Annotated in this window: 49 protein-coding genes and 1 pseudogene (2 of these 50 only partly in view); 15 read left to right on the top strand and 35 right to left on the bottom strand. The window is 71.7% G+C overall.

Features of this window, described 5'->3' with window-relative positions; genetic code table 11:
• The 3 genes from AB0N16_RS31835 to AB0N16_RS31825 all read left to right on the top strand — a co-directional run.
• A protein-coding gene (locus AB0N16_RS31835) for a LysR substrate-binding domain-containing protein (protein ID WP_365802715.1) crosses the window boundary here: on the top strand, window positions 1-272 show its 3' end. It extends 643 nt beyond the left edge of the window; only the last 272 of its 915 coding nucleotides appear in the window; its start codon lies off the left edge, out of view; its stop codon occupies window positions 270-272.
• A 61-nt stretch (window positions 273-333) separates the two neighbouring features.
• Window positions 334-1,827, top strand: coding sequence for a carotenoid oxygenase family protein (locus tag AB0N16_RS31830; RefSeq protein WP_365802713.1), 1,494 nt, complete (start codon window positions 334-336; stop codon window positions 1,825-1,827).
• Between the two features lie 27 nt (window positions 1,828-1,854).
• Window positions 1,855-2,370 (top strand): DinB family protein, encoded by a 516-nt coding sequence (locus tag AB0N16_RS31825; RefSeq protein WP_365802711.1) that lies wholly within the window; start codon window positions 1,855-1,857, stop codon window positions 2,368-2,370.
• On the opposite strand, the gene AB0N16_RS31820 is transcribed toward AB0N16_RS31825, so the two are convergent.
• The 4 genes from AB0N16_RS31820 to AB0N16_RS31805 form a co-directional block, all read right to left on the bottom strand.
• Window positions 2,352-3,422 carry an adenosine deaminase gene (locus AB0N16_RS31820; RefSeq protein WP_365802709.1) on the bottom strand — a complete coding sequence of 357 codons (1,071 nt, stop codon included), beginning with the start codon at window positions 3,420-3,422 and terminating at the stop codon, window positions 2,352-2,354. The two genes, AB0N16_RS31825 and AB0N16_RS31820, sit on opposite strands and share 19 nt — an antisense overlap.
• Window positions 3,423-3,460: 38 nt before the next feature.
• Window positions 3,461-3,853, bottom strand: coding sequence for a VOC family protein (locus AB0N16_RS31815; RefSeq protein WP_365802707.1), 393 nt, complete (start codon window positions 3,851-3,853; stop codon window positions 3,461-3,463).
• Between the two features lie 175 nt (window positions 3,854-4,028).
• Window positions 4,029-4,958 (bottom strand): M56 family metallopeptidase, encoded by a 930-nt coding sequence (locus AB0N16_RS31810; RefSeq protein ID WP_365802705.1) that lies wholly within the window; start codon window positions 4,956-4,958, stop codon window positions 4,029-4,031.
• Window positions 4,955-5,338 (bottom strand): BlaI/MecI/CopY family transcriptional regulator, encoded by a 384-nt coding sequence (locus AB0N16_RS31805; protein ID WP_365802704.1) that lies wholly within the window; start codon window positions 5,336-5,338, stop codon window positions 4,955-4,957. The genes AB0N16_RS31810 and AB0N16_RS31805 overlap by 4 nt, the downstream gene beginning before the upstream one ends.
• 362 nt (window positions 5,339-5,700) lie before the next feature.
• Between AB0N16_RS31805 and AB0N16_RS31800 the strand changes: the two genes are divergently transcribed.
• Window positions 5,701-6,003, top strand: a complete 303-nt coding sequence (locus AB0N16_RS31800; protein WP_365802702.1) for a pyridoxamine 5'-phosphate oxidase — start codon at window positions 5,701-5,703, stop codon at window positions 6,001-6,003.
• Window positions 6,004-6,012: 9 nt separating this feature from the next.
• Here AB0N16_RS31800 and AB0N16_RS31795 read toward each other — a convergent pair whose 3' ends face one another.
• The 5 genes from AB0N16_RS31795 to AB0N16_RS31775 all read right to left on the bottom strand — a co-directional run bounded on the left by AB0N16_RS31795 (window position 6,013) and on the right by AB0N16_RS31775 (window position 10,940).
• Window positions 6,013-6,918 (bottom strand): aldo/keto reductase, encoded by a 906-nt coding sequence (locus AB0N16_RS31795; RefSeq protein ID WP_365802700.1) that lies wholly within the window; start codon window positions 6,916-6,918, stop codon window positions 6,013-6,015.
• Between the two features lie 35 nt (window positions 6,919-6,953).
• Window positions 6,954-7,664: a chitinase gene (locus AB0N16_RS31790; protein ID WP_365802698.1), complete on the bottom strand. Its 711-nt coding sequence runs from the start codon at window positions 7,662-7,664 to the stop codon at window positions 6,954-6,956.
• A 256-nt stretch (window positions 7,665-7,920) separates the two neighbouring features.
• The gene (locus AB0N16_RS31785; RefSeq protein WP_365802696.1) at window positions 7,921-9,315 is read right to left on the bottom strand and encodes an aldehyde dehydrogenase family protein; all 1,395 of its coding nucleotides are present in this window, start codon (window positions 9,313-9,315) and stop codon (window positions 7,921-7,923) included.
• A gap of 81 nt (window positions 9,316-9,396) precedes the next feature.
• Complete coding sequence (locus tag AB0N16_RS31780) at window positions 9,397-10,590, bottom strand: RNA polymerase sigma factor (protein ID WP_365802694.1); 1,194 nt, start codon at window positions 10,588-10,590, stop codon at window positions 9,397-9,399.
• Window positions 10,590-10,940, bottom strand: a complete 351-nt coding sequence (locus tag AB0N16_RS31775; protein WP_365802692.1) for a YciI family protein — start codon at window positions 10,938-10,940, stop codon at window positions 10,590-10,592. The genes AB0N16_RS31780 and AB0N16_RS31775 overlap by 1 nt, the downstream gene beginning before the upstream one ends.
• Window positions 10,941-11,039: 99 nt before the next feature.
• On the opposite strand from AB0N16_RS31775, the gene AB0N16_RS31770 reads away from it, so the two are divergent.
• Window positions 11,040-12,080, top strand: coding sequence for an acyl-CoA dehydrogenase family protein (locus AB0N16_RS31770; RefSeq protein WP_365802690.1), 1,041 nt, complete (start codon window positions 11,040-11,042; stop codon window positions 12,078-12,080).
• 21 nt (window positions 12,081-12,101) lie between these two features.
• On the opposite strand, the gene AB0N16_RS31765 is transcribed toward AB0N16_RS31770, so the two are convergent.
• From AB0N16_RS31765 to betA, 10 genes are all read right to left on the bottom strand, one after another.
• Complete coding sequence (locus AB0N16_RS31765) at window positions 12,102-12,704, bottom strand: sarcosine oxidase subunit gamma family protein (RefSeq protein WP_365802688.1); 603 nt, start codon at window positions 12,702-12,704, stop codon at window positions 12,102-12,104.
• Window positions 12,697-16,173 carry a sarcosine oxidase subunit delta family protein gene (locus AB0N16_RS31760; RefSeq protein ID WP_365802686.1) on the bottom strand — a complete coding sequence of 1,159 codons (3,477 nt, stop codon included), beginning with the start codon at window positions 16,171-16,173 and terminating at the stop codon, window positions 12,697-12,699. Before AB0N16_RS31760 ends, AB0N16_RS31765 begins: the two co-directional genes overlap by 8 nt.
• Window positions 16,174-16,184: 11 nt before the next feature.
• Complete coding sequence (locus AB0N16_RS31755) at window positions 16,185-17,414, bottom strand: sarcosine oxidase subunit beta family protein (protein ID WP_365802684.1); 1,230 nt, start codon at window positions 17,412-17,414, stop codon at window positions 16,185-16,187.
• A 32-nt stretch (window positions 17,415-17,446) separates the two neighbouring features.
• On the bottom strand, window positions 17,447-18,730 hold the full coding sequence (glyA, locus tag AB0N16_RS31750; RefSeq protein WP_365802682.1) for a serine hydroxymethyltransferase: 1,284 nt from the start codon (window positions 18,728-18,730) through the stop codon (window positions 17,447-17,449).
• Between the two features lie 148 nt (window positions 18,731-18,878).
• Window positions 18,879-21,317, bottom strand: a complete 2,439-nt coding sequence (locus AB0N16_RS31745; RefSeq protein WP_365802680.1) for an FAD-dependent oxidoreductase — start codon at window positions 21,315-21,317, stop codon at window positions 18,879-18,881.
• 219 nt (window positions 21,318-21,536) lie between these two features.
• Window positions 21,537-22,502 (bottom strand): ABC transporter substrate-binding protein, encoded by a 966-nt coding sequence (locus AB0N16_RS31740; RefSeq protein WP_365802678.1) that lies wholly within the window; start codon window positions 22,500-22,502, stop codon window positions 21,537-21,539.
• A gap of 14 nt (window positions 22,503-22,516) precedes the next feature.
• Window positions 22,517-24,490: an ABC transporter permease subunit gene (locus tag AB0N16_RS31735; RefSeq protein ID WP_365802676.1), complete on the bottom strand. Its 1,974-nt coding sequence runs from the start codon at window positions 24,488-24,490 to the stop codon at window positions 22,517-22,519.
• Window positions 24,490-25,641, bottom strand: a complete 1,152-nt coding sequence (locus tag AB0N16_RS31730; RefSeq protein ID WP_365802674.1) for a glycine betaine/L-proline ABC transporter ATP-binding protein — start codon at window positions 25,639-25,641, stop codon at window positions 24,490-24,492. The genes AB0N16_RS31735 and AB0N16_RS31730 overlap by 1 nt, the downstream gene beginning before the upstream one ends.
• Window positions 25,642-25,660: 19 nt before the next feature.
• On the bottom strand, window positions 25,661-27,130 hold the full coding sequence (locus AB0N16_RS31725; RefSeq protein ID WP_365802672.1) for an aldehyde dehydrogenase family protein: 1,470 nt from the start codon (window positions 27,128-27,130) through the stop codon (window positions 25,661-25,663).
• 109 nt (window positions 27,131-27,239) lie between these two features.
• Window positions 27,240-28,910: a choline dehydrogenase gene (gene betA, locus AB0N16_RS31720; RefSeq protein WP_365802670.1), complete on the bottom strand. Its 1,671-nt coding sequence runs from the start codon at window positions 28,908-28,910 to the stop codon at window positions 27,240-27,242.
• A 150-nt stretch (window positions 28,911-29,060) separates the two neighbouring features.
• On the opposite strand from betA, the gene AB0N16_RS31715 reads away from it, so the two are divergent.
• A complete protein-coding gene (locus tag AB0N16_RS31715) occupies window positions 29,061-29,858 on the top strand; it encodes an IclR family transcriptional regulator (RefSeq protein ID WP_365802668.1) in 798 nt (265 codons plus the stop codon).
• 78 nt (window positions 29,859-29,936) lie between these two features.
• On the opposite strand, the gene AB0N16_RS31710 is transcribed toward AB0N16_RS31715, so the two are convergent.
• The 5 genes and pseudogenes from AB0N16_RS31710 to AB0N16_RS31690 form a co-directional block, all read right to left on the bottom strand.
• On the bottom strand, window positions 29,937-31,070 hold the full coding sequence (locus AB0N16_RS31710; protein ID WP_365802666.1) for an aromatic ring-hydroxylating dioxygenase subunit alpha: 1,134 nt from the start codon (window positions 31,068-31,070) through the stop codon (window positions 29,937-29,939).
• A gap of 52 nt (window positions 31,071-31,122) precedes the next feature.
• Window positions 31,123-32,286 (bottom strand): FAD-dependent oxidoreductase, encoded by a 1,164-nt coding sequence (locus tag AB0N16_RS31705; protein WP_365802664.1) that lies wholly within the window; start codon window positions 32,284-32,286, stop codon window positions 31,123-31,125.
• Complete coding sequence (locus tag AB0N16_RS31700) at window positions 32,283-32,645, bottom strand: bifunctional 3-phenylpropionate/cinnamic acid dioxygenase ferredoxin subunit (RefSeq protein ID WP_365802662.1); 363 nt, start codon at window positions 32,643-32,645, stop codon at window positions 32,283-32,285. The genes AB0N16_RS31705 and AB0N16_RS31700 overlap by 4 nt, the downstream gene beginning before the upstream one ends.
• A gap of 244 nt (window positions 32,646-32,889) precedes the next feature.
• Window positions 32,890-33,258: pseudogene (locus AB0N16_RS31695) on the bottom strand (zinc-binding dehydrogenase); the annotation flags it as partial.
• Window positions 33,259-33,528: 270 nt separating this feature from the next.
• On the bottom strand, window positions 33,529-33,696 hold the full coding sequence (locus tag AB0N16_RS31690; protein WP_365802660.1) for a hypothetical protein: 168 nt from the start codon (window positions 33,694-33,696) through the stop codon (window positions 33,529-33,531).
• 299 nt (window positions 33,697-33,995) lie between these two features.
• Between AB0N16_RS31690 and AB0N16_RS31685 the strand changes: the two genes are divergently transcribed.
• Complete coding sequence (locus AB0N16_RS31685) at window positions 33,996-35,525, top strand: SDR family oxidoreductase (protein ID WP_365802658.1); 1,530 nt, start codon at window positions 33,996-33,998, stop codon at window positions 35,523-35,525.
• Window positions 35,526-35,599: 74 nt separating this feature from the next.
• Window positions 35,600-36,973 (top strand): deoxyribodipyrimidine photo-lyase, encoded by a 1,374-nt coding sequence (locus AB0N16_RS31680; protein WP_365802656.1) that lies wholly within the window; start codon window positions 35,600-35,602, stop codon window positions 36,971-36,973.
• A 310-nt stretch (window positions 36,974-37,283) separates the two neighbouring features.
• Here AB0N16_RS31680 and AB0N16_RS31675 read toward each other — a convergent pair whose 3' ends face one another.
• Complete coding sequence (locus AB0N16_RS31675) at window positions 37,284-38,324, bottom strand: MerR family transcriptional regulator (protein WP_365802655.1); 1,041 nt, start codon at window positions 38,322-38,324, stop codon at window positions 37,284-37,286.
• A gap of 174 nt (window positions 38,325-38,498) precedes the next feature.
• Here AB0N16_RS31675 and AB0N16_RS31670 point away from each other — a divergent pair, with 174 nt between their 5' ends.
• Window positions 38,499-39,089 (top strand): sigma-70 family RNA polymerase sigma factor, encoded by a 591-nt coding sequence (locus AB0N16_RS31670; protein ID WP_365802653.1) that lies wholly within the window; start codon window positions 38,499-38,501, stop codon window positions 39,087-39,089.
• A gap of 293 nt (window positions 39,090-39,382) precedes the next feature.
• On the top strand, window positions 39,383-39,823 hold the full coding sequence (locus AB0N16_RS31665) for an SPW repeat protein (protein ID WP_365802651.1): 441 nt from the start codon (window positions 39,383-39,385) through the stop codon (window positions 39,821-39,823).
• 74 nt (window positions 39,824-39,897) lie between these two features.
• Here the strand turns inward: AB0N16_RS31665 and AB0N16_RS31660 are convergent, their stop codons facing one another.
• The 3 genes from AB0N16_RS31660 to AB0N16_RS31650 form a co-directional block, all read right to left on the bottom strand.
• Entirely contained in the window at window positions 39,898-40,665 is a 768-nt protein-coding gene (locus AB0N16_RS31660) for a metalloregulator ArsR/SmtB family transcription factor (RefSeq protein ID WP_365802649.1), read from the bottom strand.
• An 82-nt stretch (window positions 40,666-40,747) separates the two neighbouring features.
• Window positions 40,748-41,260, bottom strand: coding sequence for a GNAT family N-acetyltransferase (locus AB0N16_RS31655; protein WP_365802647.1), 513 nt, complete (start codon window positions 41,258-41,260; stop codon window positions 40,748-40,750).
• A 62-nt stretch (window positions 41,261-41,322) separates the two neighbouring features.
• Entirely contained in the window at window positions 41,323-42,810 is a 1,488-nt protein-coding gene (locus AB0N16_RS31650; RefSeq protein WP_365802645.1) for an APC family permease, read from the bottom strand.
• 140 nt (window positions 42,811-42,950) lie between these two features.
• Between AB0N16_RS31650 and AB0N16_RS31645 the strand changes: the two genes are divergently transcribed.
• On the top strand, window positions 42,951-44,138 hold the full coding sequence (locus AB0N16_RS31645; protein ID WP_365802643.1) for an ROK family transcriptional regulator: 1,188 nt from the start codon (window positions 42,951-42,953) through the stop codon (window positions 44,136-44,138).
• Window positions 44,139-44,250: 112 nt separating this feature from the next.
• Complete coding sequence (locus tag AB0N16_RS31640) at window positions 44,251-46,998, top strand: sugar-binding domain-containing protein (RefSeq protein ID WP_365802641.1); 2,748 nt, start codon at window positions 44,251-44,253, stop codon at window positions 46,996-46,998.
• On the opposite strand, the gene AB0N16_RS31635 is transcribed toward AB0N16_RS31640, so the two are convergent.
• Window positions 46,985-48,412: a hydrolase gene (locus tag AB0N16_RS31635; protein ID WP_365802639.1), complete on the bottom strand. Its 1,428-nt coding sequence runs from the start codon at window positions 48,410-48,412 to the stop codon at window positions 46,985-46,987. The two genes, AB0N16_RS31640 and AB0N16_RS31635, sit on opposite strands and share 14 nt — an antisense overlap.
• A 216-nt stretch (window positions 48,413-48,628) precedes the next feature.
• Here AB0N16_RS31635 and AB0N16_RS31630 point away from each other — a divergent pair, with 216 nt between their 5' ends.
• Complete coding sequence (locus tag AB0N16_RS31630; protein ID WP_360486309.1) at window positions 48,629-48,892, top strand: GlsB/YeaQ/YmgE family stress response membrane protein; 264 nt, start codon at window positions 48,629-48,631, stop codon at window positions 48,890-48,892.
• A gap of 14 nt (window positions 48,893-48,906) precedes the next feature.
• Here the strand turns inward: AB0N16_RS31630 and AB0N16_RS31625 are convergent, their stop codons facing one another.
• Both AB0N16_RS31625 and AB0N16_RS31620 read right to left on the bottom strand, forming a co-directional pair.
• Complete coding sequence (locus AB0N16_RS31625; RefSeq protein WP_365802637.1) at window positions 48,907-49,683, bottom strand: GNAT family N-acetyltransferase; 777 nt, start codon at window positions 49,681-49,683, stop codon at window positions 48,907-48,909.
• A gap of 40 nt (window positions 49,684-49,723) precedes the next feature.
• Window positions 49,724-50,008, bottom strand: coding sequence for a MerR family transcriptional regulator (locus AB0N16_RS31620; protein WP_365802635.1), 285 nt, complete (start codon window positions 50,006-50,008; stop codon window positions 49,724-49,726).
• Window positions 50,009-50,018: 10 nt separating this feature from the next.
• On the opposite strand from AB0N16_RS31620, the gene AB0N16_RS31615 reads away from it, so the two are divergent.
• Window positions 50,019-50,306 carry a hypothetical protein gene (locus tag AB0N16_RS31615; RefSeq protein WP_365802633.1) on the top strand — a complete coding sequence of 96 codons (288 nt, stop codon included), beginning with the start codon at window positions 50,019-50,021 and terminating at the stop codon, window positions 50,304-50,306.
• On the opposite strand, the gene AB0N16_RS31610 is transcribed toward AB0N16_RS31615, so the two are convergent.
• On the bottom strand, window positions 50,258-51,112 hold the full coding sequence (locus AB0N16_RS31610; RefSeq protein ID WP_365802631.1) for a GNAT family N-acetyltransferase: 855 nt from the start codon (window positions 51,110-51,112) through the stop codon (window positions 50,258-50,260). The two genes, AB0N16_RS31615 and AB0N16_RS31610, sit on opposite strands and share 49 nt — an antisense overlap.
• 283 nt (window positions 51,113-51,395) lie before the next feature.
• Window positions 51,396-52,076, bottom strand: a complete 681-nt coding sequence (locus tag AB0N16_RS31605) for a chaplin (RefSeq protein WP_365802630.1) — start codon at window positions 52,074-52,076, stop codon at window positions 51,396-51,398.
• A 278-nt stretch (window positions 52,077-52,354) separates the two neighbouring features.
• On the opposite strand from AB0N16_RS31605, the gene AB0N16_RS31600 reads away from it, so the two are divergent.
• The gene (locus AB0N16_RS31600; RefSeq protein WP_365802628.1) at window positions 52,355-53,968 is read left to right on the top strand and encodes an alpha/beta hydrolase; all 1,614 of its coding nucleotides are present in this window, start codon (window positions 52,355-52,357) and stop codon (window positions 53,966-53,968) included.
• Window positions 53,969-53,971: 3 nt separating this feature from the next.
• Here the strand turns inward: AB0N16_RS31600 and asnB are convergent, their stop codons facing one another.
• Window positions 53,972-55,810 (bottom strand): asparagine synthase (glutamine-hydrolyzing), encoded by a 1,839-nt coding sequence (asnB, locus tag AB0N16_RS31595; RefSeq protein ID WP_365802626.1) that lies wholly within the window; start codon window positions 55,808-55,810, stop codon window positions 53,972-53,974.
• 325 nt (window positions 55,811-56,135) lie between these two features.
• A protein-coding gene (locus tag AB0N16_RS31590; protein WP_365802624.1) for an alpha/beta fold hydrolase crosses the window boundary here: on the bottom strand, window positions 56,136-56,308 show its final stretch. Its footprint extends 631 nt past the window's final position; 173 of the gene's 804 nt are visible here — the last part of the coding sequence; the start codon falls outside the window, past its right edge; its stop codon occupies window positions 56,136-56,138.

Below are 56,308 nucleotides of genomic sequence, written 5' to 3'. Positions count from 1 at the left end.
TACGGCGCACGGTCGCGCTGGAGGTCAACGACGTGCACAGCCTCCTCGACCTGGTCGACGAGAACCTCGGCATCGCCGTCGTACCCCGGCACTTCCGGCACAAGCGGCCCTCGCTCACCGCGCTCGCGCTGAAGGACACGGACGAGGCCGCCTACGAGACGGTCGCCCTGCTGCCGCCCGAGACGGCCACCAGCCCGGCGGCCCGGGCGCTGGTCACCCTCCTCGAAACAGGGGGCCTGGCAACACCCCAGGAGGGGGTCCACCCCTCCTGACCTCGGCTTCCCGTCGGCGCAGACTCATGAGCGTCCACAACGACGACGGGGAGCAGGGGACATGGCGGAACACACACGGCGTACGGTGCTGCGCGGCGCGGCGGGTCTCGCGGCGGCCACCGCGCTGGCCGGCACGACAGGGGCCACGACGGCGGTGGCACGCCCGGCGACGGAATCGACGGAGCATCAGTACCCGTTCCTCCAGGGCGCGTTCGCCCCGGTCACCGAGGAACTCACGGCCTTCGACCTGCCGGTCACCGGCCGCATCCCGCGCGAACTCAACGGCCGCTTTCTGCGCAACGGCCCGAACGTCCTCGGCCTGGAGGACCCGCGCGCCCATCACTGGATGCTCGGCGACGGCATGGTGCACGGTGTACGGCTGCGCGACGGGCGCGCCGAGTGGTACCGCAACCGCTGGGTGCGCTCCTCCCAGGTGGCGGCGAAGCTCGGCGAGTCCTACCCGGGCCCGGTCCCGCCCGACGACTTCGCCTGCAACACACACGTCATCCCCTACCGGGGGCGGATCCTCGCGCTCCAGGAGAGCGGCCCGCTGCCGTACGAGCTGGACGGCGAGCTCAACACGGTGGGCACCCACGACTTTCGGGGCACGCTGGAGGGCGCGTTCACCGCGCACACCAAGTACGACGCGCACGCGGGCGAGTTGCACGCGATCACCTACTACCCGACCTGGGACCATGTCCGGCACCTGGTCGTGGACCCCACCGGCCGGGTCGCGCGCACCACCCGGATCCCGGTGCGGGACGCGCCGATGATGCACGACTTCGCACTCACCGAGAAGCACGTGGTGATCTTCGACATCCCGGTCACCTTCGACCCGGCGGCCGCCGAGGCCGGCGCCCTGGTGCCGTACGTCTGGAACCGGGAACACCCGGCCCGGGTGGGGGTGATGTCCCGGTCCGGGGGTGCGGTCCGCTGGTTCGGTGTCGACCCGGTGTTCTACTCGCACACCCTCAACGCGTACGACGAGGGCGAGTCCGTGGTGATCGACCTGACGACGTATCCGGCGCCGTTCGACGTGGCCGGGAAGTTCACGGACGGGCCGCACGCGGTGGGCACCGCGAAGCTCGAACGCTGGACGGTCGATCTGCGCCACGGCCGGGTCAGCAGGCGGACCCTGGACGACCGGCCGCAGGAGTTCCCGCGCGTCAACGAGGAGCTGGTCTCCCGCCGGCACCGCTACGGCTACTCGGCGGCGGCCGCCGAGATGTCACTGGCCTATCTGGCCGGGGACGGCAATCCGCCGGACCACGCCTTCTCCAACGCCCTCCTCAAGCACGACCTCGCGCGGGGCACGGCCCAGGTGCACCGGCTGCCGAGGGGAGCCGCGGCGGGCGAGGCGGTGTTCGTGCCGGGTGAACACGCGGCCCAGGAGGACGACGGTTTCACGGTCGCCTACGTCCACGACCCCGACCGCGGCGCCGCCGACCTGCTGATCCTCGCCGCGCAGGACTTCACGGGCGAGCCGCTGGCCCGCGTCCACCTGCCGGGCCGGGTGCCGCTGGGGTTCCACGGAAGCTGGATTCCGGACGCATGACGACCCGCGATGCGCGATCGTGGTCGCATGCATGCAAGGGACATCCTCATCGACGGCTTCGGCCGCATCCAGGAAGAAGTCCACGCCGCCCTCGACGGCCTCGACCCCGACCTGCTCAACAAGCGCCCGGCCCCGGACGCCAACTCCATCACCTGGCTGGTCTGGCACCTCACCCGGATCCAGGACGACCATGTCGCCGACGCCTTCGGACTCGACCAGGTGTGGCTGGCCCAGGGCTGGGAGAAGCGTTTCGGCCTCGACCTGCCGCCCCGTGACCACGGGTACGGCCACACCCCGGCGAAGGTCGCGAAGGTCACGGTGGACTCCGGCGACCTGCTGACCGGCTACTACGACGCGGTGCACGAGCAGACCCTGGGGGTACTGCGCGAGCTCCCCGCCAAGGATCTCGAACGGATCGTGGACACCCGCTTCGATCCGCCGGTCACGCTGGGCGTACGGCTGGTGAGCGTTCTGTCCGACGATCTCCAGCACGTCGGACAGGCCGCCTATCTGCGGGGGCTCCTTCAGAGCACGGAGGCGTAACCCGGCAGGACGACGTCCTCGATGAGGGCCGTGCGCTCGTCGAACGGGATGAAGGCGCTCTTCAGGGCGTTCACCGTGACCGTGCGCAGGTCCTCGGCCGTCCAGTCGGCCTCCTCGACCAGCAGGGACATCTCCCGGGTCATCGTCGTACCGGACACCAGACGGTTGTCGGTGTTGAGGGTGACCCGGAAGCCCAGCTCCTTCAGCGCGGTGATCGGGTGCTCGGCGATGGAGGTGGCGCAGCCGGTCTGGAGGTTGGAGGTCGGGCACATCTCCAGGGCGATCCGGCGGTCGCGCACCCAGCTCGCGAGACGGCCGAGCTTGTCGCCGGCGATGTCCTCGGTGATCCGCACACCGTGCCCGATGCGCTGGGCGCCGCACACCTGGACCGCCTGGTGGATGCTGGGCAGGCCGTGCGCCTCACCGGCGTGGATGGTGAAGGGCACGCTCTCGCGGCGCAGGTGCTCGAAGGCGGCGAGGTGGTCGGCGGGCGGGAAGCCGTCCTCGGCGCCGGCGATGTCGAAGCCGACGACACCGGCGTCCCGGTAGGCGACGGCCAGCTCGGCGGCCTCGCCGACCCGGTCGAACATCCGCATCCCGCACAGCAGGGTGCCGACCCGGACCGGCGTGCCGGCCGCAGCGGCCTTCGCCATGCCGGCGGCGAGCCCCTCCTGCACGCTCTCCACGACCTCTCCGAGCCTGAGCCCGCCCTTGACGTTCAGCTCCGGGGCGTACCGCACCTCGCCGTACACCACACCGTCGGCGGCGAGGTCGAGGACGTACTCCTCGGCGACGCGCCGCAGCCCCTCCTTGGTCTGCATGACGGCGAGGGTGTGCTCGAAGGTGGCTATGTACCGCACCAGGTCACCGGAGTTGGCGGCCTCGAAGTACCAGGCGGCCAGCCCGTCCGGGTCGGTGGTGGGCAGGGTGTGACCGACCTCGGCCGCGAGCTCGACGAGGGTGGCGGGACGCAGGCCGCCGTCGAGGTGGTCGTGCAGGACGGCCTTGGGGAGGCGGCGGATCACATCGGCGTCTACGCGCGTAGCATTCATGGCGGGGTTTTCCTCGGCGGGTGATTCGGGGCGGTGGGTCAGTCGGTGGGCTGGAGCAGGTCCCAGCGGTTGCCGTAGAGGTCCTGGAAGACGGCGACACTGCCGTACGGCTCGTGCCGCGGCTCCTCCAGGAAGGTCACGCCGGCGGCGGTCATCCGGGCGTGGTCGCGGGCGAAGTCGTCGGTGTGCAGGAAGAACCCGACGCGGCCGCCGGTCTGGTCGCCGACGCGGGCACGCTGCCGGTCGTCCTTGGCGCGGGCGAGCACCAGTCCGGTGCCGTGCCCCTCACTCCCGGGCACCACGACGACCCAGCGGGACCCGTCCGGCCGCGGCGCGTCCTCGACCAGCCGGAACCCGAGAGCCTCGGTGTAGAAGCGGATCGCCTCGTCGTAGTCGCCGACGACAAGGGTGACCAGGGCGAGACGTCGCATGGGGGCCTTTCGGTGGAGCGGTTAGCGGGAGAGGTTATACGTAAAACGTAACGAACGCCAGTTGCCTTCTCCCAAGGGCGGCATTTCGCGAGGCGACGGCTGGAGCGCCCCACAGGGGCGCGGGGAACTGCGCGACCAGCCACTACGCGCCCGCGCGCTTCACACGGCGCCCGCCCTACCGCTGCGCCTCCCCCTGCGCGACCTCCACCTGATGATGGAAGTCGATCATCCCGGTCGCGGAGGCGGCACACGACAGCGCGGCGCACGCCGCGAGCAGCACCGCAACCCCGGAACCGGCCCGGCGCCGGCCCCGCGGCGCGGCCAGCAGCGCCTCCACCCGCCGCGGCACCGGTCCCGACGTCGCCCCCGACACGAACGCGGGCCGGTCGGCGCCGCCGCCCTGCCCCGCCAGCGCGGCCCGGGCGATCGCGCGGGCCGTCAGCCGCCGGTCCCCCACCGCGCTCGCCGCGGCCTCGTCGGCGACCCGCTCGACGGCCAGCCGCACGACATCCCGGACCCGCCGCAACCCCGGATGGCAGTGCGCGGCAAGCTCGGCGGCGGCGAGGAAGAAGTGGTGGCCGCCACTGTTGTGCGCCCGTTCGTGCGCGAACAGCGCCTCCCGTTCGGCCCCGTCGAGGCTGCGCAGCATGCCCGTGGTGACGACGATCCGGTGCGGCCGGCCGGGCAGCGCGTACGCGTCCGGGCTCGGCGAGTCGACCACGTGCAGGTCACCCGCGGCGGGCCCCCGCCCGGCCTCCGCGCGGGCCGCACGGAAGGCGCGCGTCTGCCGGAGCACCGACCGCGTGCCGGTCCAGGCGCAGACGGCGAGAGCGCCGACCGAGAGGGCCGCGAGCGGCAGGACGTAGCGGTCGGAGACCGTGTGCAACGGCCGGACCAGCTCACCGAGCGCCGCGAAGAACGGCAGTTCGAACAGCCCGGTGAGGACGAACGCGCCGAGCGCGGCCAGGGTGCAGCCCGCGAGGGCGACGGCCGAGGCGGTGATCACCCAGAGCGCAGCAGTGGGTGCCAGCCGGTCCAGGGCCCGCCGGGAGAGCGCCGGCAGCACGAACGGCACCAGCAGCGGCAGGATCAGCAACGCGGTCATGACGCCCCGGGCTGTTCGCCGGCGTCGAGCAGACCCCGCAGGACACGCTCGTCGTCGGGGCTGAGCTGGGCGACGAAGCGGGCGAGCACCGTCTCCCGGTCGTTGTCGCGGTCGAGTTCGCTGTGCATCCGCTTCGCGGTCAGGCCCTGCGCGTCCTGGACGGGGAAGTAGGCGAAGCCGCGGCCCTGACGGTGCCGGTCGACCACACCCTTGTCGTGCAGCCGGGTCAGGATCGTCGTCACGGTGGTGCGGGCCAGGTCCGCGCCAAGGCTGCGCTGCACCTGCCCGGGGGTCCGGGGCACACCGGCGGCCCAGAGGGCCGCCATGACGCTCGCCTCCAGCTCACCGGCGGGCCGGCGTTCGTCCTTCGCGTCGGCCATGGAAGGTTCCTCACCCCTACTTCGTCGGCGGCCCCAGGGACCGTCTACGGCAGTGTAGTCAGACGGGCGGCGGCCACCGCCCCTGCACCCATTATGGGAGGAGCCCCCGCCGGAGGCCGAGGAAACCTCCCGTCGTGAGCGGTACCGGAGACCTAGGACGCAGGTCCGAGGTGCGCGGCGCACCGGGCCGGTGGTTTCGCGCCCATGAAGGTCACCGACCCCGCCCGCTCCCCCGGGCGACGCAGGCACGACGTACTGTCCCGGCTGGAGCGGGAGACGGACGGACATCTGGGTGGCCACGGCGGACGGCAGGGGCTGCCGTGTCTGGTCCCGCTCTGGTTCGTCCGGCACGGGGAGGCGGTGTGGCTGTCCACCCGGATGACCAGCCGACCGGCCGCATTCTGCGGGACGGCGGCCGGGCCGGGCTCGCGCTCGGCGACACCCGGGATGTCGTCCTGCTGGACGGGGAGGTGACCGTCTTCTCCTCGGCCGACGTACCGGGGCCGGCGGCCGAGGCGCTGCGGGCGAAGACGGGCTGGGACCCGCGCGGGGACAGTCCGTCGTACGCCTGGTTCCGGATCCGGCCCCGCGCGGTCGAGGCGTGGCACGAGGAGTACGAGCTGCGCGGCCGGCATCTGATGCGGGACGGCGTATGGGCGGTCTGAGGCGGACCGTCAACCGGCCCTGGTGTGAAGGGCGTTCAGCCGGGTCAGTTCCTCGTCGGTGAACCGGATGGCGCCCGCCGCCACGTTCTCGGCCAGGTGGTCCGGGTTGCCGGTACCGGGGATGGCGAGGACGTGCCGGCCCTGGTGCAGGGTCCAGGCGAGGCGGACCTGGGCGGGGCTGGCGTCGTGCGCGGCGGCGACGGCGAGGAGTTCGTCGTCGTGGGTCTCGGCGGTGCCGCGCATCGCGGCCTCGCCCGCGACTGCGAAGTACGGCACGAAGGCGATGCCGCGTTCGCCGCAGATACGGACCAGTGCGTCGCCGGCCGGGTCCGGCCTGCCGAGTCCGTAGCGGTTCTGCACGCACACCACGGGGGCGATGGCCAGCGCCTCGTCCAGGTGCCGCGGTTCGATCTCGGAGACGCCGAGGTGCCGGACCAGGCCCGCCTCGCGGAGTTCGGCGAGGGCGCCGAAGTGCTCGGCGATCGAGTCCTGGCCCATCCGGCGGAGGTTGACGACGTCCAGGTGGTCGCGGCCGAGCTGGCGCAGGTTCTCCTCGACCTGCCCGCGCAGCTGGTCGGGGCGGGCGGAGGTGGCCCACTCGCCGGAGAAGTCCCGGAAGGGGCCGACCTTGGTGACGATGACCAGGTCGTCGGGGTAGGGGGCGAGCGCGGTGTTGATGAGTTCGTTGGCGGAGCGCAGGGCGGAGAAGTAGAAGGCGGCCGTGTCGATGTGGTTGACACCGAGCTCCACGGCCTTGCGCAGTACGGCGACCGAGCGGCTGCGGTCGCTCGGTGTGCCCCGGTGGTCGGCGACGTTGCCCGTCAACCGCATCGCGCCGAAGCCGAGACGGTGGACGGGCAGCTCGCCGAGTTTCCAGGTGCCGGAGGTGTCCGCGGTGATCGTTTCGGAGGTCATCGGCGGAGTCTGGCACACGGCACCCGACGCACGGGTCAGCAGTAGAGGTTGTTGCCCGCCGCGACACCCAGAATCTGGGTGAACTTCTGATAGGCGCTGACCCGGCTCTGCACCTGCGCCGGGTTCTTGCCGTCGCACTCCAGGGAGCCGTTGATGGAGCGGATGGTCTGGCCGAAGCCGGCCTGGTTGACCATGGCGGTATGGCCGGTCATGGTGCCGGGGCCGGTCTGGGTGTTCCAGTACCACAGGCCCGTCTTCCAGGCGACGGAGGAGTTGTTCTCGACCTGCCAGGGGTTGTTGAGGAGGTCGATGCCGAGTGCGTCGCCGGCCGCCTTGTAGTTGAAGTTCCAGCTGAGCTGGATGGGGCCGCGCCCGTAGTAGGCGGACTGTCCGGCGGGACAGCCGTACCACTGGCTCCGGTCGCAGTACGTCGGGTAGTTGGCGGTGTTCTGCTCGACGATGTAGACCAGGCCGCCGGTCTCGTGGCTGACGTTGGCGAGGAAGGCGGCGGCCTCCTGCTTCTTGACGGTGTCGCTGCCGGTGTTGGCGAAGGCCGGGTAGGCGCTGAGCGCGGCGGTGAGGCCGCTGTAGCTGTAGAAGGAATTCCGGTTCGGGAACATCTGGTTGAACTGCGCCTCGCTGACGACGAATCCGGCGGCGGAGGCTGTGGGGGCCGCCTGGAGCACCAGGGCGGAGCCGCCTATGGCGAGCGAGGTCAGGAGTGCGGCGATACGGCGCCTCGACACGGATCAACTCCTTTGCGGAGCACGGCCGCGCCCCACAGAGGGGGAGCGGCCGCGGTGGGGGGTGTGAGGCACACTCAACTGCTTTGGTCTGTACCAGTCAAGGGTGTAGACCAGTCATTCGGAAGTCGATCTTCGATGAGTGGTTTCCGCAATTGCGCCCGGAAACTGGCATGTCGGGCTCTCCGGGTGGCCCGGCGGGGCAGTGGTCGGGCCCGGCGGCGTCACCACGCGGCCGGGCCCGGAGGGAGTTGGCGGATCAGCTGAGCGGCTTCGCGAGGACCGCCTTGCGGTGGCTGAACGTCTCGATGGAGTAGCGCCCGTGGTAACTGCCCATGCCGCTCTCCCCCACCCCGCCGAACGGCAGGTCGGAGACGGTGAGATGGGCGACCGGGAGGCCGAGGCCGAGCCCGCCGGAGGAGGTCTCGGCGGCGATCCGGTCCCGGGTGTCGCCGGACTCGCTGAAGACGTAGAGCGCGAGGGGCTTGTCGCGGTCGTTGATGAAACCGATCGCGCCGTCCAGGTCCGGGACGGTGACGATCGGGAGGATCGGGCCGAAGATCTCCTCCCGCATCACCGGGGACTCGGGGTCGACGTCGGCGAGCACGGTGGGCGCGATGTACTTGGCGGCGCGGTCGGTGTCGCCGCCGACGGCCACCCGGCCGGAGCCGAGCAGTCCGCTGAGCCGGTCGAAGTGCCGCTCGTTGACGATCCGGCCGTACTCCCCGGACTCCTTGGGCTCCGTGCCGTACAACGCATGGACGGCCTTGGCCAGCGCGGGCTCCAGGGCGGCGGCCGTCTCCGGGTCGGTCAGGACGTAGTCGGGGGCGACACAGGTCTGCCCCGCGTTGAGGAACTTGCCGCGCGCCAGCCGGTCCGCGACCACCGCGAGGTCGACGTCCCGGTCGACGAACGCCGGGGACTTGCCGCCGAGTTCGAGGGTGACCGGGGTGAGGTGCTCGGCGGCGGCGCGCATGACGATCCGGCCGACCGTGCCGTTGCCGGTGTAGAAGATGTGGTCGAAGCGTTCGGCGAGCAGGGCCGTGGTCTCCGGGACACCGCCCTCCACGACGGCGACAGCCTCGGCGTCGAGATAGGCCGGCAGCAGCCGGGCCAGGGCGGCCGAGGTCGCCGGGGCCAGCTCGCTGGGCTTGACGACGACCGCGTTGCCCGCGGCGAGGGCGCCGGCCAGCGGGGCGAGCAGCAGCTGGGCCGGGTAGTTCCACGGGGCGATGACGAGGACGACGCCGAGCGGGTCGTACTGGGTCCAGGCGGTCGCGTCGCCGCCCAGGTGCGCCGGGACCGGGGCGGACTCGGGGCGCAGCCACTCCGCCAGGTGGTCGAGGCTGTGGTCGATCTCCCGGACGGTGAAGCCGATCTCCGTGCGGTGGGCCTCGCCGGCGCTCTTGCCCAGGTCCGCGTGGAGGGCGGCGGCCAGCTCGTCGCCGCGCTCCGTCAGCATGGCGCGCAGCCGGCGCAGCTGACCGGTGCGCCACTCGACGGGCTTGGTACGGCCGGTGCGGAAGGTGGCGCGCAGCCGGGCGACGACGTCGGCGGGCTGCTCGGGGGTGGACTGGTTCACGGATGCCTCGCTGATGGTGCGTACGGGCCTGACGGCCTGGCCGGGTGTCGAACAGACGGATGCATAATGCAACCTTTCAGGTGCCGAAGTAAATTCCGCCGGCCCGGAACCACTCTCCGCCGTGCCCGGATCACCTTGCCGGGGACCCGTTCCTCAGGCCACCAGCTCGGCCCGTCGCCGCCGAAGGTACGCCTGCTCGGGCAGCCCGTCGGCGAGTTCGATGGCGGTGTCGTACTCCCGTACCGCCTCGTCGTCACGGCCGAGGCGGCGCAGCAGGTCGGCCCGGACGGCGTGCAGGACGTGATAGCGGTCGAGGTCGAGCGCGTCGACCAGGGCGAGGGCCTGGTCCGGCCCCTCGACCTCGGCTACCGCGACCGCCCGGTTCAGCGCCACCACCGGAGACCGGTCGACGGCCGTGAGCTGGTCGTACAGCCGCAGGATCTGCCCCCAGTCGGTGGCCTCGGCGGTCGGTGCGTCACTGTGCACGGCGTTGATCGCGGCCTGGATCTGGTACGGCCCCGGCCGGTTGCGGCGCAGGCACCGCCGTACGAGTTCCTGCCCCTCCCCGATCAGCTCCCGGTCCCACAGCGCGCGGTCCTGGTCGGGCAGCGCCACCAGCTCGCCGGCCGTCGGCCGCCGGGCGGGCCGCCGGGCCTCGACCAGTAGCATCAGCGCGAGCAGCCCGGCGACCTCGGGCTCGTCCGGCATCAGCCCGTACAGCAGTCGCCCCAGGCGCACGGCCTCCGCGCACAGCCCGGGATCACCGCCGTACCCCTCGTTGAAGATCAGGTAGACGACGGCCAGCACACCGCTGAGCCGGTCCGGCAGGTCGGCGTCCTTCGGCACCCGGTAGGGGATGCCCGCGTCGCGGATCTTGGCCTTCGCGCGCACCAGGCGCTGGGCGAGGGTGGGCTCGGGCACCAGGAAGGCGCGGGCGATCTGAGCGGTGCTGAGCCCGCCGAGCAGGCGCAGGGTGAGGGCGACCCTGGCCTGCGGGGCGAGCGCGGGGTGGCAGCAGGTGAAGATCAGCCGGAGGCGTTCGTCGCGCACGGGGCCCTCCTCGGCCGATGAGTCGGACGCGTACAGCCGGGCGGCCTCGGCGTGCCGGGCGCCCCGGGAGGACTCGCGGCGCAGTCGGTCGAGCGCGCGATTCCGGGCGGTGGTGATGATCCACCCGGCCGGGCTCGGCGGCACTCCGCTCTCCGGCCATCGGTCCAGCGCCGTGGCGAAGGCGTCCTGGACCGCTTCCTCGGCGAGGTCGATGTCGCCGAGGAAGCGGACGAGAACCGAGACCGCGCGCCCGTACTCGGCACGGAAGGCGGCCTCGACGTCGGCGGCGTCCGCCATCAGCTCTGGTCCGTGAAGGGCCGCACCTCGATCGGCAGCCGGGTGGCCAGCGCGGCCTTGCGTCCCCACTCCAGGGCCGCGTCCAGGTCCGCCGCGCGGATCAGGCTGATCCCACCGAGGTACTCCTTGCCCTCGGCGTAGGGCCCGTCGGTGACCAGCACGTCACCGTCCTTCGGGCGCAGCATCGTGGCCGTCTCCGGGCCGTGCAGTCCGCCGGAGAACACCCAGGCGCCGGCCGCGCGCAGCTCGTCGTTGAACGCCTCGACATCGCGCATGATCGTGGCCATCTCGTCGGGCGGCGGCGGGGTGCCGCCGGCCGGCTGGACCACGCTGAGCAGGTAGTGCTTCATGACGTTCTCCTCGGTCGTCGTGGGGTGTGCTCGCCTTCTACACGAACGGCGGGCCCCCGGATCGACACCCCGCCCCGGACAGCCGAAAGAATCCTCTCCATGACCATCTCCGCACATCCGCTCGTCGTCCGCGCCCGGGAACTCGCCGAGGGTCTCCTCTCCCCCGCCGCGGAGCGCGTCGACCAGGAGGGGGTGCCGGTGAGCCACATCGAGGCGATCAGACGCTCGGGACTGCTCGGCCTGAACGCACCGATGGCGTACGGCGGCTCCGCGGCGTCCGCGGCCGTGGTACGGGAGACGGCGGAGATCCTGGCCGGGGCGTGCTGCTCGACCTGGTTCGTGCAGACCCAGCACCACACACCGGTACTGACCCTGGCCAAGGCCGAACTGCCGGTCCGTGAGCGCCTGTTGGGACCGATGGCACGCGGTGAGCTGCTGTCCGGGGTGGCGTACGCGCATCTGCGGTCGTACCCGCGTGTCCCGGTGCGGGTCCGGCGGGAGGGAGACGGCTGGCGCTTCCACGGCACCGTCCCCTGGTACACCGGCTGGGGCCTGAACGACGTGCTGCTGCTGGCCGGGGTGACCGAGGACGACGAGGCCCTGTTCGCCTTCGTCGAGGCGCGGGAACAGCCGGGCCTGCGCCCATCGGAACCGATGCGGCTGGCCGCGCTCACCGCGTCCCGGACGGTGTCCCTGGACCTGGACGGCCTGCGGGTGGCGGATGACGCGGTCGCGCTCCGAACGCCGTACGAGGACTGGGCGGCGACGGACCGGCCGAAGACCCTCAACGCCAACCCCGCCGTCTTCGGGATCACGGCGGCGGCCCTGGAGCTGGTCGACGACGAGTACGCCGCTCCGCTGCGGGCCCGGGCCGGCGAGGTCCGCCGCCGAGCCTACGCGCTCGCCGACCATCCGGTGCCGCGGGAGCACGCGCAGGAGCGGCTGGCGCTGCGGGCCGAGGCGTTCACGCTGATGCGTACGGCGACCACGGCGGCCGTGGTGACGGGCGGCGGCCGGGCGATGTCCGTCACCGCCCGCGCCCAGCGCCTGGCGCGGGAGGCCCTGTTCCTCCTGGTCCAGGGCCAGACCGCCGCATCACGCACGGCCCATCTGGAGCGGCTCGCGGAGCCGCCCCGCTGAGACGGCTCGGCTCCGGGCCGCTCAGGCGTACTCCACGGCCGCGTCCAGCAGCCAGTCCACCAGGTAGCCGGCGAAGGAGGAGCGCACCAGCAGCCAGAACCCGGCCCGGCTCTCCGCACGGGCGACCAGCACGACCTGGGTGCGGGCGAGCGTCGTCTGGGCGCAGCGGCCGGGGCCGAAGGCGCGCGGGTGCAGGTCCAGCGCGCAGCCGTGGGACAGCAGATCACGGGCGCGGGGGCCGCCGACCAGGAGGGTGGTGCGCTGGGCGGAGACATCGGTGACGGCGACCGGTTCGGATCCGGCCGCGGAGCGGATCCGGTCCTCCAGCTCCCGCTCGGTGCCGGGCCGGCCCACCACCAGCCATTCGTCCGGGCCGAGCCACACCGCGGTCACCTCTCCCGTGTGCACCACGGTGCCGGGCTCCAGCGGCAGGGGGAGTCCGAGGGCCAGGCCGACCCCGTCCGCCGCCGGGCCCTTGGCGTCCAGGCGGACGTTCACCTGGGCCAGGAAAGGGAGTTCGGCCAGCCGGATGGCGCCCCGGGAGGAGCGCGTCACGGCGGCGAGCCGGTGCGCGGCATCGGCCAGGGGGCTGCGCTGCGCTGAGGTCGGGGCGGTGTCAGCCATCGCGGCGGGCTCCCTCGGGGTCGTAGAGGACGGGACCGGCGACGGTCACCGGCAGCAGCCGGGCGCCGACGGGTGCGTAGAGGCGCTCGCCGATGCGGTCCCGGCCGCCCTTGACCAGGGCCAGTGCGAAGGTCCGGCCGAGCGCCGCACTGCGGTAGCTGGAGGTGACATGGCCGAGCATGGGGACGGGCGGGGTGGGCAGTTCGCTCTCGGCGACCAGGTGGGTGCCTTCCGGGAGGAGGGCGCCGGGATCGTCCGTGAGCAGGGCCACCAGGTGTTTGCGGTCGGGGCGGGCGGTGTCGGCGCGGGCGTGGGAGCGCTTGCCGATGAAGTCGGGCTTCTTCCTGGACACCACCCAGCCCATGCCGAGGTCCTGTGGGGTGACCGTGCCGTCGGTGTCCTGACCGACGATCGGATAGCCCTTCTCGGCGCGCAGCACATGCATGGTCTCGGTGCCGTACGGGGTGATGCCGTACGGCGCCCCCGCCGCCTCCAGCGCCTCCCAGAGGGCGCGGGCCCGCCACGGCGACACGTTGATCTCGTAGGCGAGTTCGCCGGAGAAGCTGATCCGGCACACCCGGGCGTCGAGGCCGGCGACGGTGGTCTCCCGCCACGCCATGAACGGGAAGTCGTCGTTGGACACGGCCAGTCGGGGTGCGAGTGAGCCGAGGACCGCTCGGGACCTCGGACCGACCAGGGCGACGGTGGCCCAGTGTTCGGTGACCGAGGTGCAGTGCACCCGCAGGCCGGGCCACTCGGTCTGCAGCCACTCCTCCATCCAGTCCAGCACGGCCGCCGCGTTGCCGGTGGTGGTGGTGACCAGGAACCGGTCCGGGGCGAGCCGGATGACCGTGCCGTCGTCGAAGACCATGCCGTCCAGGCGGCACATCACGCCGTAGCGGATCATGCCGACCTTCAGGGTGCTGATCATGTTGGTGTAGAGCCGGTCCAGGAAGAGCGCGGCGTCCGGGCCCTGCACATCGATCTTGCCGAGCGTGGAGGCGTCCATGAAGGCCACGCCCTCGCGGGCGGCGCGGCACTCGCGCAACACGGCCGTCTCCCGGTCCTCGCCGTCCCGGGGGTAGTACCAGGGCCGCTTCCACTGGCCGACGTTCTCGAACACCGCGCCGTGCTCGACGTGCCAGTCGTGCAGGGCGGTCGTGCGGACGGGGTCGTGCAGCGCGCCCCGGTCGCGGCCGGCGAGGGCGGCGAACGAGACGGGGGTGTAGGGCGGCCGGAAGGTGGGCAGGCCGAGCGCCGAGACGTCCACGCCGAGGAGTTCGGCGACGACCCCGCTCGCCAGCACTCCGCCGGTCTTGCCCTGGTCGTTGGCGGTACCGGCCGTGGTGTAGCGCTTGGTGTGCTCCACCGAGCGCAGGCCCGCGCCGGTCGCGCGGGTCAGGTCGGCCACGGTGACGTCGCGCTGGAGGTCGACGAAGCGGGGGGCGCCGGTGGCGGTGGGGATCGTGAAGACCTGCATGGGCGGGGTGTACGGCTGGGAGGCGACAGCGGGGAGGGCGGGGGGCTCTGCCGTATAGCCCTCTGCCTCCACCGCCCGGGCACCGGCCGCCGCGCCCTGGGCGAGGGCCGTGGCGAGGTCGAAAGCCCCGTTCGCGGCGCCCGCGACCGTCACCGCCTGACGGCAGCCCTCGGGGACGAACGTGCCGAGCGTCTCGTCGTGGCGGAGCGTGCCGCCCGCCTGGCTGAACAGGTGCGCGACCGGGTTCCAGCCGCCGGAGACGAGGAGCAGATCGGCGGCGAACTCCCGCTCTCCGCCGCCGCCTTGGTACGGGGCGATGGTCACGGCGGTGAGCCGGGCGCCGCCCTCCGTGCCGGTGACCGCGTGTCCGGCCAGTACCTCGATCCCGGCGTGGCGGGCGCGTTCGGCCCACTCCCCCGGCTCGGGCCGGGTGTCGGCGATCGCCGCGATGTCCGCGCCGGCCGCCGCGAGGTCGAGTGCGGCGGCGTACGCGCTGTCGTTGGTGGTGAACACGACCGCGCGGTGGCCGGGCAGGACGGCGTACCGGTGGAGGTACGTGCGGGCCGAGGCGGCCAGCATCACGCCGGGGCGGTCGTTGTCGCCGAACGCGAGGGACCGCTCGTGGGCGCCGGTGGCGAGGACGACGTGCCGGGCGCGGATCCGCCAGACGCGTTCGCGGGAGACGTGTGCGGGGGCATCGGCGCCGAGGTGGGCGGTGCGGCGTTCGACGGCGAGGAGGTGGTTGTCGTCGTAGTGGCCGAAGACGGTGGTGCGGCGCAGGACGCGGACCTCGGGGGCGGCTTCGAGGCGGGCCTGTGTCGCGGCCAGCCAGCCGGGATGCTCGCCGGTGCCGAGCAGACTGCCGCCGGGTTCCGGCTGGTCGTCGGCGAGGATGACGCGGGCGCCGCTGGTGGCCGCCGCCGCTGCCGCCGCGAGGCCGGCCGGGCCGGCACCGACGACCAGCAGGTCGCAGTGGGCGTGTACGGCGTCGTAGCGGGCGGGGTCGGGGTCGGTGGCGAGGCGTCCCTGGCCGGGGAGGCCGGTGGCCACCAGGCCGTCGTAGAGCTCGATCGTGGTGGCGGGGAGCATGGGTTCGGGGAAGGGGGCCTCGATCTGGACGACCGCGTTGGGTTCTTCGGGGCCGGCGGTGAAGATGCCCCGGGGGCGGCCGAGTCTGATGCTGGTGGCGGCCTGGATGACGCCGTTGGCGAGGAGGGCGGAGGCGAGGGTGTCGCCTCGGTAGCCCCCGTATTCGGTGCCGTCGAAGGTGAAGGTGAGGGGGGTGGTGCGGTCGATTCGGCCGCCGGTGGGGGTGCGGTAGGGGTGGGCCGTGGTGGTGCCGGCGCGGGGTGTGTCGCCCCCGCCGCCCCTACCCTTCCCGTCCTCCAGGGGCGCTGCCCCTTCGACCCCGCCGGGGGCTGCGCCCCCAGACCCCCCGTCGGCCTGAACGGCCGCGTCCTCAAACGCCGGACGGGCTGAGGGAGGCGGAGTCGGCTGCGACACCACCGGACGGACTGAGAGGGACGAAGACGGCTGCGACACCACCGGACGGACCGAGGAAGACGAAGACGGCTGCGACACCACCGGACGGACCGAGGAAGACGAAGACGGCTGCGACGCCACCGGACGGACCGAGGAAGACGAAGACGGCTGCGACGTCGTCTGAGGGGATGGTGGGGGTGGTGTTGGCTGCGGGGTGGTTGCCTGGCGGGTGAGGGGTTCTGGGTGTGGATGTCCTGCCCGGTAGACGGCGAGGATCTCGTTCGTCGACGTGTCGCGTACCGCGTTGAACCATCTGCGGCAGCCCGCCGTGTGGGTCCAGCGCTCGGCGAACGGGCCCTTCGGGTTGGCGCGGAAGAAGAGGTAGCGGGCCCACTCCTCGTCGGTGACGGACGCGGGGGTCTCGGGGTACGGGACGTGGGCCTGGCCGCCGTAGTGGAACTCCGACTCGTCGCGGGGCCCGCACCACGGGCAGGGGATGAGCAGCATGGTGGGGCTCCCTAGTGGGCCACCGCGGCCGCGCCGTGCTCGTCGACGAGCGCGCCGGTGGTGAAACGGTCGAGCGAGAAGGGGGCGTTGAGGGGATGGGGTGTGTCGTGGGCGATGGTGTGGGCATAGACCCAGCCGACGCCCGGGGTGGCCTTGAAACCGCCTGTTCCCCAGCCGCAGTTGAGGTAGAGGCCGGCCACCTGGGTGAGGCCGACGATGGGTGAGGCGTCGGGGCTGACGTCGACGATGCCGCCCCAGGTGCGCAGGACGTGGGCGCGGGCGAAGACCGGGAAGAGTTCGAGGGCCGCCGACATCTGTTCCTCGATGATGTGGAACGCGCCGCGCTGGGTGTAGGAGTTGTACGCGTCGATGCCCGCGCCCATCACCAACTCCCCCTTGTGCGCCTGGCTGACGTACACATGGACCGCGTTGGACATGACGACGGTGGGGTGCACCGGCTCCAGGAGTTCGGAGACGAGGGCCTGCAAGGGGTGGCTCTGGAGGGGCAGTTCGACGCCCGCCATGGCGGCGAGGACGGAGGTGTGGCCGGCCGAGCACAGGGCCACCTTGCCGGCGGCGATCGGGCCGAGGGTGGTCCGGACGCCGACCACCCGGCCGGCCACCACGTCCACTCCGGTGACCTCGCAGTTCTGGATGATGTCGATGCCGGCCGCGTCCGCCGAACGGGCGAAGCCCCAGGCCACGTAGTCGTGCTTGGCGATGCCGGCGCGCGGCTGGTAGGTGCCGCCGAGGACCGGGTACCGCACCTCGGGCGAGGTGTTGACGATCGGGCAGACCTCCTTGACCTGCTCGGCGTCGAGCCACTCGGCGTCCACGCCGTTGAGGCGGTTGGCCTCGACCCGGCGGACGCTGTCGCGGACGTCCTGGAGGCTGTGGGCGAGGTTCAGCACGCCGCGCTGGGAGAAGAGGATCGGGTAGTCGAGCTCCTCCTCCAGGCCCTCCCAGAGTTTCAGAGCGTGTTCGTAGATGCCCGCGCTCTCGTCCCAGAGGTAGTTGGAACGGATGATCGTGGTGTTGCGGGCCATGTTGCCGCCCGCCAGCCAGCCCTTCTCCAGGACCGCCACGTTGGTGATGCCGTGGTTCTTGGCCAGGTAGTGGGCGGTGGCGAGGCCGTGTCCGCCGCCGCCGACCACGATCACGTCGTACGAGCGCTTCGGCTCGGGGGTGCGCCAGAGGAAGTCCGGGTGGTCGGGGAGGTCGGCGCCTGGGGGTCCCCCCACGCCCGCAGGGCGTAGGGGGCGGGTGCGGGGGCTCATCGGACGTCTCCGTCGTGCGAGAGGTGCGGGTAGAGCGGGTGCTCGGCGGCGAGGGCCTCGGTGCGGACGCGCAGGGCGGACACGTCCGGGTCGGGCTGGAGGGCGAGGGCGATCACATCGGCCACCTCGGCGAAGTCGGCCCCGGTGAAGCCCCGGGTGGCCAGTGCGGGGGTACCGATCCGCAGGCCGGAGGTGACCATGGGCGGCCGTGGGTCGAAGGGGACGGCGTTGCGGTTGACGGTGATGCCGATCGTATGGAGGAGGTCCTCGGCCTGCCGGCCGTCCAGGGGCGAGTTCCGGAGGTCGACGAGGACCAGGTGGACGTCCGTGCCGCCGGTCAGCACCCGCACTCCGGCCGCGGCGGCGTCGGGGCGGGTGAGGCGCTCGGCGAGGATGCGGGCGCCGGCCAGGGTGCGGGCCTGGCGTTCGGCGAACTCGGGTGTTGCCGCGACCTTGAAGGAGACGGCCTTCGCAGCGATGACGTGTTCCAGCGGGCCGCCCTGCATGCCGGGGAACACCGCCGAGTTGATCTTCTTGGCGAGGCCGGCGTCGTCGGTGAGGATGACCCCGCCGCGCGGTCCGCCGAGGGTCTTGTGCGTGGTCGTGGTCACCACGTGGGCGTGCGGGACGGGGCTGGGATGCAGTCCGGCCGCCACCAGACCGGCGAAGTGCGCCATGTCGACCATGAGGAGGGCACCGACCTCGTCGGCGATCCGCCGGAAGGCCGCGAAGTCCAGCTGCCTCGGGTACGCCGACCAGCCCGCGATGATCATCTTCGGGCGGTGTTCCTTGGCGAGCCGCGCCACCTCGTCCAGGTCCACGAGGTTGTCCGCCTCGGAGACGTGGTACGGCACGATGTCGAGCATCTTGCCGCTGTAGTTGAGGCGCATGCCGTGGGTGAGGTGGCCGCCGTGCGCCAGGTCGAGGCCGAGGACGGTGTCGCCGGGCTTGAGCAGAGCGAAGAAGACGGCTGTGTTGGCCTGGGCGCCGGAGTGCGGCTGGACGTTGGCGAAGCCCGCGCCGAAGAGCGACTTGACGCGTTCGATCGCCAGCCGCTCGGTGACGTCGACGTGTTCGCAGCCGCCGTAGTAGCGGCGGCCGGGATAGCCCTCGGCGTACTTGTTGGTGGCGACCGACCCCTGCGCCTCCATCACGGCGGTGGGCGCGAAGTTCTCGGAGGCGATCATCTCCAGGGTGGACTGCTGGCGGTGCAGCTCGGCGCGGAGCGCGGCGTGCACCTCGGGGTCCAGCTCGGCCAGGGGCGTGTTCAGCGCGTTCATGCGGGGTTCGCGATCCTTTCGACGGCCTCAGCGCCCCGAAGGGGCGCTGGGGGTACCCCCGGCCGAAGGCTGGGGGAGGAACTGCGCGACCAGCCACGAAGCACCCGCAGCCGACCGACGACACATCGCGGCACTCCTCTCCGATCCCTCACCCACGGAGCCGACTCATCCCCGGATCGAACAACGGCTCCTCGGCCACCATCGCCACCACACGCTGGTCGAAGTACCCGATCTCCACGCCGGTCCCAGGCACCGCCAGCTCCGTCGGCAGCCACGCGTACGCGATCCCCTTCCCGATCGTGTAGCCGTAGGCCGCGCTGGTCACGTAACCGACCGCGCGCTCACCGTCGTACACAGGCTCCTTGCCCATGACGACGGCCCGTGGGTCGTCGACGGTGAGGCAGCTCAGCCGGCGCCGCACGTCCGTCCTGCGCCGCTCCAGCGCGGCCTTGCCGACGAAGTCGTCCTTGTCGAGCTTGACGGCGAAGCCGACGCCGGCCTCGTAGGGGTCGTGCTCGTAGGTCATGTCGGTGCCGAAGGAGCGGTAACCCTTCTCCAGGCGGAGGCTGTTGAAGGCACCGCGGCCCGCGATGATCCCGCCGAGCGGCTGGGCCGCCCGCCAGAGGGTGTCCCAGAGCTTCTGGCCCTGATCGGCGGTGGTGTACAGCTCCCAGCCGAGTTCGCCGACGTAGGACAGCCGCATCGCGGTGACCGGCACCGAGCCGATATAGGCACTCTTGGCGCGGAAGTACTTGAGGCCCTCGTTGGAGAAGTCCTCGTCGGTGAGGGGCTGGAGGACCTCGCGGGCGAGCGGGCCCCACAGACCGACGCAGCAGGTGCCGGGGGTGATGTCGCGGACCTGGACCCGTCCGTCGGCGGGGAGGTGGCGGGTGAACCAGTCGAGGTCCAGGTTGCCGTTGGCGCCGACCTGGAAGAGGTCGCGGGCGAGGCGGGCCACGGTGATGTCGCTGCGGATGCCCCCGTCGTGGTCGAGGAGCAGGGTGTACGTCACCGAGCCGACGGACTTGGCGACCTTGCCGGTGACCAGGCCCTCCAGGAAGTCGGCGGCGCCGGGGCCGGTGACCTCCAGGCGCTTGAGGGCGGTCATGTCGTACATCGCGACGGTCTCGCGGGTGGCCTGGGCCTCGGCGCCGACGATCGGCGACCAGTAGCGGGCGGCCCAGTCGTTGGGGGTGGGGATCGAACGGCCTTCAACCAGGCCCGCGTTGGCCTCGTACCACTGGGGTCGCTCCCAGCCGTTCGCCTCCAGGAAGAACGCGCCGTGTTCCTGCTGGCGGGCGTGGAAGGGGCTGGTGCGGATCGGGCGCGGCTTCCCGGACGGCTGGAGGGGGTGGAGGATGTCGTAGACCTCGGCGAAGTTCTGGCAGTCGCGGGCCAGGACGTACTCGGGGGCGAGCTGGTGGGGTTCGAAGCGGTTGATGTCGCACTCGTGCAGGTCGAAGGACGAGCAGTGGCCGTCCACCAGCCATTCGGCGACGGCCCGGCCGACGCCCGCGGAGTGGGTGACCCAGACCGCCTCGGCGACCCAGAAGCCCTTGACGTCCGGGGACTGACCGAGCAGCGGGTAGCCGTCGGTGGTGAAGGAGAACAGGCCGTTGATGCCCTCCTCGACCTTGGCCTCACGGGTCGCGGGGAGCAGCGACCGGGTCTCGGTCCAGGCGTCCTCGAAGTCCTCCTCGGTGAACTTCAGGACGGAGGGCATCTGTTCGGCCTCGTCGACGGAGCGGATGTCGTCCGCGGAGACGGGCATCGGGCGGTGGCCGTAGGAGCCGATGCCCAGGCCGTCGAAGCGGTCGCGGTAGTACAGGTCGGCGTCCTGGTGGCGCAGGATCGGGCGGACGGCCTCCTCGGTCTGGCCTGCGAGGGCGGGAACCGGGCCGGTCCAGGCGAGTTGGTGGGCGAGCGGGGTGAGCGGGAGGTTCATGCCGACCATGCGGGCGATCTTCGGGCCCCAGATGCCGGCGCAGCAGACGACGATGTCGGCGGGGAGTTCGCCCTGGTCGGTCAGGACACCGGTGACGCGGCCCTCGCTCTGGCGGACGTCGAGGACCTCGTGGCGGGCCAGGAAGCGGACGCCGCGCTCGGTGGCGCGGCGGATCTGGGCCTCGACGGCGAGCACGGCCTTGGCGATGCCGTCGGTGGGAACGAGGAGGCCGCCGAGGACCCGGTCACGGTTCACCAGCGGGTGGCGCCGCACGCACTCGTCGGCGCTCAACAGGTGCGCTTCGACTCCCCAGGCGGTGATCCAGCCGTGGCGGCGGTGGAGTTCGGCGAGGCGTTCGGGGGTGGTGGCCACTTCGAGGCCGCCGACCTGGAGGAAGCAGGGCTTGCCGTCCACGTCGAGGGAGCAGAACTTCTCGACGGTGTAGCGGGCCAGCTCCGTCATGGTCTTCGACGGGTTGGTCTGGAAGACCAGGCCGGGGGCGTGCGAGGAGGATCCTCCGGTGGCCGGGAGGGGGCCCTGGTCGACCACGGTCACCTCGGTCCAGCCGCGTGCGGAGATCTCGTCCGCGAGGGCGGCTCCCACGACGCCCGCTCCGATGATGACCACTCGGGGTCCCGCCATCGCCCAACCTCCGAACTTGAGACCGGTGCAGTTGCTTCGTGCGCAACGTGATTCAGGCTGCGCAACTCAATGTGCCCGTCGTCGAGGAGGGGTGTCAAGGGGCCCGGTGACGTCGGGAAATGGCCGGAAGGCAGGAGACAAAGGGCAACGCCCGGCGGGCGGTGCGCACAGTTGCGCACCGCCCACCGGGCGTACTGGACCGGCCTTTTGACTCCCCCTCTACTTCAACCAGGCCTCGACCTTCTCGCGATTGGCGTCGACCCACTTCTTGGCGGCCGCGTCGTCGGACATCTTGTCCACCGCGATGTACTTGGCCACGGTGTTCTGGTCGTCGTTGGTCCAGTTGAACTTCTTCACCAGGTCGTAGGCGGGACTGCCCGACTTGGCGAAACTCGCGCTGACGATCTTGTCCAGGTCGTAGACGGGGTAGTCGCAGGCGACCTTCGCCGCGTCGGCGTCACAGCCTGTCGTGTACTTGGGCAGGTCCACCTTCACCAGCGGTATCTCGGAGAGGAACCACTGCGGTTCGTAGAAGTAGCCGATGAGCCACTGCTTGTTCTTCTCGGCGGTCCGGAAGGCCTGGATGAGCGCGGTCTCGCTGCCCGCGTACACCACCTTGAAGTCCAGCTTCAGGTTCGTCACCAGGGCGGCGTCATTGGTGACGTACGACGGGTCGCCGTCGAGCAGTTGGCCCTTGCCGCCCGACTCGGACGTCTTGAACTCGGCGGCGTACTTGTCGAGGTTCTGCCACTTCGTGATGTCCGGGTGCGCCTTGGCCAGCCACGGCGGGACGTACCAGCCGATGACGCCCTTGTTGCCGGTCGAGCCGGCCTCGACGGCCGTCTTCTGCCCGGTGATGTACTTCTTCTTCAGATCGTCGTGGCCCCAGTTCTCCAGGATGGCGTCGACCTCGCCGGTGCCGAAGCCCTGCCAGGCGATCTCCTCCTTGAGGTCCTTCTTCTCCACCGTGCAGCCGAGGTCGTGTTCCGCGACGTACGCGACGACCGCCGCGTCCGCCTCGTAGCCCACCCACGGGTTGACGGCCAGGTTGAAGGTGCCGCACTTGCCGTCCGCGGACTTCGAGCCGGCGGAACTGCTCTCGCCGACCTTCGCCCCGCCGCAGGCCGTGAGGGTGAGGCCGAGGACGGCCAGGCCGGCCGCGCCTATGCGCCAGTGTTGTGCCATGGTGTCGGTGCTCCTTATGCCCGGGTGCGTCGCGCCGCAGCCTGAGTGATCCGGTCGAACATGACTCCGAGCAGGACGATGGCGAGCCCCGCCGCCAGCCCCTTGCCGTACAACTCGCCCTGCGAGAAACCGGCCACGACGTCGTAGCCGAGGGCGCCCGCGCCTACCAGGCCGCCCACCACAACCATCGACAGCACGTAGATCAGGCCCTGGTTGGTCGCGAGGGTGAGGGCGCCGCGTGCCATCGGCAGCTGAACCTTGGTGATGATCTGCCAGGTGTTGCACCCGGCCGAGGTGGCCGCCTCCACGGTGGACTCGGACACGTTCCGCACCCCGTCCGCGATGATCTTGATCGCTACGGGTGCCGCGTAGACGACGGCCGCGACGATCGCCGTGAAGCGGGTGGCGCCGAAGAGCGCCAGGAACGGCACGAGGTAGACGAAGGGCGGCATGACCTGGGCGGCGTCCAGGGCAGGCCGGATCAGCCGGTCCGCCGGCGCACTGCGTCCCATCCACACGCCGAAAACGACGCCGAGCAGCATCACCAGCACGGTGGCCACGGCCGTCGAGGCCAACGTGGTCATGCTGTCCGACCACAGGCCGGTGCCGACCAGCAGCCCGACGCAGGCGCCCGCCGTCACCCCGGCCCGCCAGCCGCCGAGGACCGCGCCGAGCGCGACCAGGGTGGCGCCGACGAGCCACCACGGGGAGTCCGTGAGCAGCGTCTGGAACGGGTTGAGCAGGCCGTTGGTGAGGGCGTCCCGCAGCGCGTTGGTCAGGCCGGAGAGATGGTCCTGGAGCCAGGTGGTCGCGGTGTCGGCGGCACTCGCGATGTGGGTGCCGACGGTGCCGTCGCCGGGGAACTCGGCCGCCCAGACGTAGGTGTGGGAGAGGTAGACCAGGACGGCGGCCGCGATGCCGCCGGCCGCCAGCAGCGGGCGGCGCCACTTGAGGAACGGGCCGCCGGCCCGGCGGGCCCCGGTGCGGGCGGCCGCCGCGGTGGTGACCCGGTCGAGCACGATGGCCATGACGACGATGGCGAGTCCGGCGTTGAAGGCGGTGCCGACGTCGAGGGACTGCAGGGCCTGTACGACGGTCTTGCCGAGGCCGGGCGCATCGATCAGGGCGGCGATGGTGACCATGGCCAGGGCGGCCATGATGGTCTGGTTGACGCCCATGACCACCGTGCGCCGGGACATGGGCAGCAGCACCTTCAGCAGTTGCTGCGTCCGTGTCGCGCCGAGCGAGTCGGCCGCCTCGACGGTGGTCTCCGGCACCGAGCGGATGGCGTGCGCGGTGATACGGATGGCGGGCGGGGCCGCGTAGATCACCGTGGTGATCACCGCGGAGGCCCCGCCGATGAGGAAGATCAGGGTCAGCGGGGCGAGGTAGACGAAGGTCGGCATCGTCTGCATGAAGTCCAGCAAGGGCGTCATGATCCGGTTGAACCGGTCGGAGAGTCCGGCCCAGACGCCCAGCGGGATGCCGATGAGCAGGGCCACCAGGACCGCCGACAGCGTCAGCGCCAGGGTGTCCATGCTCTCCTGCCACAGACCCTGGAGCCCGAAGAAGGTGAAGCCGGCCGCGGCCAGCAGCGCGACCCGCCAGTTGCCCACGGCCCAGGACACATAACCGGCGAGTCCGACGACGCCGAGCCAGCCGACCTGCGGGACCGGGCGGGACCCGGTGGGCTGGGAGATCAGCGACTGGACGAAGGTCACCAGGTTGTCGATGACCAGCCGGATCTCATTGAAGAAGTACAGAAAGACCGGGTTGGAGTTGCGGTTGGCGCCGATGCTGTCGTTGACGTCGTTCAGCCAGCGGTGCAGTCCGGTGAGGTCGGCGGCTGCCAGGGTCAGCGTCTGCCGGCCGCGCAGCACGGTGAAGAGCACCAGCCAGACGACCAGGACGGCCGCCACCACCATGGGGCGGCTCACCTTGTGGCGCAGGGCGGCGACCGGCACGGCCGCGTCGGCGACGGCGGCCATCAGGCGCCGCCTTCCTGTCCCGCGACGGCCGCTCCGGCGACGGGTGCTCCGGCGACGACCGCTCCGGCGACGGGTGCTCCGGCGACGACCGCGAGGATCTCCTCGTCGCCGACGATGCCGAGCAGCTTGCCGTGCTCGACGACCTTGACCGGTTTCTCCGCCGCGAGCACCGCCCGGGTGGCCTCGCGGACCACCACCTCCGGGCCCAACTCCGGTCCGTCCAGCGCGTCTTCGGGGGTGGCGGGCCGCATGATCCAGCGCAGGGTGAGGACGTCGCCGCGCGGTACGTCCTTGACGAAGTCCCGTACGTAGTCGTCCGCCGGGGCGCCGACGAGTTCGTCGCCGGTGCCGCACTGGACCATCCTGCCGTCTCGCATGATCAGGATGCGGTCGCCGAGCTTCAGTGCCTCGGAGAGGTCGTGGGTGATGAACACCATGGTCTTGCCGACCTCGTGGTGCAGGCGGACGACCTCGCTCTGCATGTCACGGCGGATCAACGGGTCGAGCGCGGAGAACGGCTCATCGAAGAAGAGGACGTCGGGATCGCCGGCCAGGGCGCGCGCGAGGCCGACGCGCTGCTGCATACCGCCGGAGAGCTGGTCGGGGTAGGAGTTCTCGTATCCGGCGAGGCCCACCAGTTCGACGACCTCCATGGCCTTCCTGGTCCGTTCGGCCCGGCCCATGCCCCGGATCTCCAGGCCGAACGCCACGTTCTCGACGACCTTGCGGTGCGGCAGCAGACCGAAGTGCTGGAAGACCATGGAGAACTTGCTGCGCCGCAGCTCCCGCAGCCGCCGGGCGTCGGCGCCCCGGATGTCCTCGCCCTCGAACACGATCTCGCCGGCGGTGGGTTCGATCAGCCGGGTCAGACATCGCACCAGGGTGGACTTGCCGGACCCGGACAGACCCATGACGACGAAGACCTCGCCGGGCGACACCTCGAAGTTCAGGTCCCGTACGGCGGCGGTGCAGCCCGTGCGGTCCATCAGTTCGCGGCGGGTGAGCCCGCACAACTCCTCGGAGCCCGGCACCTGGTCGGCCTTCGGCCCGAACACCTTCCACAGCCGGCGCACGGAGATGACCGGGGCGCGGTCCTCGGGGTCCTGGGACGTGTCGCGCCGCTGCGACACCTCGGTCTGGGCTGGGGTCATGATCGGCCTCTCTTCGCCGTCAGCCGCGGAACCAGTGCTGCGGCCGGGGTTGGATGTTCTGCCAGACGTGCTTGGGCTCTCGGTACTCGTCCAGGCCGGTCGGTCCCAGCTCGCGGCCCACGCCCGAGTGCCCGAAGCCACCCCATTCCGCTTGCGGCACGTAGGGGTGGTAGTCGTTGATCCACACGGTGCCGTGGCGCAGCCCCCGGGCGACCCGCTGTGCCTTGCCCGCGTCCTGCGTCCAGACGGCTCCGGCGAGGCCGTACTCCGTGTCGTTGGCGATACGGACGGCGTCGTCCTCGTCCTGGAAGCGCTCCACGGTCAGCACGGGTCCGAAGGACTCCTCGTGCACCACCCGCATGTCCTGCCGGCACTCGTCGAGGACGGTCGGCGGGTAGTAGAAGCCGTTCGCCAGCGCCGGGTCGTCGGGGCGTACCCCGCCGCAGCGCAGTACGGCGCCCTCGGCGAGACCGGCGGCGACATACGCCTCGACCTTCTCGCGGTGCTGTGCCGAGATGAGCGCCCCGGTCTCGGCCTCGGGGTCGAAGGGGCCGCCCAGGCGGATGAGTCGGGCGCGTCGCACCACCTCGTCGACAAAGGCGTCGTGGATCGAGTCCTCGACGATCAGCCGGGCGCCGGCCGAGCAGACCTGCCCGGAGTGCAGGAAGACGGCGGTGAGCGCGAAGTCGACGGCGGTGGCGAAGTCGGCGTCGGCGAAGACGACGTTGGGGTTCTTGCCGCCGAGTTCGAGGGCGACCTTCTTCACCGTGGCGGCCGCGGTGGCCATGAGATGCCGGCCGGTGTGCAGTCCGCCGGTGAACGACACCATGTCGACGGCCGGGTGCTCGGCGAGCGGCCCGCCCGCCTCGGGGCCGGCGCCCAGTATTAGGTTGGCGGCGCCGGCCGGCAGGCCCGCCTCGTCGAGGGCCTTCATCAGCAGGACCGAGGTGGAGGGGGTGAGTTCACTGGGCTTGAGGACGACGGTGTTGCCCGCGAGGAGGGCGGGTGCGACCTTCCAAGAGGCCTGCAACAGGGGGTAGTTCCAGGGGGTGATCAGTCCGCAGACGCCGACGGGTTCGTAGGTGACCCGGCTGAGGGCGTCGTCGCGGCCGGTGTCGACCACCCTTCCGGCGCTGGTGCCGGCGATGCCGCCGTAGTAGCGGAAGCAGGCGACGACGTCGGCGATGTCGTACTCGCTCTCCACCAGGCGTTTGCCGGTGTCGAGGGACTCGGCGCGGGCGAACTCCTTGGCGTCGCGCTCGATGATGCCGGCGGTGCGCAGCAACAGCGCGCCGCGCTCCCGCTCGGGGGTGCGCGGCCAGGGGCCGTCGTCGAAGGCGCGCCGGGCCGCGGCGATCGCGGCCTCGGTGTCGGGGCGGGTCGCCTCCGAGACCGTGGCGACGAGGGTACCGTCCGCCGGGCACCGGATCTCGCGCCGGCCGCCGACCACCGCCGCGCGCCATTCACCATCCACGTACAGATCTGCCACGGTCGCGCCCTTCGAGCCCGAATTCGTTGCGCATTGTGCATTTGATTGCTTTTGGTGGAACACCCTGACGAACGGACCGACCGCCGTCAAGAGGTCCGGGGAGAGTGCGCTATCCGGCCTGTTCCCGGGCGTCGCGGTGCCGGTGGTAGACGGCCTTCGACGCCGGCAGCGGCTCCTTGCCGAGGATGAGGTCGGCCGCCTTCTCGGCGATCATCATCACCGGGGCGTAGATGTTGCCGTTGGTGACGTACGGCATCACCGAGGCGTCCACCACGCGCAGTCCGTCCACTCCGTGCACCCGCAGGCTCAGCGGGTCGACGACGGACATCGCGTCCGTGCCCATCTTGCATGTGCAGGAGGGGTGCAGGGCGGTCTCGCCGTCCTTGGCGACCCAGGCGAGGATCTCCTCGTCCGTCGCCACGGACGGGCCGGGCGAGATCTCCCCGCCGTTGTAGGGGGCGAGCGCGGGCTGGTTGAGCAGCTCGCGGGCCACCCGGACCGCCTCGACCCACTCGCGGCGGTCCTGCTCGGTGGAGAGGTAGTTGAACCGCAGCGCCGGGTGTTCGCGCGGGTCCTTGCTCCGGATCTTCACCGAGCCGAGGGCGTCGGAGTACATGGGACCGACATGGACCTGGTAGCCATGGCCGCCGGCGGGTACGGAGCCGTCGTAGCGGACCGCGACGGGCAGGAAGTGGAACATCAGGTTGGGGTAGTCCACGTCCTCGTTGCTGCGGCAGAAGCCGCCGGCCTCGAAGTGGTTGGTCGCGGCCGGCCCCTTGCGGAACAGCCACTGCAGGCCGATGAAGGGGGCCCGCCACTTCGCCAGGTACGGCTGGACGGAGACGGGCTGCTTGCAGGCGTACTGGATGTACACCTCCAGGTGGTCCTGGAGGTTCTCGCCGACGCCCGGCAGATCGTGCACGACGTCGACGCCGAGGGCACGCAGTTCCTCGGCGTTGCCGACGCCGGAAAGCTGGAGCAGCTGCGGGGAGTTGATCGCGCCGCCGCACAGGATGACCTCGGCGGCCCGGACCTGTCGGAGGGCGCCCCTGCCCCGCTGGTACTCGACACCGACGGCTCTCTTCCCCTCGAAGAGGACGCGGGTGACGAGGGCGCGGGTCTTCACGGTGAGGTTGGGGCGTTTCCTGGCGGGTTTGAGGTACGCCTTGGACGCGGACAGGCGCCGGCCGCGGTGCACGTTGCGGTCGAACTTGGCGAAGCCCTCCTGCCGGTAGCCGTTGACGTCGTCGGTGGGCGGGTAGCCCGCCTCCTCGGTGGCCTTGAGGAAGGCGGAGAAGAGCGGGCCCTCGGCCGGGCCGCGTTCCAGCACGAGCGGTCCGTCATGGCCACGGAACTCGTCGTCGGGGTCGGCGGCCAGGCAGTTCTCCATCCGGCGGAAGTACGGCAGACAGTGGGCGTAGTCCCAGGTCTCCATGCCCGGGTCGGCGGCCCAACGCTCGTAGTCCATGGGGTTGCCGCGCTGGAAGATCATGCCGTTGATGCTGCTGGAGCCGCCCAGCACCTTGCCGCGGGCGTGGTAGACACGGCGGCCCCCCATGTGGGGCTCCGGCTCGGACTCGTACTTCCAGTCGTAGAAACGGCTTCCGATGGGGTAGGTCAGCGCGGCGGGCATATGGATGAACACGTCCCACGGGTAGTCCGGACGGCCCGCCTCCAGCACCAGCACCCGGTTGCCCGGGTCGGCCGAGAGCCGGTTCGCCAGTGCGCTGCCGGCCGATCCGCCGCCGACGATGACGAAGTCGTACTGCAAGGGAGCCATGGTGCCTCGTCTCGCTCGCGCCGTCGATGTGCGCGGCATGCTAGTACGGGTATCGCTATGCGCACCAGGTTGCGAACAACGCAACTTGTAAGATCTTTGTTCACACCAGGTTTCTTGGGCGCTGTTGTTTACTCCGCGTATAGTTTCGTTATGAGCAACTACAGCCCGGACACAGAAACGAACGGCTCATCCTCCGGCGGCGTGCAGTCCGTCGACCGCGCCATCAGCGTCCTGGAGATCCTCGCCCAGCGCGGCGAGGCGGGCGTGAGCGAGGTGGCCGCCGAGATCGAGGTACACAAGTCGACCGCGTTCCGCCTGCTCGGCGCTCTGGAGGCGCGCGGTCTGGTGGAGCAGGCGGGCGAACGGGGCAAGTACGCGCTCGGGTTCGGCATCGTACGTCTGGCGGGCGCCGTCACCGGACGTATCGACGTCACCCAGCAGGGCCGTCAGGTCTGCGAGCGGCTGGCCGAGGAGATCGGCGAGACGGTCAACATCGCGGTGATGCAGGAGCACTACGCGATCAACCTCTACCAGGTACGCGGTACGGCGGCCGTCACCGCGCACAACTGGGTAGGCCAGCTGACCCCGTTGCACGCCACCTCCAGCGGCAAGATCATGCTGGCCCATCGGCCGGCGAAGGAGCGGGCCGCGCTGATCTCGGACGGGGGCCTGAAGAAGCTCACGCCGCACACCATCTCCACCAAGGCGAAGCTGGAGAAGAACCTCGCCGAGGCCCGGGAGCGAGGTTACGCCTGGACGTTGGAGGAGCTGGAGATCGGGCTGCACGCCATGGCCGCGCCGATCCGGGACCGGGAGGGCAAGGTCGCCGCGTCGATCAGTGCCTCCGGGCCGTCCTACCGGTTCACCGAGGAGCGGATGCACGAACTGGCTCCGGTGCTGGTCAAGGGCGCCGCCGAGATCAGCCACCGGATGGGGTTCCTGGGCTGAGCGCCCCGAAGGCGACCGCCGTACGGCCCGCGTCCGCGTTCCGCGCGGGCCATGGGGCTCCCTCCCCTGTCAGTCCCGTCACTCCGGCTGCCGGGTACCGAGCCGCTCGTGCACCCAGTGGTGGAAGGCGCCGATGTGGTGCTCGCTGGGCACCAGCACACCGCCCTTGGCATACAACCGTGAGCTCATCCCTGGCTGGGTGCGCTCGCAGGCGTCGAAGTCCTGGCGGTTGACCCGGTCGAAGAGCTCCACGGACCGGCTGACGTCCTTGCCGCTCTCCACGACGTGCGGAAGGTAGAGCCAGTCGCACTCGACGACCGTCCGGTCCACGGCCACCGGGTACATCCGGTGGAAGATCACATGGTCGGGCACGAGGTTGATGAACACCTGCGGTTTCACGGTGATCGCGTAGTACCGCCGGTCCTGGTCCGCGGCGACCGAGGGGATGCGGTCGAGCCCCTCGGAACCGTCGACGGTGAAGCCCTGGACGTCCGCGCCGAACTCGGCGCCGTGGCCCACGTAGTACTGCGCCGCGTATCCGTCGGCGAACTCGGGCAGCACCTCGGTGAGTTCGGGGTGGATGGTGGCGCAGTGGTAGCACTCCATGAAGTTCTCGACGATGAGCTTCCAGTTCGCCCGCACGTCGTAGACGATCCGCCGGCCCACCAACAGGTGGTCGATGTCGTAGCGCTCGATCGATGCGGTGTCGCCCAGCCGCTCGACGACGGCCCCCAGCACGTCCTCCTCGAAGGAGGGCGGGTCCTCCGCCAGGCACACCCACACATAGCCCAGCCATTCCCGCACGGCCACACTCACCAGGCCGTACTCGGTACGGCCGACGTCGGGCATCTTGGTGAGGTTGGGTGCCGCGACCAGCCTGCCGTCCAGGTCGTAGGTCCAGGCATGGTACGGGCACTGGAAGGCGCGCCTGACCTCGCCGGAGTCCTCGGTGCACAGCCTGGCCCCGCGGTGCCGGCAGACGTTGAAGTAGGCGCGGACCGAACGGTCCCGGGCCCGGGTGACGAGGATGCTCTCGCGGCCGACGTCGACCGTGCGGAACGCGCCGGGCTTCGGCAGGTCCGTCGCGCGGGCGACGCAGAACCACATCGTCTCGAAGATGCGTTCCTGTTCCTGGGCGAAGATGCCGGGATCCGTGTAGGCGGAACCGGGGAGGGTGGCGATCAGGCTGTCCGGCAGGCTGGTCGAGGTCACGGTGCACTCCTCGGAGAACGTCGTGGATCGATGGGGCGGCGCGGGCGCCGGGTCAGGACGCGGTGGTGTCGAACTGCTTGCGCAGGCGGGTGAAGAGCCGCGGCTGGTTCATCCCGAGCACGGCGACCGGCCGGCCCGCCCGCCGGTAGACGGCGAGGAAGCTGCGGTCGTCGGTCGAGCCCTCCTCGACCGTCACGTCGTCGGCCCCGGCGGCGTGCCCGACGAACTGGATCTTCACGCCGTACTGGTCGGACCAGAAGTACGGGGGCCTGGGGACGCCGGGTTCCGTCGCGCCGTACGCGAGGAGCGCGGCGACCGCGGCGGCCGGCCGTTCCAGTGCGCCGGTCCAGTGCTCGACCCTGCGATGGCCACCGGCGTGCGGGTCGTACCAGTTGGCGCAGTCGCCGACGGCGACCACCCCGGCCACGCTGGTACGCCCGTCGGCGCCACACTTCACCCCGTTGTCGAGCGCGACGCCGGAGCCCTCCAGCCACTCGACGCAGGGACGCGCCCCCACGCCGACGACGACGGTGTCGGCGGGCACACTGCGGCCGTCCTCCAGGAGGACGGCCGCCACCTGGCGCTCGCCGCTCAGCCCCTTGACCCCGACCCCGCACAACAGCCGTACGCCGTGGTCGGCATGGAGGGCGGAGACGACGGCGCCCATGGCCGGGCCGAGCGGTCCGGCCAGCGGGGTCGGCGCCGCCTCCACCACGGTCACGTCCAGCCCGAGGACGTACGCCGTGGAGGCGACCTCGGCGCCGACGAACCCGCCGCCGATCACCACAAGGCGGCCGCCCCGGGAAAGATCGCGTCGCAGGGCGCGGGCGTCGTCGAGGGTGCGCAGCACATGGACCCCGGCGAGGCCCTCGGTGCCGGGCAGGGTGCGGGCGACGGCGCCGGTCGCGACCACCACGCCGTCGGCGCGGACCTCCCGGCCGTCGGCGAGCCGGATCGCCCTCCCGGTGCGGTCCAGGCCGGTGGCGCGCGCCCCGAGCAGCCACTCCGCGCCAAGTTCCTCGTCGTCCCGCTCCAGCGCCAGGTCCGCCTCGCCGAGCGTGCCGGCCAGGAACTCCTTGGACAACGGCGGCCTGTCGTACGGGCGGTGGGGCTCGTCGCCGATGACGACCAGCCGGCCGTCGTACCCCCGCTGCCGCAGCGAGCGCGCGGCCGACAGCCCGGCCAGGGAGGCGCCCACCACGGCTATCGTCCTCACGCCGCGCCTCCGGCGAGCCGGGCGGCGACGCACGGCGGCAGGTTGGGTGCCTCGGCGGACAGCCGGACATGGATGGTGCCGTCCTCGACGACGACCTCGTGGGTGCGGACCGGTCGCTTGGCCGGGGGTGCGTCCACGGCGCCGGTCCGCAGGTCGAACTTGGAGGCGTGCAGGGGGCATTCGACCTCGCGGCCCTCCAGCCAGCCGTCGGCGAGCGAGGCGTCCTGGTGGGTGCACGTGTCGTCGATGGCGAAGAGCTCGCCGTCCTCGGTGTGGAAGACCGAGACGGGCGGGTCGATATCGAGCCGGTGGGCCTCGCCTCGCGGCAGATCCGCGAGACGGCACGCGGGAATCATCATGACACCTCGGTGCGTATAGCGAAACGGAGTGCGATGAGCGCAACGAGTGTCAGTCTGAGGGCGCCTCCGAAGCGTTGTCAAGGCGTTCTCTCGCCGGTCTGCGCAGGCCGCGGCGCCGGCTCCCGGGCCCGCCGAAGTGCCCTAGAGAGCAAGGGGGAACAGGGGAAACGGGCGTCCCTCGAGCGACCCACGAGTGCGACGACGCGGGGCGGTCAGCAACCGCGGTCGATGCGCCCCCGGCTCGTCACCGGACCACCACCGAGCCCAGGACGTCGCCGTGGCGCATCTTTTCGAAGGCCTTCTCGACCTCGTCCCGCACGAGGGTCTCGGTGACGCAGGGGTCCGGGGGCGGCAACTCCAGCCTCATCTCCGGGGTGGCCACGCCGACCAGCACCACGGTCCCCGCGAGAGCACGGGCGTAGCGGGCCGGACGGTGGCTCTCCGCCCGGCCCACCGCCTCGATCACCACGCCGGCGCCGAATCCGCCGGTCGGCTCCCGCACCGCGTCGACGGCGTCGGTCTCCCGGGAGTTGACGGCGTGCGGGGCGCCGAGCCTGTGCGCCATGGTCGGCTTACGGTCTACGGCGTCCACCGCGATGATCCGCACCGCCCCGCCAGGTCCGAGCCGAGGACCGCGGCGGCGCCCCTGCCCACCCTCACCTTGCAGCCGGCGCAACACGGTTCGGCGGAGCCCGGAACCGGCGGACAAGGACACGCCGTCTTCATGCGCTCCCGCGGCTCCGCCGCTGCGAGTCCGAGGACGTCCTGGCGGCCGCGGTGCTAGGGACCCGCACGGCGGTGTGCGCCGACACCGCCGGGCGGTACCACCGGAAGGGCGGAACAGCCGCTTCCCGGACCGACCGCTCCCGGCCGGACGAGGGGGTCAGTCGTCGTCGGAGCCGGGGACGACGACCAGGAAGGCGTCCGTCCGCAGATCCATCACGACCGTCGCGGGCTCGCCCGCTGCGCGGCGCTCCGCCGCGTACTCCTCCGCCGGCCACGATCCCCGCGGAGCTCCAGCGGGGAAACGTTCCAACACCTTGGCGCTCATAGCGGCAGACACCTCCAGCGTCCTTCCTTCGGCCTGATCCGGCCCCTGTCCTGCGGTTCGTCTGCCCGCGATGGGCGCGGACATGCCCCAGGAGCCGGCGCGCCCGGGCGACCCGCGCGGGGTCGGCCAGCGCCTCCCTGAGCCGCGAGGCCGGGACCGGGACGTACACCGGGCCCGGCATCCGCCGCTCCCGGTCGACCGTTGTCGCCGGCGGGCAGACCATGGAATCCGCCGCATCCGCAACGACGGCACAGGTGGAAGTTGTCTCCAGGGGGGCTGACGCGGAGGACGCAGAGCCGATGAACGCTGACGACCACGCCCCCGGCCCGCGTTGCCTGGTGACCGGGGCGACCGGATACATCGGCGGCAGACTGGTTCCGGAACTGCTCGCCGAGGGCCATCGGGTGCGCTGTCTGGCGCGCTCCCCCGGCAAGCTGCGCGACCACCCCTGGGCCGGGCGGGCGGAGGTGGTGCAAGGTGATGTCACGGACGCCGCCGGCGTCGCCGAGGCCATGCGGGGTGTCGACGTCGCCTACTACCTGGTGCACGCGCTGGGCAGTGGCGACGACTTCGAGGCTACCGACCGCAGGGCGGCGCGGATCTTCGGCGAGGCGGCCCGGGCCGCGGGGGTGCGGCGTGTCGTCTACCTCGGTGGTCTGACGCCGTCGGGCGTGCCGGAGTCCGAGCTGTCGCCGCATCTGCGGTCGCGGGCCGAGGTGGGCCGCATCCTGCTGGACTGCGGTGTGCCCACGACCGTCCTTCGTGCCGCCGTCGTCATCGGTTCGGGCTCCGTCTCCTTCGAGATGCTGCGCTATCTCACCGAACGTCTGCCGGTCATGATCACCCCCAGCTGGGTGTGCACCCGCATCCAGCCCGTGGCGGTCCGCGACGTGCTGCGGTATCTCGTCGGCAGTGCCCGGATGCCGGCCGGCGTCAGCCGCGCCTTCGACATCGGCGGACCGGACGTCCTGACCTACCGCGACATGATGCTGCGGTACGCGGCGGTCGCCGGACTGCCCCGCCGGGTCATCCTCCCCGTGCCGGTGCTGACCCCCGGCCTGTCCAGTCACTGGGTCGGGCTGGTCACCCCGGTCCCCGCGTCCATCGCCCGGCCGCTGACCGAGTCGCTGCGCCACGAGGTCGTCTGCCACGAGCACGACATCGCGCGGTACGTGCCGGAGCCGCCCGGCCATCCATTCGGCTTCGACGAGGCGGTACGGCTGGCCCTGCAGCGCATCCAGGACGCGCAGGTGACCACCCGCTGGTCGTCGGCGGCGGTGCCGGGCGCGCCCAGCGACCCGCTGCCCACCGACCCCGACTGGGCGGGCGGCAGTCTGTACACGGACCGACGGGAGCTGACCGTGAACGCCTCGCGCGAGGCCCTGTGGCGGGTGATCGAGGGGATCGGCGGGGACAACGGCTGGTACTCCTTCCCGCTGGCCTGGGCGGTACGGGGCCGCCTGGACCGGCTGGTGGGCGGGGTGGGGCTACGCCGGGGGCGGCGGGACGCGGCGCGGCTGCGGGTCGGCGATTCGCTGGACTTCTGGCGGGTGGAGGAGGTCGAGCCCGGCCGTCTGCTGCGGCTGCGGGCCGAGATGCGGCTGCCGGGACTCGCCTGGCTGGAGATGTACGCCGACACCGACCCCGGGGGCCGCACCCGCTACCGCCAGCGGGCCGTGTTCCATCCGCACGGACTGCTCGGCCACGCCTACTGGTGGAGTGTCTCCCCCTTCCACGCGGTCGTGTTCGGCGGCATGGCCCGCAACATCGCGCTCGCCGCGGCCCGCGTCCCGGCGACCTTCGCGAGGGAGTCCAGACCTGGCGGGTGACGACCGCATCCGCGGTGCCCGTCGGGCCGGAAGTACCTCACCGGCCGCCCGCCATTCGACCCCGGAGAAGCCCCATGAACGTCTCGGTCGTCCTGTTCACCGCCGACCTGCGCCTGCACGACCATCCGCCGCTGCGGGCCGCGAGCGAGGCCCGTGAGGTGGTCCCGCTGTTCGTACGCGACAAGGGCGTCACGGACGCCGGGTTCGCCGTGCCCAACCGGCTGGCGTTCCTCGCGGACTGCCTGCGGGACCTCGACGGCGGTCTGCGCAGGCGGGGCGGGCGGCTGGTGGTGCGCTCCGGCGACGTCGTCGAGGAGGTGTGCAAGATGGCCGCCGAGACGGACGCCGACGAAGTTCATCTGGCCGCCGACGTCAGCGCCTACGCCCAGCTGCGGGAACGGCGGCTGCGCCGGGCGCTGGAGGCGGAGGGGCGGCGGCTGCACGTGCACGACACCGTGACCACCGCCGTGACGCCCGGCGACCTCACCCCGGCCTCCTCGGACCACTTCGCCGTCTTCACGCCGTACTTCCGCCAGTGGTCCGGTGTGCGGCTGCGCGACGTGCTGGCCGCGCCGCGTACCGTGCGGGTCCCGGACGGGGTCGGCTCCGAGGGTCTGCCCGCCCGCGCGGACCTCTCCGGAGTGTCCGAAGGCCTGGCGGCCGGCGGGGAGGCGGAGGGCCGCAGGCGCATGTCGGCCTGGCTGCGCGGTGGGATCGGCGCGTACGAGGACCGCCACGACGACCTGGCGGGCGACGCCACCTCCCGTCTCTCGCCCCATCTGCACTTCGGGACGCTCTCCCCCGTCGAACTGGTCCACCGGGCCCGCGGGGCCGGCGGGCCCGGCGCCGAGGCCTTCGTACGGCAGATCGCCTGGCGTGACTTCCACCGCCAGGTGCTCGCCGCCCGGCCCGCGGCCGCCACCGCCGACTACCGGACCAAACGCGACCGCTGGCGCTCCGCGTACGCCGCGCGCGAGGACGTCCAGGCCTGGAAGGAGGGACGCACCGGATACCCGGTGATCGACGCGGCGATGCGCCAGCTGCGCCACGAGGGCTGGATGCACAACCGGGGCCGGCTGCTGGCCGCGAGTTTCCTCGCCAAGACCCTGTACGTCGACTGGCGCGTGGGCGCCCGCCACTTCCTGGACCTCCTGGTCGACGGTGACGTCGCCAACAACCAGCTCAACTGGCAGTGGATGGCGGGCACCGGCACCGACACCCGCCCCAACCGCGTCCTCAACCCCGTGACCCAGGCCAAGCGCTACGACCCCGACGGGGCGTACGTCCGCCGCTGGGTTCCCGAACTCGCCGCGCTCGACGGCCCGGCGGTGCACGAGCCCTGGAAGCTGCGGGGTCCGGACCGGGCCGGTCTCGCCGACTACCCGGATCCGGTCGTCGAGCTCTCCGAAGGCCTCGCCCGCTTCAAGCGGGCCCGCGCCCGCGACTGAGGAAGCCCCGCGGGGCCGCCCGCCCCGCCGGGCGGCCCCGCGGGGCCGCCCGGCGGGCGACCCCCGCATGGTCCGGAAGCTCCTCGGCCCGGACCGACTCCCCGACCTCCGCGAATGTCCGCCTGAGGAGCGGCGGCGGGGCGGCGGCCCGTGCTGACCCCGGTGGCCGGCCGGCGGCGGGGCGGGGCCGCCGGCACCTCGCGGGCGGCGCGGGCCCCGGCGGCGCGGGCGGTGCCGTCGGCCGCGGCGGCGCGGTCGCCGGTGAGGGCGGTCCTGCGGGCGCTGTCCGAGCCGATCTCGGGAGTGATCGTCAGGTCGGTTCGCCGCAGGCTCCGTCCCGGTAGGCGGCGGAGAGGACGTCGAGGGCGTGGCGCAGGCTCGGCGGCCGGAGCATCCCACGCGCCGCCGACGGACCGGACCAGCCGGGTCCGCCCAGCACGACCAGGGGACGGCGGCGTGCGCCCGTCACCCCCCACTCGGTGTCAGCGACATGCCGGGCCAGCGGCAGGCTGGCCGTGGAGCGCGCCTGGGCCCACAGCACCACGGCCGACGGGCCCAGCCGCCGCACCGCCGCCGCGAGCGCCTCCGCCGGGACGGCGGCGCCGAACATGCGTGTGGGCAGGCGCAGTTCGCACAGTCCGGCGTTGAGCGCCTCGATCGGCAGGGTGTGCTGCTCACCGGGCACGCAGGCCAGGACGACGGGTCCGGCACCCTGCCGGTCGGGCGGCGGGGTGCGACGGCGCAGGGCGGTGGAGACATGCCAGGAGAGCAGGTGCTCGACCTCGACGTAACGGTCGCCGGACGAGAGCCACTTGCGTCCCACGGCGTGCAGGGTCGGCACCATCACCTCCTGCCAGGCGACGGTGACGCCGTACTGCTCCACGGCGGCGGTCAGCAGTTCCTCGACGGCCGGGGCGTCCAGCCGTACGGCCGCACGGGCCAGCCCCCGGCACTCCTGGCGCACGTCGGGGAGCGTCAGCGTGCCGGCCGCGAGCGAAGAGCTATGGTCCGGTGGCCGCGCCGTCGCCTCGGCGATCCCCGGCGCTGCCTCGGCGCTCTCCCTGGCGGCACGGGCCGCCTCGGCCGGCGGCACCCCCGACGAGGTCAGCCGGCACATCTCCTCGAGCACGGCGACATCCTGCGGGGCCCAGCGGCGGTGCCGTCCGTCGGCGCGGACCGCGGGGCCGATGCCGTAGCGGCGGTCCCAGGAGCGCAGCGTGGTGGGCGACACCCCCAGCCGACGCGCCAGTGCACCGGTCGTCAGGGGCACGTCCGCCGTCTTCACGGAGCGTGCCGGCCAGTCCCGCACCTCGCCGTGCGGGGCATCCCCGTGCGCGGATGGCTGGCTCATGGCAGCGACTATACGACGCAGAAACGATGCGAGTTGATGACCTGGTTCCGGCCCTCGGACGATGGCTGTGCCAGGGCTCGCGTCGGCGGCCGTCCCCAGTCCGCCCTTCCGGGAGCCGCCCGGCCGGGCCACGAGTCCCCGGAGGGTCGCCTCGCGACCGGAGGAGCCGCCGTCATGAGCGCGCAGGACAGGGCCGTGGCATCGGCGCCGGCGACGGAGTCCCGCACCGACGATGAGCTCGCGCGTGGACTCGTGGCGGGTGCCGAGGACTGCCTGGAGGTCACCTATCGCCGCTGGTCGCCCCTGGTGCACTCGCTGGCCTGGCGCTCCCTGGGCGACGCCCGGGAGGCGGAGGACGTGACCCAGCAGGTGTTTCTCGGGGTGTGGCGCGGGCGCCGGGGCTTCTGTCCGGAGCGCGGCTCGCTCGGCGGCTGGATCACGGGGATCACCAGGCGGAAGATCGCCGACGCGCTGGCCGCCCGGACCCGCCGGCTCGCCGTGATCGCGTCGGCCGGCTCGTCGCTCGCCCTGGCCGATCCCACGGCCCGGCAGCCCGACGCGGCCCTCGACCGGGTCATCGTCCTGCACGAGCTGGCCAAGCTGCCCGCCCCTCAGCAGCGGGTGCTCCGGCTGGCCTTCTACGAGGACCTCACCCACACCCAGATCGCGGAGCGCACCGGCTGGCCGCTGGGCACGGTCAAGAGTCACGCCCGCCGCGGCCTGGGCCGCCTGCGCGGCTGTCTCCCGCAGGAGGCGGGTAGCTGAACCGCTCACCCGGTTTCCCACCCGTACGCCTTTCGATGCGGAAACGCTGCGGTACTCCGCGGAGGCCTCGGCCCGCGCCGCGTCCGCGAGCCGGGAGAGAGCGGAAGAAGGGGCGCCTCCGGACCCCGGGAGGCATCGGGCCGCGCCGACCGGGGGACGCCCCGTACCCGGCCCGCTCGCGCACCCACGCCCCGACCTACACATAAAGGAGAAATAAGGGCAGAATGTCCACTAGCGTCGTATAACGCACGCACCGGACGCGGTCAGGCCTGCACAGTCAAAGGAGATGACTCATGGCCAACGTCTCGCACGGCAGAAGCGACATCTCGAGCCACCCCGACGTAGGCGAGATGCGGGAGCGCTACGACCGCATGCTCGGCGGTCGTGACGTGGCCCTCGTGGACGGACCGGTGTTCCTGCTCGGTCTGTACTGCGCGGTGTCCCCGTGGATCCTCCACTACACGGCGAGCCAGCCGGCGCTGGTGACCCACAACCTGATCATGGGCATAGCGATAGGCCTGCTGGCACTGGGGTTCACCCGGGCTCCGGAGCGCATGTACGGCCTCAGCTGGGCCATGTGCGCCCTGGGCATCTGGATGATCATCGCACCCTGGGTGGTCGGCCGCAGCCCGGACACGGGCGTCATCATCAACAACGTGGTCATCGGCGCGCTGGCACTCTGCCTCGGGCTGGTGTGTGCCGCTTCGGCGGCCCGGCGGACGCCCATGCCGTAGCCGCACAGAACTCCCCCTTGGAAGGGAGGAGGCGGGACCGGTCCGGTGACGGCGGACCGGCCCCGCCGCGTTGTTCACCGGCCGGGCACCAGCCAGGGCTCCTGCGGGAGCGGGCTGCCGGTCTCGACGAGGGACTTCAGGTTGGACAGCACGGCCGGCCAGCCTGCCGAGATGGCGCGCAGCTCGTCCTCGCCGTCCAGGTCCTCGTGGGTGACGGTGAGGCGGACGATGTCGGCGTGCGGCTGGATGTCGAAGGTGACCCGGGAGTGCCGGTCCGGCTCCCCCTCATGCTCCGGGGCGGCCCAGCTGGTGACCAGCCGCGTCGGGCGCTCGCTCTCGACGACGGTGCCGACCACGTCGGCGATGCCGGAGCCGTCGGTGCGCACGTGCTCCCAGCGGGAGCCGGGCCGCCAGTCGGAGACGTTGGAGTGCCCCCAGTAGAGGGCGGTCAGGTCGGCGTCCGTGAGGGCGTCCCAGACCTTCTCGGGGGTGCTGGCGATGTAGGTGACGTAGACATAGCTGGGCTTGTCGCTCATGGCTTCCTCGGCTCGTCGCTTCAGGTCGCCGAGCGCGCGCAGCCGCGGGCGCTCGAACTTGTCGATCCACCGCTCCTGGATCTCGTGGAGCGGCACGGGGTTGAGGTAGTGCAGCTTCTCCCGCCCCCGCCGCACCGTGCTGATCAGATGTGCGGCCTCCAGGACGGCAAGGTGCTGGGTCACCGACTGCCGGGTGATCGCGATGCGCTCGCACAGCTCACCCAGCGTCTGCCCGTTCTGCTCGTGCAGCCGGTCCAGCAACCGCCTGCGCGTGTCGTCGGCCAGCGCCTTGAAGACCTGGTCCATCCCACCGTCATCCCCTGATCGCACACTCAACGTTATGCAGGCAAATGCCTGCATGTCAAGGACCGCAGTGTGCGGCGTACCCTCAGGCACCCAGGTCGAACGAGATCCACACGTCCGGCGGCAGCTCCGGCTTGCCCGGCACCGGCCGGGTCTCCTCCGTCCAGGCGTCGCCCGCGAGCTCGGCCGCGACGCGCCGCCAGAAGGCGACGGCGCCCGGGTTCTCGTACTGGAACGCGATCTCCCAGCTGCCCGGATGCCGGGTGAGGACCTCACGGACGGTACGCAGCCCGAGGCCCGTCCGGCGGACGCCGCGGACCACGAAGAAGCTGTTGAGCACCCGCACGGGCGCGCTCAGGCCCCGGACGAACGCGAAGCCGACCGGATGCTCGCCCTGTACGAACAGGTAGGGCGCCCAGTCGGGCGAAGAGAAGGCGTCCTCGACGCGTTCGCCGCGGAACGCGCCATCGGGGCCGGGCAGGAGCCGGCGGAACTCGGACAGGTCGTGGCGGAACATCAGCCACAATCGTTCGACGGCAGGGCGGTCCTCGACGGAGGCCGGGCGGATGACGACGTCGGTTTCTGTGGTGTCGGACATGAAAAAAGCCTCACCCGACGGGAGTTGATCCCGGCGGGTGAGGCCGACGTGTGTTCTGGAGACTACACCGCGACCGGGCTCTCGGGTGTCACATACTCCTCAGTGATCTCCCGGCGCCCGAACGGCCACACCTTCTCCAGGCGCGCCCAGAGCAGGAACGCCACGCAGCCGAGGGCGAGCCAGGCCAGGGACCACTCGATGGGGTGGCGGCCCGGGGAGTTCCTGTCGGCGTAGCCGTAGATCACGCACCAGCCGGCGAAGGCGACGATGCTCGGCACGGGGTAGAACCACATGCGGTACGGCCGTTTCAGCGTCGGCTGACGGCGGCGCAGCACCGTGAGCGCCACGATCTGGGCCAGCGCCTGCACGATCACCATCACGGTGGTGAGCAGCTGGATCAGCGTGGCCAGGTCGGTGTGGCGGCCGATCAGGAAGCCGATCGCGGTGATCACGCCCATGGTGGCCAGGCCCAGCATCGGGAAGCGGTGCTTGGGGTGGAGCTTCTCGTAGGGGCGGAAGAAGACGCGGTCGCGGGCCGCGTCGTAGGGCACCCGGGAGCCGCCGAGCAGGCCGGTGAAGACCGAGGCGAAGGCCGTGATCAGGATCAGCACGGTCACCGTGTCGGCGGCGCCCTTGCCCCAGGTCTTCTCCAGGACCGCGGAGGCGACCGAGGTCGAGGCGATGTCGTCCGGGTTCGTCATGCGGTGCCAGTCGACGACGCCGAGCGTGCCGATCTGCAGCAGCAGGTAGATCGCCATGATGCCGACGATCGAGTAGAGGATGGAGCGCGGCAGGGTGCGGCCGGGGTCCTTGATCTCCGCGCCCATGTAGGCGGTGGTGTTGTAGCCGAGGTAGTCGTAGATGCCGATGGTCAGGCCCGCCGCGAAGCCCAGCCAGAAGTGGTCCCCGGTCAGGTCGAAGGCGTGCGCCGGGTACGTGAACGCCAGGTGCGGGCTGAAGTCGCTCGCCGCGGCGACGATCACCAGCAGCACCGAGGCGATCATCACCGTCCACATCACGGCGGTGATCCGGGCGATGTGCTCGATGCCCCGCCAGAGCAGGAGCACCACCAGGGCGATGATGCCGAGCCCGATCAGGTCGCCGGAGGTCTGGCCGAGTCCGGGGGCGAGATAGCCCAGGTACTGCACGAAGCCGACCACGCCCGTGGACATGATCAGCGGGATGAAGAGCATCGCCGTCCAGACGAACAGGAACGGCATCAGGCGTCCGGTGCGGTACTGGAAAGCCTGGCGCAGATAGACGTAACTGCCGCCGGAGCCGGGCATCGCGGCGCCCAGCTCGGCCCATACGAGGCCGTCGCAGAGCGCGAGCACGGCGCCCGCGACGAAGCCGATCACCGCCTGCGGGCCGCCGAACGCGGACACCATCAGCGGGATGGTCACGAACGGGCCGATGCCGCACATCTGGCTCATGTTGATGGCGGTGGCCTGGAACAGGCCGACGCGCCGGACGAAACCGCCTTCGGACGGCGGGCTACCAGGACCGAGGGGACTACCGGGGCTACCGGGACTACCGGGACTACCGGACATGGAGGCTCCTGAGCGAGGCACGGAGGGAAGAGGCGGGACGCGGACGACAGACGGCGGCCGATTCGGCGGGATGGCCGATAAAGTTAAGGAGCCTTACTAGATGCGTCAAGTATGCGTCAGGAATCGGTGAGAATGGTGTGATGGCCGCCAGCGACGTCGTAGAGCAGCAGGAACAGCCCTGGAGCCGGCAGCGACTGCGCAGCACCAACGAGCGGCTGTTGCTGGACCGGCTGCGCCGGCTCGGTTCCACCTCCCGCGCCCAACTCGCCCGCGAGACCGGCCTGTCGAAACCGACGGTGTCCAGCGCGCTCGCGGCACTGGTGTCGGCGGGCCTGGTCCACGAGGTCGGCACCCACGCCCCGGAGCGCGGCCGCACCGCCGTGCTGTACGCGCCCGACCCGGCGGCCGGGTACGCGCTCGGCGTCGACGTGGGCCGCGGCTGGCTGCGGGTGGCGGTCGCCGACCTGGACGGCACCCTGGTCGCCCGCTCCGACGTGCGCAACCGGGCCCGCGGCTCGGGCGCGATGGCCGACCTGCTGGTCACCACCGCACGGCAGGTCGTCGCCAACTCCGGGGTCGATCCGGCCGAGGTGGTGCACGGGGTGGTGGGCACGCCCGGCGTGTACGACGAGCGGCAGCGGCGGGTGCGGTACGCGATGCATCTGCCGGGCTGGGGGCGCGCCGGGCTGTTCGACCGGATGGAAGAGGAGCTGGACATCCCGCTGGCGGTGCACAACGACGCCAATCTCGCGGCGCTGGGCGAGTACACGTACGGCGTCGGGGCGGGCAGCCGGCTGTTCGCCTACATCATGATCGGCACCGGTCTGGGGATGGGGGTCGTCAGCGAGGGGCGGCTGTTCACGGGGGCGCACGGACTCGCCGGGGAGATCGGCTTCCTGCCCTGGCCCGGGCGGCAGCGCAAGCCGGAGCGGCTGGAGGACGCGGTGTCCGGGGTGGCCGTGGTCGAGGCGGCCCGCCGGTTCGGGATGACCGGCCAGCTCACCGCGAAATCCGTGTTCGACGCGGCCCGCCAGGGCGATCAGGCGGCTGTCGAGGCGGTACGTCTCGAGGGCGAGCGCATCGCCCACACGGTGGCGGCGGCCGCGGCCGTACTCGACCCCGACCTGGTGGTGCTCGGCGGCGGTGTCGGCCACAGCGTCGACCTGCTGCTGCGTCCGGTCCGGGACCATCTGCGCACGCTCACCCCGCTGCGCCCGAAGCTCGCGCCCAGCCGGCTCGGCGAGGACGCGGTGCTGCTCGGCGCGGTGGCCACGGCCCTCGACACCGCCCGTGACCTGGTCTTCGAGCGCAGGTCGGGCACGTCCTGAAGCCGGCGCCGCCACCTCGCCCGGGCGCCACGGTGATTGACACCGCCCGCCCGGAACCCTAGCTTGAGCCTGGTTAGTAAAGTTTCCTAACTTTACGAGCCTGGAGACCATCGTGTTCCCTCGCCGCGCCCCCGGACACCGCCTCGCCACGGCCGCCGTGGCCCTGGGCCTGCTCGGTTCACTCAACACCAGTGCCTGGGCCGGGGCCCACGACCCGGCCCACGGGCCCGCCCGGATCACCCGTGTGCCGTCCACCGCCGGGTCGGGGACCCCGCTGTCCGGCTACGCCATCCGGTCGACGGCCGACGTGAGCGACTCGGCGGCGGCGGTCTCCTCCCCCGGCTATCCGGCCAAGGCCTGGTATCCGGCGGGCCCCCGTTCCACGGTGCTGGCCGCACTCCTCGCCGACGGCGTGTACGACGACCCGTTCGTCTCCACCAACCTGCAGAAGATCCCCAAGTCGCCCTTCCAGGTGCCCTGGTGGTACCGCAGCGACTTCACCGTGACGGACACGTCCCAGCGCACCTATCTGGACTTCAGCGGGGTGATCTCGGCGGCCGACGTGTACGTCAACGGCCACCGGGTCGCGACGACCGCCGACGTCACCGGCGCCTACACCCACCATGAACTGGACGTCACCTCCCTGGTGACGTCCGGCACGAACACGGTCGCCTTCCGCATCCAGCCCAATAACCCGAACAAGAACCTCACCATGGGCTGGCTCGACTGGCTCCAGCCCCCGCCCGACCAGAACATGGGCATCGTCCGTGACGTCCTGGTCCGGCGCGGCGGCCCGGTCGCGCTGCGCGACGCGCACGTGGTGACGAAGCTCGCGGTGCCGTCCCTCGCGACGGCCGACCTGACGGTGAAGGCACAGGCCCGCAACGACTCGGACACCCCGGTCACCACCGAGGTCTCGGGCACGGTCGCCGGGGTGGCCGTCACCAGATCGGTCGCCCTGGCCGCCCACCAGACCAAGACCGTCACCTTCACCCCAGCCGACGTCCCCGGCCTCCACCTGACCTCCCCGAAGGTGTGGTGGCCGGCCGGCATGGGCGGCCAGCCGCTGTACGACCTCGACCTCACCGCCTCGGTCAGCGGGACGGCGTCGGACACCGCGCACGAGAGCTTCGGCATCCGCGACGTCCAGGCCCCGCTGAACCCCGACGGCGCCCGCCAGTACTCGATCAACGGCCGCAGGCTGCTGATCAAGGGCGGCGGCTGGTCACCGGACGAGTTCCTGCGCTGGGATTCGACCTACGTCGAGGACCGCCTCCGGTACGCCGTGGACCTGGGCCTCAACGCCATCCGGCTGGAAGGCCACATCGAGCCCGACGAGTTCTTCGACCTCGCCGACCGCCTCGGCGTCCTCACCCTGCCCGGCTGGGAGTGCTGCGACAAATGGGAGGGGCAGACCAACAGCGGCGAGAGCGGCGAGAAGTGGACCGCCGCCGACTACCCGGTCGCCCAGGCCTCGATGGCCGCCGAGGCCGCCCGGCTGCGTGACCACCCGAGCGTGATCTCCTTCCTGATCGGCAGCGACGCCGCGCCCGACGCGAAGATCGAGAAGAGCTATCTGGACGCCCTGGACGCCGCCGACTGGGCCGCCCCGGTGGTTCCCGCCGCCTCGGACAAGTCGGCTCCCCAGCTTGGCAGTTCGGGCATGAAGATGACCGGCCCCTACGACTGGGTCCCGCCGGGCTACTGGTACGCCAAGCGCGAGGGCGGCGCCACCGGCTTCAACTCGGAGACCAGCGCCGGCCCGGACATCCCCACCCTCGACACCCTGCGCCGGATGATGACCCCAGCCGAACTCGACACCCTCTGGAAGAACCCGGACGCCAAGCAGTACCACCGCTCACCGTCCGCGACCTTCGGCACCCTGAAGATCTACGACGCCGCCCTCACCGGCCGCTACGGCGCCCCGAAGAGCCTCACCGACTACGTCCGCAAGGCACAGCTCGCCCAGTACGAGAACGTCCGCGCCCAGTACGAGGCGTACGGGCGCAACCAGACCGACGCCGCCAAGCCGTCCACCGGGGTCGTCTACTGGATGTTCAACAGCGGCTGGACGTCCCTGCACTGGCAGCTGATGGACCGTTACCTCGACCAGGGCGGCGCCTACTTCGGCGCGAAGAAGGCCAACGAGCCGCTGCACGTCCAGTACTCGTACGACGACCGCTCGGTGGCCGTGGTGAACAACCGGCACGCCGCGGCCTCCCAGCTCACCGCGCGGGCGACGCTCTTCGACCCGGACGGCACGCAGAGGTACGACCGGACCGTCACGGGCCTCTCGGTCAAGGGCGACGGCGCGCACACCACCGCGCTCACCCTGCCGGCGTCGGTGAGCGGACTGTCGTCCACCTACCTGGTACGGCTGGTCCTGACCGACGCGGCCGGCCAGGAGGTGAGCCGCAACGTCTACTGGCTCTCCACCAAGGCGGACACCCTCGACTGGGCCGGCACGGACTGGTACTACACCCCGACGACGAGCTACGCGGATCTGAAGGGGCTGGCGTCGATGGCCCAGGTGCCGGTCACGGCCACCGCGTCGACCACGGCCGCGGACGGCATGTCGACCACCACGGTGACGGTCCGCAACGCGGGCACGGACAGGACACCGGCCCTGCTGACGGACGTCCACCTGGTCGACGCGAACGGCAGGCCGGTCCTGCCGGTGCGCTGGTCCGACAACGAGGTCAGCCTGTGGCCGGGCGAGTCGGCGACCCTCACGGCCACCTACCGGACCGCCGACCTGCACGGCTCGGAGCCCCGGGTGCGGGTCTCCGGCTGGAACGCGGCGGAGCGGACGGTTCCGGCTACCGCGCCGGAACCGTCCGCCGGGCTCAGCTCACGTTGAGCGCGGTGTCGTCGATGACGAAGGACGTCTGGAGGGTCGACCCCTCGACGCCGGTGAACTTGATGGTCGCCGTGGTACCGGCCAGGGAGGAGACGTCGATGCTCTTCAGCACGTATCCGGAGGCCGCGTTGAGGTTGGAGTACGTGGCCAGGGTGGTGGATCCGGCCGTCACCGTCAGCTTGTCGTAGGCGGTGCTGGTGGTGGTCTCCGCGGTGTCCACGTGCAGATAGAAGCTGAGGGTCGCGGAGCAGCCGGACGGAATGGTCACCGACTGGGACAGGGTGTCGGTGTGGGCGGATCCGTAGCCGTCGAGCCAGGCCTTGTACGAGCCGGTGCGGGCGGCCTCGCTGCTGGAGTTGGTGATGACCCCGCTGCTCGCGGTCCAGGTGGTGTTGCCGGACTCGAAACCGGGGTTGCCGAGCAGCTGGGCGGCGGTGCAGGTGCCGCCACCACCCCCGCCGCCTCCGCCGCTGCTGCCGCCCCCGGCGAGCCAGGCGGTGGCGTTCAGGGCGAGGGCCGCGTTGGTGGCGCCGCTGTCGTTCCAGCCGTCGTACAGCGTGTTGCCGGACTGGCCGGTGCCGTCGTCGATGGGCGAGCTGTCGCCCCAGAAGGCGACCCGCCCGCTGCCGAAGGTGCTGGTGGCGAAGAAGGCGCCGGTGTTGCCGGAGTAACCGCTGCGGTAGAGGAGGCCCTTGACGGCGGAGTTGTCCGACGGCTTCAACGTGGCCGTCGTGCCGTCGGCGATCAGGCTCTTGGTGACGGTGCCGAAGGAGCCGTGCAGCACCGGGTCGGTGCTGTCGCTGATCGCGGCCGGGTAGCCGGAGCTGATGTCGAGGGTGTCGATCGAGAAGCCGAACGGGTCGGTCGAGTCGACGCTGTTGTTCGTCATCAGGTCGTTGAAGATCTCGACGGCGTCCTCGCCGTCGTTGTTGCGGTCGGCGCCGGTGTGGTCGGAGACCATGAACAGGCCGCCGCCGTTCTTCACGAAGTTCATGATCGCCGTCTTCTCGGCGGTCGTGAACAGCGTGTTCGGCTCGGGCAGGACCAGCGCGTCGAAGTTCGACAGGTCGGTCGTCGACGAACCGCCGTACGTCAGGGCGCTGGTGGCGGTCTTGAGGCTGTAGCTGCCGGTCTTCTGGAGGGCGACGCCCCATGACGAGAGGGCGCCGGTCCAGTCCGTCTCCGAGGAGGGGGACGAGTCCTCGGAGAGCGGGTCGGGCTTGCTGGTGGAGATGATCCAGTCCGCGTTGCCGGCCTCCTCGGCGTGGCCGTCGTCGTACAGGACGCGGTAGGTGGTGGCCGCGTGCGCGGGGGCGGCCGCGGTGCCGACCTGGAGGGCGGCTCCCGTGGCGAACAGGGCGAACCCGGCCAGGGCGGTGGTGATTCTGTGGCGGGATCTGCTGGATCCAAACATCCGGCGAACCTCCATGAGGGGTGGGGTAAAGGCGGTGGGGGCGCCAACTCTTCGCGCGTAGAAGCTGGTTGAGATTTCTACACGCGTCGACTCATTGAAAGGTACATGGCATGTCGGATCGATGAACAGAAAACCGCTGTAACAACCGGAGGGGACTGCCCGCGCATTGAGCGGGCAGATTTGAGTGCAGCGGAGTACAGACGAAGAGGGGCGGACATGGAGATCTCGGGCATCATCAGTGCCATCATCATCGGTATCATCATCGGTGTACTGGGACGCCTGGTCGTTCCCGGCCGCCAGCACATCGGCATTCTGCTGACCATCGTCGTCGGCATCGTGGCGGCGCTGCTGGGCTCGGCGATCGCGGCCGGCTTCGGCGTGGCGGACACGAAGGGGCCGGACTGGATCGAGTGGTTCATCCAGATCGCGCTGGCGGCGCTGGGAGTGGCGGCACTCGACCGGACCAGGGCACGCCGGTAGCCGGAACGCGCCGATCACATCGCGTAGAGGTACGGCGTGGTCGTGCTCAGCGCGTGGAAACCCAGTCGCTCCAGGATCGGCCGGCTCATGGCAGACGCGTCCACCTGCAGATACCGGTAGCCGTGAGCCGCGGCGGCACGGGCCCGATGGGCTACGAGGGCGCGATAGACACCGCGTCCCCGCCACCCTTTCACCGTGCCGCCGCCCCACAACCCGGCGAATCGCGTCCCCGGCACCAGCTCCATGCGGGCGGCGCTCACCGGCTCGTCCCCGGCCAGGGCGACGACCGCGACCAGGGTGTCGGGCTGCTCGGCGAGCCGCGTCAGCAACTGGTGCCGCAGCCGCGAACCGTCCGTGCCGAACGCCTTCTCGTGGACGTCCACCACGAGTTCGACGCCCGCCGCGTCCAGGGCGGGCACCACCCGGACGTCGTCCGGAAGTTCGGCGTCGACAGTCAGCCCGGCGCCCTCGGCGATCATCAGCGTCTCCTCCGGTTCGGGCCGGAATCCGGCTTCGAGGAGTCTCGCGCCGAGGTCCGACGGGAGGTCATGGCTGTAGAGCTTCCACTCGAAGTCGCGGCCCAGCCCCCGGAAGCGGTCGATCTGCTCGGCGATCGCACGATCCGCGGTCGTCTCGTCCAGGGCCGACCAGACGACACCGTTCCATCCCTCGCTGTCCGCCACCTGGCGCACCACGCCGCCGACCTGCTCGACACGCGCGCCGGGACCGTCGGGCCGGGCGCCCTCGCGCATGTCACGGTCGTACAGAGCGAGCACCGCTTGATGATCCATCCGAGCACTCCACCATCCGCGCGCCCTCGCGGCAACGCGATTACCCGCTCCCGCCCGGTCGGACGGCCGCCAGGTGCGCGGCGAGCCGGCTCCGGTTGCGGGCCAGGCGGTCGATGCGGGCCTGGATGCGCTCCACGTGCCCGCTGAGCAGCGCGGCCGTCTCCGGGGTCACGCACTCGCGCGGCGGATGGATCTGCGCGGGCCCGCAGAGATACGGCAGGATCGCGCGGATCATCTCCGTGGTCAGCCCGGAGTCGAGCAGGTCGCGGTTCTGCTGGACGTCCTGGACGGCGGCCTCGCCGGCGGGGCACCGGCCCTGATCCAAGACGGCGCTGGTGGACGTTTCGGGACCCGCCGACGCCGAGGTGGCGACCTCGCTGCAGGCCACCGTCTACGACACGGGCGTCGCCGCCGGTTCGCTGGCCGGCGGCCTCGCCCTGGACCGGCTGGGCGCGGCCGCGCTGCCCTGGACCGCGCCGCCGCTGATGTCGGTCGCGCTGGTGGTCGTCGCGCTGGGCCGTCGGCACGCGTTCCCGGGCCGCCGGTACGGCACGGGACCCGACCGCCCGTCCGGTCAGCCGAGTTCGAGCGTCGTCACGCCGAAGACCCGCTGCAGGGCGTAGTCGCGGACCGGGCCCGTGTACATGCGTGCGGTCTCGAACGAGGGGGTGAATCCGGCCTCTTCGGCGAGGGCGACGCCCGCCGTGCTGGTCTCGGGCACGTCGACGGCGACCTGACGGCCGGCCGCCTCGGTCACGAGGGCGGCGAACAGGGCGCGGGCGTCCTCGGCGGTGTCGGCGAACAGGGGGCCGATGCGCAGGCAGTCGTGGCCGGGACGGATCACGCCGTAGCCGGTGAGGCGGTCGCCGTCGTGGCGGACGAAGGCCCGGTGGCCGGCGCCGGTCAGCCAGGCGGCCACGAACCGCGGCCGGTCGGCCGGGCAGCAGGCGCTGTCGTACGCCGTGACGGCGGGCAGGTCGGCGGCGCGTGCCGGTCGGACGCCCGCGGGGATCCCGGCGGCCGGGGCGGAACCCACGAACCGGGCGGTGCGGTAGGCCAGTTCGAAGCCGGACTGGCGGTAGTTGTCCTGCTGGGCCACCACGCCGTCGAGGCCGACCGTACGGGTGCCGGCGTGCGCCAGCGCGGTCTTCCAGGTGGCGAGGCCGTGGCCGTGGCCGCGCAGGTCGGGGCGGACCAGGTACCAGCCCAGGAAGGCGTAGTCGGCGCCGTAGTTGACGACGGAGACGGCCGACACCGGTGCGCCGTCGACCCGGCCGATGAAGAACCCTTCGGGGTCCTGGGCGAAGAAGGCGGGGACGTCCGACAGCCCGGGATTCCAGCCCTCGTCCACGGCCCAGCCGCGGACCACCGGCCAGTCGTCGGGCGTGGCCTGCGTGACGACGAGGTCCTGGGGGGCCGGAGAGGTCATCGATGCGCTCCATTCAGCGGCTGGTCGGGGCGGCCCGGGCCGCCCACACAGTGCGGTCGGACAGCGCGGCGGGCGGCGCCGCGTCCGCAGCATCCTTCCCGATCACCGAGCGCCGCACCACGACTGGATCAAGCCGTCGGCATGCGCAACCGGCCGCTCCGGCGGGCTTGTCGACCGAGACGGCCCGCCGGGACCCGTGCACGGCACAGGCCCCACCGGTCGGGGTCCGGTGGGGCCTGCAGGGACGTTTCTCGACGGCCCGCCTCGGCGGCGCGTCGGACGGTCAGCGCAAGCGGCCCGGCCGGAAGCGCCGGTGCAGGACGGTCCCTGCGAGCAGAAGCGCCGCACCGCCCGCCGCGGCGGCACCCGTGAGGTCCGTCCCGGTGTGGGCGAGCGTGGTCGTCGCGGCCGGCGGCGGGGCGGGGTGGACCGCCTTGGGGCCGGGGTGGGTCTTGACCGGGGCCGGGGCCGGCGGCTCCGGGGCCGGCGGCGGAGTCTCCGGCGTGCTCGGGTGGTCGCCGGAGGTGTTCACCGAGGTGTTGCCGATGGCCGGATTGAGTGCCCCGACCACGTTCACGCTGTTGCCGCTCACGTTCACCGGGAGGTCGACCGGCAACTGGATGCCGTTGCCGGAGACCACCCCGGGCGAGTCCTCCTCGGTGCCCTGCGCGGACGCGCCGCCGGTCGTGGCCGGGCCGCCGGACTTGCCGTCACCGGCCCCGCCGCCCTCGTTCACGCAGGTGTTGCCGGCCGCCGGATTCAGGAGCCCCACCACGTTGACGGTGTTCCCGCACACACTCACCGGGATGTGCACCGGCAGCTGAATGCCATTGCCGGAGATCACCCCGGGCGAACCGGCCGCGACGCCGTCCGCGCCGGAGTCGGCCCAGGACGGGGCCGCCACGGCCATCGCACCGGAGGCGGCGGCGACGGCGATCACACCGTTTCGGGTAACCCGTTTCATGGTTCCCTGCCTTCCAGACATTGTTGCGGGCGCTCGCCCGCACCGGTTAAACCGTGGACGAGCCATGTGAGTTATGGCTTATCCGCATTTCACCCCATCGAGTGACATCGTTATCGAACCCGGGGCAAAACCGTGTATGAGGCCTGAAGCCGGTGATCGCGGCAGGGTACGGCACCCCGGTCCGGCCCGCTCGTCGGGAGGCGTGCCCACCGGGACCCGCTTATGGTGATCGAAAGCCCTGTTTCCGGTCCGCCACGGAGTGTCCCTGGAGGCCCTCGATGCCGGCCATGCCCCGTAACCGGCCCGCCGCGCGTCGTTGTGCCGGCGCGGGAGCCGTCGTGCTGGCCCTGCTCGGCGCGGGGCTGCCCGCGGCCACGGCGACGACGAGCACCAGGGAGCCGGACCTGAGCCGCTTCTACCGGCAGAAGGCCCACTGGGCGGCATGCAAGGACGTGGAGCTGTCCAAGGACATGCAGTGCGCCAAGGTGACCGTGCCGCTCGACTACGCGAAACCGGCCCAGGGCACCATCGACCTGGCGCTGTCCCGTTACCGGGCGACCGGGAAGTCGCGGGGCTCGGTGCTGCTGAACTTCGGCGGCCCCGGCGGCTCGGGCGTCAGCGGGCTCGGGCTCTCCGGCAAGGACTTCATGAGTCTGACCAACGGCTACGACGTGGTCGGCTTCGATCCCCGCGGGGTCGGCCGCTCCTCCCCCGTCAGCTGCGGCGACGGCCTCGACGAGGCCACGGACGACGCGAGCACCGACAAGGTACCCGACGTCGCCCATCCGCAGGCCCTGATGAAGATCCTCAAGCAGCTGACGGTCCGGTGCACCGAGCACTCCGGGCCCGTGCTGTCCCACATAGGCACCGTGAACGCCTCCCGGGACCTGGACGTCATCCGCCAGTCGCTCGGCGACAAGAAACTGAACTACCTGGGCTTCTCCTACGGCACCAAGCTCGGCGCGGTGTACGCGGCGCAGTTCCCGCACAAGGTGGGCCGCATGGCCCTGGACGGTGTGGACACGCTGACCGAGTCGCTGGCCGAGCAGGGGGTGGCGGGCGCCCAGGGGCAGCAGCAGGCACTGGACGATTTCCTGGACTGGTGCGTCACGGGCCTGGGGTGTCCGTTCGGGCAGGACCGGCGCAAGGCGGGCGAAGCGATCGTGGAGCTGGTGCGTTCGCTCGACGAGAACCCGGTGCCGTCCGACTTCGGGGGCGCGTTCTCCGGCCAGGACCTGGTGGGTGCCATCGGGCAGGGGCTGTACAGCAGGGAGCTGTGGCCGCTGCTGGAGCGGGCACTGGCCTCCCTGATCGAGGACGGTGACACCCGGGGGGTGCAGAACGTCGCGTCCGGCGGCTACGCCCTCCCCGCCGGGCAGCGGCGCGGCAACGGACTGGTGGACAGCGCCGACATCCCCGTGGACAACCTGTCGGCCGCCCTGATGGCGATCAACTGCGCCGACGACCCCGACCGGCCGAGCGCCCAGCGGCTCACCCAGGACGTCGACCGGCTCCGCAAGGAGTACGAGCAGGCGTCCCCCGTCTTCGGCCGGTTCCGGCTCACCCAGGTGCTGCTCTGCTACGGCCGGCCGCGCGGCACGGACTTCATTCGCGACGAGGTGAAGGACGTGCCATCCGCCCCGATCCTGCTGGTGGGCACGCGCGGCGACCCGGCGACGCCGTACCGCTGGGCGATCGAGACGGCGAAGCGGCTCGGGCCGTCGGCCGTGGTGCTGGACAACCGGGGCGACGGCCACACCGGGTACACGTCCTCCAAGTGCGTGCACGGCAAGGTCGACGACTTCCTGCTGTACGGCACGCTGCCGGCCGACGGCAGCTCCTGCCCGGCCGACGCCGACGACCGCGGCGCCGGTACCGACTCGTCGGGCTGAGGGTCAGGCCAGGGTGAGTTCGGGGGTGTAGAGGCCGAGCCAGTGCGCGAGGTCGAGGGTGCGTTCCAGGCCGCGCCGGGCGACCTGGCTGCCCAGCCCGGTCCGGTGGGCCGCACGGTCCACCTTCTCACGGTCGACGAGGTCGAAGACCCGGTGGTCGGGCCGGGCCAGCAGGTCCTTGACCTGGTCCTGGAGGGCTCGCCCGTACTCCGGGTCCTGGGTGGACGGGTAGGGGCTCTTGACCCGGTCGTACACGGACTGCGGGAGGACGTCCCGGGTGGCCTCCCGGAGCAGGGTCTTCTCACGGCCGTCGAAGGACTTCAGCGCCCAGGGCGCGTTGTAGACGTACTCGACCAGCCGGTGGTCGCAGAACGGCACCCGGACCTCCAGGCCGACGGCCATGCTCATCCGGTCCTTGCGGTCGAGCAGCATGCGTACGAAGCGGGTGAGGTGCAGATAGCTCATCCGGCGCATCCGGAACTCGAAGTCGCTCTCCCCGTCGAGACGCTGGACGCCGGTGACGGCGGAGCGGTAACCGTCGGCGATGTACGACTCCAGGTCGAGGGACTTGGTGAGGTCGGCGCGCAGGACGTCGGTGTCGTCGCCGAAGTGCCGACCGGCCATGTACAGCCAGGGGAAGGTGTCGGCGGCGCGGGCGTCCTCGTCGAAGAACTGCAGGTACCCGCCGAACACCTCGTCTGCGGACTCCCCCGACAGTGCGACGGTGGACTGGTCGCGGACGGCCCGGAAGAGCAGCAGGAGCGAGGCGTCCATGTCCCCGAACCCGGCCGGCAGGTCGCGGGCCCGGATCACCCGCTCGCGGACCGCGGGGTCGGCGAGGCTGTTCACGTCCAGGACGATGTCCTGGTGGTCGGTGCGGGCGAGCCGGGCCACGTCGTGCACGAAGGGCGTGTCGGGGGTGGAGCGGAGTTCGTCGGCGACGAAGTGGTCGGTCTGGCCGACGAAGTCGACGGCGAAGCTGCGGACCTTCTCGCCCCGCACGGCGAGCTGCCGGGCGGCGAGGGCGGTCATGGCCGAGGAGTCGAGGCCGCCGGAGAGCAGGGTGCAGCGGGGTACGTCGGCGACCAGCTGGCGGCGCACGATGTCGTCGAGGAGCCGGCGGACGGTGGCCACGGTGGTGTCACGGTCGTCGGCGTGCGGGCGGGTCTCCAGCCGCCAGTAGGTCCGGGTGCGCAGTCCGTGGCGGTCGACGGTGACGACGGTGCCGGGTTCGACCTCGCGCATGCCTTCCCACACGGCGTGCCCGGGGGTCTTGACCATAGTGAACAGCTCGCGCAGTCCGTCCAGGCCGACCCGGGGCCGGACCAGCGGGTGGGCCAGGATCGCCTTCGGCTCGGAGCCGAACAGGACGCCGTCCGGGGTCGGGTACAGGTAGAACGGCTTGATGCCCATCCGGTCGCGGATCATCACGAGCTTGTCGTGGCGGCCGTCCCAGACGGCGAAGGCGTACATGCCGTTCAGCCGCTCGGCGACGGTGTCGCCCCACTCCACATAGCCGCGCAGTACCACCTCGGTGTCGGAGTCGGTGGTGAACTCGTGGCCGCGGTCGGCGAGTTCGCGGCGCAGCTCGGTGAAGTTGTAGGCCTCGCCGGAGTAGACCATCGCGACGGTGCCGTCCGGGGTGCGGACGGTCATGGGCTGGCGGCCGCCGGGCAGGTCGATGATCGCGAGCCGGCGGTGGCCCAGGGCTGCGGGGCCCTCGCTCCAGGTACCGCGGTCGTCGGGACCGCGGCAAGCCATGGTCTCCGTCATTGCATCCAATGCGCGCGTCTCGGTGGTGAGGTCACGGTCGAAGGAGACCCAGCCGGTGATGCCACACATGCGCTACCTCCTGCTGCCGGTCACCCGGACAACGCCCGCCACCTGCGGTTCCCTGATGGAAGGCGATTGCCCGAGCGAACCACTTGTATTCAGCACCTATATGACGAGCGTGCTCCCGGGACCCTGGCCGGTCAACCTGGCCGTAACACGAACGGCCGCCCCGCCTCACTCTTTCGGCCGCGCTTTGCCCGCGCGGGGCCCGCGAACCCGCCCCGCACCGGGCCAGGCCCGCCCGGAACAGGCCAACCGCAAAAACTTCCCCAAACGGAACCGGCGCCGCGGATTTCACCGGGCGCCGGCCACCTGCCGCTGCAGCGTCGTCGCGCTACGCGTCCGCACGCTCCTCGCGCGCCGGCGCCGCTGTCAGGAACCGGTCCAGCGTCGCCGTCAGCTCGGCCGGCCGCTCCACGGGAAGTTCATGGCCGGCGTCGATGATCCGGACCTCGGCGTCCGGATAGGCCTTGGCCATCCGCAGCATCTGCCGGACCGGTAGCTGGA

This window comes from Streptomyces sp. NPDC051105, from assembly GCF_040682795.1.
Taxonomy (GTDB): Bacteria; Actinomycetota; Actinomycetes; order Streptomycetales; family Streptomycetaceae; genus Streptomyces.
This window is presented reverse-complemented; position numbering and strand designations above follow the sequence as displayed.

Excerpts from the sequence above, each read along its gene's own strand:
- AB0N16_RS31730 (WP_365802674.1), bottom strand. The coding sequence starts at position 25,641 with ATGACCCCAGCCCAGACCGAGGTGTCGCAGCGGCGCGACACGTCCCAG.
- AB0N16_RS31780 (WP_365802694.1), bottom strand. The coding sequence starts at position 10,590 with ATGGCGGACGCCGCCGACGTCGAGGCCGCCTTCCGTGCCGAGTACGGG.
- AB0N16_RS31700 (WP_365802662.1), bottom strand. The coding sequence starts at position 32,645 with ATGATGATTCCCGCGTGCCGTCTCGCGGATCTGCCGCGAGGCGAGGCC.
- AB0N16_RS31805 (WP_365802704.1), bottom strand. The coding sequence starts at position 5,338 with ATGGCCGACGCGAAGGACGAACGCCGGCCCGCCGGTGAGCTGGAGGCG.
- AB0N16_RS31675 (WP_365802655.1), bottom strand. The coding sequence starts at position 38,324 with ATGAGCCAGCCATCCGCGCACGGGGATGCCCCGCACGGCGAGGTGCGG.
- AB0N16_RS31715 (WP_365802668.1), top strand. The coding sequence starts at position 29,061 with ATGAGCAACTACAGCCCGGACACAGAAACGAACGGCTCATCCTCCGGC.
- AB0N16_RS31745 (WP_365802680.1), bottom strand. The coding sequence starts at position 21,317 with ATGGCGGGACCCCGAGTGGTCATCATCGGAGCGGGCGTCGTGGGAGCC.
- AB0N16_RS31605 (WP_365802630.1), bottom strand. The coding sequence starts at position 52,076 with ATGAAACGGGTTACCCGAAACGGTGTGATCGCCGTCGCCGCCGCCTCC.
- AB0N16_RS31815 (WP_365802707.1), bottom strand. The coding sequence starts at position 3,853 with ATGCGACGTCTCGCCCTGGTCACCCTTGTCGTCGGCGACTACGACGAG.
- AB0N16_RS31775 (WP_365802692.1), bottom strand. The coding sequence starts at position 10,940 with ATGAAGCACTACCTGCTCAGCGTGGTCCAGCCGGCCGGCGGCACCCCG.
- AB0N16_RS31830 (WP_365802713.1), top strand. The coding sequence starts at position 334 with ATGGCGGAACACACACGGCGTACGGTGCTGCGCGGCGCGGCGGGTCTC.
- AB0N16_RS31825 (WP_365802711.1), top strand. The coding sequence starts at position 1,855 with ATGCATGCAAGGGACATCCTCATCGACGGCTTCGGCCGCATCCAGGAA.
- AB0N16_RS31735 (WP_365802676.1), bottom strand. The coding sequence starts at position 24,490 with ATGGCCGCCGTCGCCGACGCGGCCGTGCCGGTCGCCGCCCTGCGCCAC.
- AB0N16_RS31660 (WP_365802649.1), bottom strand. The coding sequence starts at position 40,665 with ATGGACCAGGTCTTCAAGGCGCTGGCCGACGACACGCGCAGGCGGTTG.
- AB0N16_RS31820 (WP_365802709.1), bottom strand. The coding sequence starts at position 3,422 with ATGAATGCTACGCGCGTAGACGCCGATGTGATCCGCCGCCTCCCCAAG.
- AB0N16_RS31665 (WP_365802651.1), top strand. The coding sequence starts at position 39,383 with ATGGCCAACGTCTCGCACGGCAGAAGCGACATCTCGAGCCACCCCGAC.
- AB0N16_RS31795 (WP_365802700.1), bottom strand. The coding sequence starts at position 6,918 with ATGACCTCCGAAACGATCACCGCGGACACCTCCGGCACCTGGAAACTC.
- AB0N16_RS31650 (WP_365802645.1), bottom strand. The coding sequence starts at position 42,810 with ATGTCCGGTAGTCCCGGTAGTCCCGGTAGCCCCGGTAGTCCCCTCGGT.
- AB0N16_RS31625 (WP_365802637.1), bottom strand. The coding sequence starts at position 49,683 with ATGGATCATCAAGCGGTGCTCGCTCTGTACGACCGTGACATGCGCGAG.
- glyA (WP_365802682.1), bottom strand. The coding sequence starts at position 18,730 with ATGAACGCGCTGAACACGCCCCTGGCCGAGCTGGACCCCGAGGTGCAC.
- AB0N16_RS31645 (WP_365802643.1), top strand. The coding sequence starts at position 42,951 with ATGGCCGCCAGCGACGTCGTAGAGCAGCAGGAACAGCCCTGGAGCCGG.
- AB0N16_RS31685 (WP_365802658.1), top strand. The coding sequence starts at position 33,996 with ATGAACGCTGACGACCACGCCCCCGGCCCGCGTTGCCTGGTGACCGGG.
- AB0N16_RS31630 (WP_360486309.1), top strand. The coding sequence starts at position 48,629 with ATGGAGATCTCGGGCATCATCAGTGCCATCATCATCGGTATCATCATC.
- betA (WP_365802670.1), bottom strand. The coding sequence starts at position 28,910 with ATGGCTCCCTTGCAGTACGACTTCGTCATCGTCGGCGGCGGATCGGCC.
- AB0N16_RS31600 (WP_365802628.1), top strand. The coding sequence starts at position 52,355 with ATGCCGGCCATGCCCCGTAACCGGCCCGCCGCGCGTCGTTGTGCCGGC.
- AB0N16_RS31760 (WP_365802686.1), bottom strand. The coding sequence starts at position 16,173 with ATGCTGCTCATCCCCTGCCCGTGGTGCGGGCCCCGCGACGAGTCGGAG.
- AB0N16_RS31810 (WP_365802705.1), bottom strand. The coding sequence starts at position 4,958 with ATGACCGCGTTGCTGATCCTGCCGCTGCTGGTGCCGTTCGTGCTGCCG.
- AB0N16_RS31690 (WP_365802660.1), bottom strand. The coding sequence starts at position 33,696 with ATGAGCGCCAAGGTGTTGGAACGTTTCCCCGCTGGAGCTCCGCGGGGA.
- AB0N16_RS31610 (WP_365802631.1), bottom strand. The coding sequence starts at position 51,112 with ATGACCTCTCCGGCCCCCCAGGACCTCGTCGTCACGCAGGCCACGCCC.
- AB0N16_RS31770 (WP_365802690.1), top strand. The coding sequence starts at position 11,040 with ATGACCATCTCCGCACATCCGCTCGTCGTCCGCGCCCGGGAACTCGCC.
- asnB (WP_365802626.1), bottom strand. The coding sequence starts at position 55,810 with ATGTGTGGCATCACCGGCTGGGTCTCCTTCGACCGTGACCTCACCACC.
- AB0N16_RS31680 (WP_365802656.1), top strand. The coding sequence starts at position 35,600 with ATGAACGTCTCGGTCGTCCTGTTCACCGCCGACCTGCGCCTGCACGAC.
- AB0N16_RS31740 (WP_365802678.1), bottom strand. The coding sequence starts at position 22,502 with ATGGCACAACACTGGCGCATAGGCGCGGCCGGCCTGGCCGTCCTCGGC.
- AB0N16_RS31670 (WP_365802653.1), top strand. The coding sequence starts at position 38,499 with ATGAGCGCGCAGGACAGGGCCGTGGCATCGGCGCCGGCGACGGAGTCC.
- AB0N16_RS31765 (WP_365802688.1), bottom strand. The coding sequence starts at position 12,704 with ATGGCTGACACCGCCCCGACCTCAGCGCAGCGCAGCCCCCTGGCCGAT.
- AB0N16_RS31655 (WP_365802647.1), bottom strand. The coding sequence starts at position 41,260 with ATGTCCGACACCACAGAAACCGACGTCGTCATCCGCCCGGCCTCCGTC.
- AB0N16_RS31635 (WP_365802639.1), bottom strand. The coding sequence starts at position 48,412 with ATGTTTGGATCCAGCAGATCCCGCCACAGAATCACCACCGCCCTGGCC.